This is a genomic window from Alteromonas sp. AWJ4_197, assembly GCF_056160285.1.
Genome location: NZ_JBSWWW010000005.1, coordinates 288,356 through 346,026, shown reverse-complemented (window position 1 = coordinate 346,026; position 57,671 = coordinate 288,356). Strand labels below are relative to the sequence as shown.

Below are 57,671 nucleotides of genomic sequence, written 5' to 3'. Positions count from 1 at the left end.
TTTATTCCGCTGTCAGCCCTTGAGGGTGACAACGTGGTAAACCGCAGCGAACAGTCGCCCTGGTATACTGGCAAACCTCTCATGGAAATGCTGGAAACCATTGAAATCGGTAACGATGACAACAAAGACGACTTCCGCTTCCCGGTTCAGTATGTAAACCGTCCTAACCTGGACTTTCGTGGCTTCGCGGGTACCGTAGTATCTGGTCAAGTTGCACCTGGCGATGAAATCACTGCACTGCCTTCAATGAAAACGTCTAAGGTTAAGTCAGTAGTGACTTTCGAGGGCGATCAGGAACGTGCTTACGTACCGCAGGCGGTTACCCTGACACTGGAAGATGAGATCGATATTTCACGCGGTGATATGATTGTTAAGTCTGATAATTTGCCGCTGCTGTCGAGCCAGTTTAAATCTCACCTGGTATGGATGGCTGAAGAGCCGATGATGCCGCATAAACAGTATCTGTTTAAATTTGCGACCAAATCGACTTCAGGTTCTGTATCAGAAGTAGAATATCAGATTGATGTAAACACCATGGAACAGAAGCCGGGTGCGCATCTAAACCTGAACGAAATTGGCGTAGTTGACCTGAAATTCACTCAGCCAGTTGCCTGTGACAGCTACGAGCGCAACCGTGCGACCGGTGCTTTCATTGTAATTGACCGCCTGACTAACGGTACCGTTGGTGCAGGTATGATCATCGACCAGTTGGCCGAAGACAAGCAACACAAAACGCCTGAGTTCTCTGCTTTTGAGCTGGAATTCAACGAATTGGTTCGCAAGCACTTCCCACACTGGAACGCGATCGACATCAGTAAACTGTAACGAGCCGGAACGGTTTATATGGATGTCAACCAATTGATGGTGCTGGGGGTTTTCTTCAGCACCATTTTTGCACTAGTTGCGTCGAATATGCGTCCTTCCACCATTTTCGCGGTGGCGATGCTTATTTTACTTGTATCCCAACAAATCACCTTCGATGAGATCCTCAATAACTTAACCAATAAAGGCCTGATCACACTGGTCCTTTTACTGCTGGTCAGCAGTGCTATTGATAAAACAGCATTGATTAAGCAAATAGGACGTAAGCTCATCACGCCCAGTTTTACTGTTTCCTACTGGCGGTTGTTCGGTCTGTCGTTTTTCTCGTCAGCCCTGCTTAACAACACCGCAATTGTGGCCAGCCTGATCGGGCCGGTAAAACAAAACCAGTATCACCCGGCATCGCGCCTGCTAATTCCGTTGTCTTACTCGGCCATTTTAGGTGGCACTGTCACGCTGATTGGTACGTCAACGAACCTGATCGTAGACTCATTTTTGCAGGAACACGGCCATCCGGGTTTCGCATTCTGGGACTTTACACTCTATGGTCTGGCTGCCGGATTAAGCTGTGGCTTCCTGATGTTTGTGTTGTCGACCTTATTGCCGGACATTGCCAATAAAAAAACCGACTACCGCGCTTACATTGTGGAAGCAGAAGTGGAGCCGGGCTCTGAGTTGATTGGCAAAACCGTCGAGGAAAACCATCTGCGGAACCTGCCTGAGCTTTTTCTGGTGGAAATTGTGCGGGACGGACAACTTATCAGCCCTGTTTCACCGGAACTTATTATCCATCAGGGTGATAAGCTGATTTTTTCCGGCAATGTACAGAAGCTGGACAGCTTAAGCCATATTAAAGGCTTAACCATGTTCGCTGAAGCTGACGGCATACTGCGGGAAAACCTCACAGAAGTGATCATCTCTAACCGTGCGCAGATTATCGGACAAACGATTAAAGCACTGGGTTTCAGGGCCTTGTTTGATGCCGCCGTTGTGGCTATACGCCGTGATGGTGAACAGCTTTCCGGTAAACTGGGGGAAATTAAGCTGCAAGCCGGTGATTTCCTGTTACTGGCAACCGGTCCTGATTTCCAGACCAGACAGAACCTGTCGAAGAATTTCTTCATTCTGTCTGAGCAGAAAATCTCCAGACCACTCACCAACTGGCAGGAATGGATCACTATGGGTGGTTTCTTACTGGTGGTGGCTTTGTCAGCAACGGATACATTAAACCTTGGTATCGGATTACTGTTCTTTGCTGCCATACTGGTAGGTGCGAAAGTCACCAGTAACGGAGAGATAAAACGTAATCTGCCACTGAATCTGATTGTGGTCATTGTCGGTGCCCTCAGTCTGGCCAGTGCGTTGGAAAATGCCGGGGTTATCAGTTTGAGTACTGATTTTCTGATCCCGTATCTTTCTGATACAAACTGGTTCGTCGCCCTGTGTACAGTTTATCTGGCTACCCTGGTGTTAACAGAGTTTGTGACCAACAATGCTGCGGCAGCCCTGATGTTCCCCTTCGCCTATGGCGTTGCCGGACTTATCGGTGCCCCGTTGATGCCATTCGCCCTTGCTGTTGCATTTGCTGCCAGTGCGAGCTTTATTTCGCCCTACGGTTACCAGACTAACCTGCTGGTATTTAATGCGGCGAATTATCGTTTCTCACATTTCATCAAAATCGGACTACCCATTTCCATCACATACAGCACCATTGTGCTGGTGTTATTGAACATGACGTATTTCTGATAACGGTTGAATAGCAAAAAGCCCCGTTCACCATGGTGAACGGGGCTTTTTAATGCCGGTAACAATTTACCTGATTATCTGAACAACACTTTTTCTTTGTTGAACCAGTAAACACAAAAACCGATAAGCGCCGCTGCAATGAGTGCGGTGGAACCGAAAATGGCTATCAGCTGCACATAATCCATTGTGCCTTTAATAAGCTCTTTTATCGCCAGCGCCACATTCGTTAGCGGAACCCATGCCCAGCCACCTTTCAACTCGACACCGGGTAACATTGCCATGATCACCGGCACGATGGTAAACATCACCAGCGGTGTCATATAGCCCTGCGCTTCTTTGAAGCTTCTGGCATAAATAGACAAACTTAAAAGAATGGATGAGAAAATTGCCACCACCGGTATGAGCATGAAGAAAATCAGTAAAAAATCTGTGCCGCTGATGGCCCCCATAAATTCAGCCACCAGTTGTATGGCCATGCCCTGACTCAGCACAATGCCCCATACAGCCATACTTGCTACCGTAACCATGGCTGAGGTCACCCCGGCAAGGGCAATGGCAAAAAATTTCCCCATCACCAGATGATGGCGGGGTACAGGCGATATGAGTAGTGTTTCCAGGGTACCTCTTTCTTTTTCCCCGGCGCCTAAATCTGTTGCCGGTATCATGGCGCCTTGCAGGCACAACATAAAAATAATATAGGGAATAAAACCACCAATCTTCTCACCCCAGTTTTCCCGCTGGTCAGCGACATCTACTTTTTCAATGACCATGGGCTCAATGAGCGCTGTCTGCTGACTTTCGATGAGACCCAGTTGCGCAAAAGCAGCCTGCTGATTGCGTTCTGAAATTTCGTTTACGATAGCCTGCAGGCGTGAGAGGACTAAATTGAGACCTGCATCATTTAAGTAAACCTTAAGGGTAATCTGTCCGCCGGAGAGAATATCGTCATTATAGTTTTCCGGGATCACAAGCACGAAATCAGCCTGTTCATTCTTAACCCAGCTTTCTATGTTTTCGTTTTCCGGTAACGCTACCAGATTAAAGTCTTCTGACTCCGCAATTTTTGATACCAGTTCGGGCGCGTATTCTGCACCACTGATGGCATAGTCAAGCACTTCAGACTGAGCATCTGATATAGCCTTTGAAGAAACAAATGTTACCACCCCGAAAATAGCAGGAAACACCAGCAGAGGCAGAGCAATCATGAAAAACAGTGTTTTTCTGTCCCGTACTAACTCTTTAATTTCTTTTAAAAATACCAACCACATATTACGCCTCCGTCCCTAAAGCCGATAAAAATGCACTGCTCATTGAACCCGGCGACAGCGCTCTGAAAGTGGCAATATCATCGTTAAATACCGTACGTCCATGATTGACGATGGTCACCCGGTCACACAGTTCCGAAACTTCCTCTAAGTGATGGGTGGAGAAAATCACCGGGATCCCCTGCTCTTTCAAACCGCGGATAAAGTTCAGTACTGTCTGCGCGGCCATGATATCCAATCCCGTGGTGGGTTCATCCAGAATGACCACTTCGGGACTATGGATAACCGCCCGGGCAATTGCCGTTTTTTGTTTCATACCGGTAGAAAAATTCTCACACCGTCGATCCAGGAAACTGTGCAAATCCAGCAAATCGGCCAGCGACTGAATTCTTTCTTCAATACGGGTTTTCGACATATTGTGAAGCTGGCCGAAATAGGCAATGTTCTCTCTGCCGGTAAGACGACCATACAGGCCGGTTGAGCCGGATAAAAAACCGATTTTCTGGCGTGCCAGCACCGGCTTTTTAAGTACATCAACACCATTAATGGTGATGCTTCCTGTATCGGGCTTCAGCGCTGTCGATAGCATACGTAATGTGGTGGTTTTTCCGGCACCGTTAGGCCCGAGTAGCCCGAGTACTTCACCGGAAGCACAATTTAGCGAAACATCCTGCACAGAATGGAAAAATTTCCCTTTCAGCCGGGGATCCTTTTTCTCCTGTTCACTCAATTTTTTCGGGTTTTCGATGGTGAATTTTTTCGCCAGCTGACTGATTTCAATCATCGCGTTTCCTTTGTTGATATTATTAATTCCGTTATCTGTTTACCGGAAGAGAAGTAAACCTAGTCTACTTTGAATCAACTTTATTACACTCTTCAAGCAAAAAAATGCGACAGAATATTTCTGTACAGGGTCAGTATACAAAGGCAGCATTTTTCTCTAAGGTAACAAAGAAAGTTCCCTGTGCCAGCATTGTTAATTAAGGAAAAAAATGGCATCTGTACGCAAATAAAGGAGTAATTATGCAGGAAATATCTAATCCCTTTCAGGCCATCAGCGAGACTTTCTTTCGCCCTAACGGCGTTTTCAGAAAGCTGGCTACCACTGACAACTGGTCATGGGTTCCGTTTTTCATCTTAATGAGTATGAGCCTTGTTCCGGTTTATCTGTATTTCCAGACCATTGATTTCGACTGGTACAGAAACTTTATTGCAGACATGCAACTGGGCGACGTGAGTCCGGCAGAAAAAGAGGCGTTTACAGAACGGATGACTCAGGGATTCGTAATGTGGAGCACGATCGTCAGCGTATTTCTTGGCGTCATAATCCTGAATGCCATCTATGCCGGATACCTCACATTTATGGCCCGCAATGATGAAAAATCAGTGCAGGGTTTTACCGACTGGTACGGAATGACATGGTGGACCGCACTTCCCTCTCTGCTTACCAGTTTTGCGGCACTGCTGGTTCTGGTGATGGCCAGCACTCACGAAATAGACCCGGCCAGTCTCAGCCCGCTTACCTTTACATGGATATTTGGATTGACACCGGACTCAGCGTTTTACAATATCGGTCAATTCCGGTTCGATATGCTATGGTCAATTTATCTTACCGCGGTGGCAATTGGTCAGTGGACAAGTTTCAGCAACAAAAAAGCCTGGATGGTTGCAGCCGCCCCTGTCACCATCATTTACGGAATCTGGCTGGTTTTCGTATTGCTTTAACCTTGTACTGGCGGGTTGAAAGCACAGCAGTGACTTTTAAACCCGCCGGACAGTACTAAATCAGTGGCATCTGCAACTGCTTTTTAGAGGATACAGCCCGAAAATAATCCGTATTAGCGTAGAACTGCCGGTCCTGCACCGGGTACCAGCCGGGCACGCCCAGTAACGGTAAAGGATGAAGCATGCCTTTACTCTGAAAGACATCACAGGAAGCGATTTTCTGCTCCATTGCGCAATCCGTCTCCCTGCATTGTTGTTCGAATGACATAGAAGCAAATCCCCGGGGCACTGTGACCGCCATCCATTTACCCGTCAGGCCGGTAAACGGGTTCAATAACATTTCGAGATTGGCATGGCCGAATATCACCGGAAACAATAACTGACCCCATTTGTCTCTGTGTTCAACCAGAACCTGTTGCCAGTTATGCATCGCCAGTGCATTGAGTAAAGGTTCAGCCTGAGCCTTCATATCGTCCGGTACAGCAATTACAACACCACATTCATCAAAATGGGTAATACGATTTCTTGCCGGTGTACGGGGGCTTACGCCGAAACGACTGATATCCTGCATATGCAGATTATTCAGACATCGCTTCGTTAGTGGAAACTGCAACCAGATCAATGCATTGAATAGATCATGCCAGCTGTTTTCCCTCGTGGGCACGACATTATCTTCAAAGATGATCTGTTCATAATAACGTTGTTCAGAAAGCGCAAAAGAAGACTGTCCTTTAAATTCAGGACCCGGCCAGTTCACAGGGTGATGCCGGCGGACAACGTCATTTAAAACAGCCGCTGACGGAAATTCTGTTTCAACGTCAAGGCCGGTGCGGGTTAACAGCTCACGGACAGAAAAAGCAAGATTGGAACGATTTATGGCAGATGACCAACTCTCTGCGGTGGAATTCATAAGCGATGTATTGGTTCGGTGTGTTTGATTCTCTATACTGGGACGTTATTGTAGAGCAAACAGAGACTAACAATGAAAAAAATTCTTTTGCCATTTATGGTACCGGCGCTGGTCGGTCTTTCTGCAGCAGGACTTTCTGCCTGCAGCAGTGATCAACCCGCACCGGCGGATACCGCGCAGGCTGGCAGCACAGCCAATTTTGACAGCGTATACGCAGGGATCACTGCTGAAGACATCAGCGGACCGTTGCAAACACTGGCTTCTGATGAGTTTGAAGGCCGCCTTCCCACCACACCGGGTGAACAGAAAACACTGGACTTTCTGGTTTCAGAATTCAAAGCCGCCGGGCTAGCACCGGGTAACGGTGACAGCTATCTGCAACCTGTGGATTTAATGGAAATCACTGCCGATCCCGACATGACGATGACCATTGGTGATAACACGTTCCGTTATAAAGAAGACATGGTTGCCGGTTCTAAACGGGAACAATCAGTTATCGAGCTGAAAGACTCCGAACTCGTCTTCGTCGGCTATGGTGTCAATGCACCGGAATATGACTGGAATGACTATGAAGGTCTGGATGTAGAAGGCAAAACTGTGGTGATTCTGGTAAATGACCCGGGTTTCGAAAATCCTCAGTCCGGTAAGTTCCAGGGCACGACCATGACCTACTACGGCCGCTGGAGTTACAAATATGAAGAAGCCAGCCGTCAGGGTGCTGCCGGTGCGATTATTGTGCATGAAACAGCACCAGCTTCTTACGGCTGGTCAGTTGTTGCCAACAGCTGGAGTGGCCCTCAGTACGGCCTGGTATCTCAGGATGGCGGCGCCAGCCGGGTTGCAGTAGAAGGTTGGCTCACACTGGATGCGGCAAAGAAAGTCTTTGCCGACGCAGGCCTGGATTTCGATGCTGAGAAAAAGGCAGCATTGCAGGGGCCCTATCACAAAGACATGGGCTTAACCGCATCTGTGACAGTGAAGAACACCTTTCAGAAATCTGTCAGCCATAACGTGATTGCCACCCTTCCCGGCGCTACAAAACCTGATGAACACGTCATTTACACTGCTCACTGGGATCACCTGGGTAAAGATGAAAGCCTGAAAGGTGATCAGATTTACAATGGTGCCCATGACAATGCCACCGGTTCAGCAGCCGCTATTGTGATGGCGAAAGCATTCGGTGAACTGACGCCCCGCCCTGCCCGCTCAGTAACGTTTCTGATTGTGACTGCTGAAGAGCAAGGTCTGCTGGGTTCAAAATACTATGCTGATCATCCTGTAATCCCGCTGGAGAAAACCGTTGCAAACATCAACATGGATGCCATGAACGTGTTGGGTAAAACGAAAAATGTCAGTGTTGTCGGTATGGGTAAATCAGAAATGGAAACCTATCTGGAAAAAGCAGCAACCCGTCAGGGCCGTTATCTGACACAGGAAGACCGTCCGGAAGCCGGCTCTTACTACCGTTCTGATCACTTCAGCTTCGCCAAGAAAGGCGTACCGGCTCTGTACGCAGAAGGCGGAGACGAACCCTGGGATGCTGAAACGGCTAGCTACCGCAAACGCATGAATGTCATCGTAACCGGTTGTTATCATCAGGTTTGTGATGAATTCCGCAAGGAGTGGGATTTATCAGGCATCGCCCAGGATACGCAAATGCTGTTTGAAGTGGGTACCGATGTGGCCAATGCTGACAGCTGGCCGAAATGGAATGCAGCCAGCGAATTCCAGCGCTAAGCACTTACGCAAACAGGCTGCCTCCGGGCAGCCTGTTGCTTTTTTAGCCATCCGTTTTGCAACATTTCTTTCAATATTCCGCGAAAATCGCCACTACCCGCCCTGAATAACGGATAATTTGAGTTTCCGGCAAGTTATTCCTTGCTTTTTTCTCTCATACTGGCACATTCAACAGACGCGGAGTTTGCACCCTTCAAAAACAATAAAGTCTCACCCGCGGCCGCGTTAAGCGACCCGACAGAATAAACAATCCTTTTTTTCAACAAGTGACAAGAGAGAACCCGTTTTATGTGTGGTATTTTCGGTATCCTTGATATCAAAACCGATGTGTCTGAACTCAGAACCCAAGCGCTGGATTATACAAAGTTGCTGCGTCACCGCGGCCCTGACTGGTCGGGTATCTGGAATAATGACAATACCATCCTGTGCCATGAACGGTTGGCCATCGTCGATGTAGACACTGGTGCACAGCCGCTCATCAGCCAGGATAATAATAAGATCCTGGCCGTTAACGGTGAGATCTATAACCACAAGCAACTCGCCAAAGATCTGGCAACGCCTTATGATTTCAAAACCCGCTCGGACTGCGAAGTAATCCTTCCTTTGTACGAGCAGAAAGGCATTGAGTTTATCGATGAGCTTGAAGGCATGTTTGCTTTTATCCTGTACGACGAGTCTCAGGATGCGTATCTGATTGCCCGTGACCACATCGGCATTATCCCGCTGTATACCGGTTACGACGAACATGGCAACTTCTATGTTGCGTCAGAAATGAAAGCGCTGGCGCCTATCTGTAAAACCATCAGTGAATTCCCTCCGGGTCATTACCTGTGGAGCAAAACCGGCGAGCTGACTAAGTACTACAAGCGCGACTGGATGAGCTACGATGCAGTAAAAGATAACGAAACGAATCTGGACGACCTGAAAGTGGCTTTTGAAAAAGCCGTTAAGTCGCACATGATGTCTGACGTACCTTACGCAGTGCTGCTGTCCGGTGGTCTGGATTCATCGCTGGTTTCTGCCGTTGCTGCTCAGTATGTTGCCAAGCGTGTTGAAGACGAAGACAAGTCTGACGCCTGGTGGCCACGCCTGCACAGCTTCGCCGTTGGCCTTGAAGGTGCACCGGACTTAAAAGCAGCTAAACAGGTTGCTGATATGATTGGTACTGTTCACCACGAAATCCACTTCACGATTCAGGAAGGTCTGGATGCGATTCGTGACGTTATCTATCATCTGGAAACCTACGATACCACCACCATCCGTGCGGCAACGCCGATGTACCTGATGACCCGTAAGATCAAAGCCATGGGTATCAAAATGGTATTGTCCGGTGAAGGCTCTGACGAAATTTTCGGTGGCTATCTGTACTTCCATAAAGCGCCAAACGCAAAAGAACTGCACGAAGAAACGGTACGTAAACTGGATCGTCTGCACATGTTCGATTGTGCCCGCGCCAACAAAGCGACCAGCGCCTGGGGTGTTGAAGCCCGTGTACCGTTCCTCGACAAGAACTTCATGGACGTAGCAATGCGCCTGAACCCGCAGGACAAAATGTGTGTTGATGGCCGTATGGAGAAATGGATCCTCCGTAAAGCTTTCGACGACGGTAAAACACTGCCACCAGAAGTACTGTGGCGTCAGAAAGAACAGTTCGGTGACGGTGTAGGTTACTCCTGGATAGACTCTATCCGTGACTTCGTAGAAACAGAAGTGTCTGATCAGCAACTGGCGACAGCAGAATTCCGCTTCCCGGTGAACACACCTGATACCAAAGAAGGTTATTACTACCGCACTATCTTTGAAGGCTACTTCCCGCAGGAAAGCGCTGCACGCTGTGTTCCGGGTGGTAAGTCCATCGCCTGTAGTACCGTTGAGGCGCTGGAATGGGATGCAAGCTTCAAGAACAATGCTGACCCTTCAGGTCGTTCGATGAAAGACGTGCACTCAGGCAAAAGCCACTGATTCATGAGTTAAAAATGCAAAAGCCCGGTGAATCCGGGCTTTTTTGTATCAGCTTGATAACAAACTCTGTTTAAAGCCGGCGCGTTGACTGCCAGATTCACCAGATTTCAGGGATTCTCTTCCGTAGCATCGATGGTGGCATCAATACTGGCGGGCTTATACCACAGGGCATCGTTTTGCACGGGTGTCAGAGGTGGTAAAAGCGGATTATCCAGCTCTATCGTGGTGCGCTTCTCGAGCTCCAGTGCGTTCAACGTATCTTCATAGGTAGACAAAAACAAAGCGTCGAAAGAACCATCTTCAATTGCCATCTGCAGACCCGTCTCGATAAGCCGTGCCAGTGTGGTATTGCCTTTATTTACGAAAAAATACAACGCCGTGGGATAGTAAATCGCTGTATTGTTTTCCAGTACGGTGTCTGAAGACAAATTCCCCTTCTCAAGCTCATTCAGCGCTTCCATCACTGAACGGGGGAAGAAGTCAGCCTTGTTCGTTTCCAGTACTTCCGCTGCATCACCATATGCCGGCACAGTGAACACGTTAAACCCGTTCGCCTGCAAAATTTTGGTATCCGGCCACTCTTCACCGGAAATAGGCACAAGTTTCAGCAAGGCAGATTTGCTCAGCGCTTGTGGAAAGCGGCTGCGGTTCATTTCATTGATCAGAAATACGCGCCAGCCAATCAGCCCTTTCGCCAGCGGGATGCGCACTGGTAACAGGTCTTTTTCACGCTGGGCATCTGTCATACTCCAGACGACGTTCACTTCGCGGTTTTCCCGCAGCTGACGCAGTGCTTTCCCTTGCAGCATGATCCGGTCTGACGGCAGTAAACTGTATTTTACGCCTGTCTTTTCCAGCGCCAGGGTAAGTAAAGCCAGCGGATATTCAGTGCGCAAATCACGCTCATCTATGGGCCGCGGATAGGTTATCGACCATAGTGCAGCATGCACATTCGCACTTAAGAGCAGAAGAACCGGAAACAACCATTTTCCCATCGTTAAAATCCTTAGTGTCGTGCCTGAACAGACAGTATAAATCTATTCAATGCCGATATATTTATGTGTTTGTAACGATAAGCGCCAGTTTCGCGCAATACAGGTGGCGATAGCAAGATCCGTCGCACGTTGCTGCTGACTGATAGGTTGCAGACAAATATGCGCCGGTAATTTTCCGTCCAGCCGTGCCAGCAGACTATCCAGCTCATCAATATGCTTTTGCATAGCCACAGGATGCTTAATTTCATCCGCCCGCTCAAGCGCCTGAGTCAGCACCGGCATTCCGCCTTTCATGTCGACTTTAGGCGATACCGTAACCCAAGTATCTTCATGACACAGTACCTCAAAGGTACCACTGGTTTCTATTTGCGTGGTGTAACCCCGCGCATGCAGCAGTGAGGTGAGCGGACGCAAATCATACATACACGGCTCACCGCCGGTGATCACGATGTGTTTGGCCTGATATCCGTTTTCTTTAAATAAGGTCAGTAACGCTTCATCTTCAATACTGAACCACGCTTCACTCTCCTGAGTTTTCGACAGGACTTCATCTGATGTTGTCAAAAACGCCTCGTCCAGCGTCCATGTATGTTTGGTATCACACCAGGGACAACCCACCGGACACCCTTGTAAACGCACAAACACTGACGGAACGCCGGTTTTTACGCCTTCGCCCTGAATCGTTTCGAACATTTCATTAATTTTAAGACGGGTGTGATGCAATGTGGTGTACCTGTTGTTGATTCGGCTTGGGATTTTACCAAGAATCACATAAAATTCTGGCATCTTTTCGCGAAAAAAACGAACTTATGTCTGAAAAAGTCATTGTTATCTATTCCGGCGGTATGGATTCTTTCACCGTACTGCATAAAGCCATTGCTGACGGGAAAAAACCTTATGCCCTATCTTTTAACTACGGTCAGCGGCATAAAAAAGAACTCGATTACGCCGCAGCCGTGTGTAATGAGCTGAATGTGCCTCATAAAGTGGTGGATATTTCTGCCATCAATTCACTGGTCGGCGGCTCGGCACTGACTGACGACATTGATGTGCCGGAAGGACATTATGAAGAGCCGTCAATGAAAACCACCGTGGTGCCGAACAGAAATATGATCCTGTTGTCACTGGCAGTAGGTTATGCGGTCAGCGAGAATGCCACCAAAGTGTATTACGGTGCTCACTCCGGTGATCACGCTATTTATCCGGACTGCCGCCCTGAATTCGTTGAGAAAATGAATGACGTGTGTGCCATTGCGAATTATGAAGCGGTTGAAATTGTCACCCCTTATCTCAAAGTGAGCAAAACGGCCATACTCACCGATGGTCTTAAAATGGGACTGGATTACGGTAAAACCTGGACCTGCTATAACGGCAGAGAGCATGCCTGCGGTGGTTGCGGTGCTTGTCAGGAGCGTCTGGAAGCGTTTCGTGATAACGGTGCTGTGGACCCTCTCACCTATGAGTAATGTTGTCCTGAAATGAAAGAAGAAGGCCCCGCAATATTGCGGGGCCTTTTCAATTCAATCTGACCGGCATGATGCCTGTTACTTCTGACTTTCTGAAATAAAGTAAGTCAGTTCTTTGATACAGTGACGCAGTACCGGGTTCAGGCGGGTATTTTTACCGTTCATCACAAACAGCTCGTGGTCAAAGTTAAACAGACTGCCTTTAGCAATAGGCACCAGTCCTAAACTTGCGCCCTGCTCTTTAGCAATATAGTCCGGCAGCAGACCAATATATTCACCGGTCATAATGGCAGAAAGCGCCGCCTCGAAAGAATCGGAGAACGTCTGAATAGCCAGACGCTGATCATCTTCAATATAATTGGCAGATGACAGACCGGATATGCCGATAGCCGGATACTCACCAATTTTTACGTCTTCCGGCAGGGACACATCGCGGAATTTTGCCAGTGGATGCGTCGGTGAACAGTACAGGCGGCCTTTGCAGGAAATACCAACCGGATGGAACGTTACAGATTCGGGTTTCACCATGTCGTAAGTAGAAATCACCAGGTGACACTCACCGGATAACGCAACGTGCTCTACTTCGTTGTAAAGACGGGTCTGAATATTGACATGGATATCATCAAATTTCTTCATGGTGCTCTTAACAGCCTTACTGACTGCAAGATGCATGGAAAGCGGCAGGCCTGCCATCATTACCAGGGTAATGTGACCGGAGTAATCGTCGTGAAGCGATTTCAAGTTAAAAACAAAGTTATCGAATGCATTGAAGATTCGTTTGGTTTCCTGGAAAACCACTTCACCTTCTTTTGTCATTTGAAAACCGCCACGGCCCCGGTGACACAGCACCAGATCCAGACGTTCTTCTAACTTTTTAATCGCAGCACTGATATTAGGGCGTTGCATTCGTAACACCGGCTCAGCGGCAGTAAATCCATTACAACTCGCAACCGCATAAAACACCCGTAACAGCTTAATATCTGATTCTTGTAAACGATTCAACATGGCGCAATCCGTGAAATTATAGGTATAGTTATAAATACTTTAGAATCATAATAGGTAACTGTTTGCCCGATTACAACGGCAAATTGCAAGTTTATTCACCGGAATTAACGATTTAATTAAACTGAAACAAAAAAAGCGCCCCGAAGGACGCTTCTGATATGTCTGACATAGCTCTTAAGACACGGCGACGACCTGCTTTCGTAATGTTTCGATGTCATCACGCACTGATGCGGCCTTTTCAAATTCAAGCTCACGGGCAAACTCAAACATTTTCTTTTCAAGATCAGCAATTTGCGCCATAAGTTCCGTGGCACTGGCAGCCTGCATTTCCTTTTTCTTCTCGGCAACTTTACGCAGTTTCACTTTACCGGAAGCAGGATGGGCACTGTCACCTAAGTCCATAATGTCCGTAATGGGTTTGTTTAACCGTTGAGGCACTACACCGTTGGCCTTATTGTGGGCTTCCTGTTTCTCCCTGCGCCGGTTAGTTTCATCAATGGCTTTTTTCATCGACTTGGTGATCACGTCTGCGTACATGATGGCGCGGCCATTGACGTGACGGGCTGCACGGCCAATGGTCTGGATCAGTGAGCGCTCAGCGCGGAGGAAGCCCTCTTTATCCGCATCAAGAATCGCAACCAGCGACACTTCGGGCATATCCAGACCTTCCCTGAGCAGGTTAATGCCCACCAGCACATCGAACTTACCCAGACGGAGATCGCGGATAATTTCAATACGTTCAACGGTATCAATATCGGAATGCAAATAACGCACTTTCACGCCATGTTCATTCAGATATTCACTTAAATCTTCGGCCATGCGCTTGGTCAGCGTAGTAATTAACACCCGCTCGTCTACGGCAACCCTTTTCTGGATTTCAGACAGCACATCATCAACCTGCGTCGCCACCGGACGCACTTCAATTTCAGGGTCGAGCAAGCCGGTGGGACGTACCACCTGCTCCACAATTTCGCCGTCAGATTTTTTCAGCTCATATTCACCCGGCGTCGCGGAAACATAAATCGTCTGTGGAGAGATCTGCTCGAACTCCTCAAACTTCAAAGGCCTGTTATCCAGGGCAGATGGTAACCGGAAACCGTATTCCACCAGAGTTTCTTTCCGCGACCGGTCGCCTTTGTACATCGCCCCGATTTGCGACACAGTAACGTGTGATTCATCAATAAACATCAGGCCGTCAGCAGGAAAGTAATCCAGCAGTGTCGGGGGCGGCTCACCCGGCGCTCTGCCGGAGAGATAACGTGAGTAGTTCTCAATGCCCGAGCAGTAACCCAACTCCAGCATCATTTCGATATCAAACTGCGTGCGCTGGGAAATGCGCTGGTCTTCAAGTAATTTGTTACTCTCCTGCAACTGCGCCTTGCGATCTTTAAGTTCAACTTTAATATCTTCGATGGCTGCCAGAATCTTTTCTCTGGGTGTAACATAGTGGGTTTTAGGAAAGACCGTGGCACGGATCACCGATTTATCCACCGCACCGGTCAACGGGTCAAACAGGCTGATTTTATCAATCTCACTGTCGAACAATTCTACCCGCACGGCCTGCTTCTCTGAATCCGCAGGGAAGATATCAATCACGTCTCCCCGTACACGGAATGTGCCCCGCTCGAAGGCCAGGTCATTACGCTTATATTGCAGTTCGGCAAGACGGCGCAGAATATCCCGCTGATCCATAGTATCGCCCTGGCGCAAATGCAAGAGCATTTTCATGTAGGACTCAGGATCACCCAAACCATAGATGGCAGACACACTGGCCACGATAACAACATCGCGCCGCTCCATCAGTGCCTTTGTCGCTGACAACCGCATTTGTTCAATGTGGTCGTTGATTGACGCATCTTTCTCAATAAAAGTATCGGTACTGGGAACGTACGCTTCCGGCTGATAATAGTCGTAGTAGGAAACGAAATATTCCACCGCATTGTTCGGAAAGAACTCTTTCATTTCACCATAAAGCTGGGCCGCCAGAGTTTTATTGTGCGCCATGATCAGTGTCGGACGCTGCACCTGCTTAATAATGTTTGCCATGGTGAAGGTCTTACCGGAGCCGGTAACCCCCAGCAATGTCTGACTGGCAAGACCGCTTTCCAGCCCGTCAACCAAAGCTTCTATGGCTTTTGGCTGATCCCCTGCCGGTTGATATTTGGATTCCAGTTCGAAGCCTTTACTCATTGTGCTACTTCTTCTCCCGGTTGCCGGCGATGCTCAGACAGCGCCCGATTAAAATAAACATAAGAGATGGTCGCCATACACAAATTGGCAATGACGACGCCCCAGAACAAGCCTTTCAAACCAAAGAACAAACTTGCCACATAGGATACAGGTACGTAAAAAACGAACAGCCGGATGACACTCAGGATCAACGCTGCCATTGGCTTGTGCATGGCATTCAATGACGAATTCGTTAAAATCACAATACCCTGCATCCCGTAGCCCAGCGGGACTATCATCAGGAACAGATGAATGAGCCAGGCCACTTCAGCTTCCTCAGCAAACATTTGGGCTATCCAGCCGGAAAGCAACCACATGAGAGCGAACACGACAAGTTGCCAGCCAATCACAAATTTCACAGTTAACCGGTAAGCTTCTTCAACCCGTTGATACAAACCGGCCCCCACATTTTGCGAAATGATGGGTGGCAGGGTCATGGACAATGCCAGAATAACGATAGACGCAATGGACTCAAGCCGGTTCCCTACTCCCCATGCAGCAACGGCCTCTGCACCATAATTTGCCACTACTGCGGTCATCACACCACCGGCAACAGGTGTGAGCATATTCGCCCCTGCAGCCGGCAGACCGATTTTCAGGATGGGCGCACAGCTTCTGCGCAATTCCGCAATGGTCAATAAACGGGGGACCATCAGGTTTCGTTTCACTGCCAGCAACCAGATGATATAACTGGCTCCCGCCACCCAGGCGAGGAACGTCGCCAGTGCCGCTCCCTGAATCCCCATCGCCGGTACCGGTCCCCAGCCAAAAATAAAAATAGGATCAAGGGCTGCATTCAATGCGCCGCCAACCGCCATAATAATACTGGGAGTGCGGGTATCACCGCATGCCCGCAGCACACTGTTCCCCACCATGGGAAGCGCCAGAAACACACTTGATAAATACCACAACGTCATATAGTCATGAATGTAGGGCATCAAGGTTTCACTGGCGTTCAGTGCTTTGAATATCGGGTCAATCAAAAAATAACCTGCAACGGCAAGCAAACCCACCATCACGAAAGACAAAGTTATCGAGCTGGTTGCATACTCCCGGGACTCAGAATAACTCCCGCTACCCTGCAACTTACCGATAATGGCTGACGTACCAATCCCGAGGCCGATATTTAAACTGATAACCGTAAAGGTAACCGGAAACGTAAAACTGATAGCTGCCAGAGGTTCAGTGCCCAGTAAACTGACGAAGAACGTATCAACAAGGCCAAAGCTCATCATCATAACCATACCCATGATCATCGGTACGGTCATTCGCTTTAATATAGTAGCTACATTACCTTGCGTTAAACTGGAAGCGCGCGTGTTATTTTTTGATTCGGTCACGTCGGTCTCTTAACTGATTCGCCATGAAGTGACGATGGGAAATAAAACAGGCTTAGTCTACTTGAGTGACTGCCCGGTTGCACGACTATCCGCCACGGCTAACCCCCGTATTATCCTTTATTCTTTTTTAAGAAATATTTTTATTTTTTTATTTGACAGATTTTGGTTTATCGCCTTGTCAGTCACTAAGCCGTCAAAAGTTTGTCTTTTATAAATGAAAAACACCCATGATTTTCCACAATTTTAAATGACAGTGGGATGACAGCTATTTGACAGCTTGTGTCATATAACCGGCGTGGGAAAACCCTTTTAATCCCTGTGCGGATCCGGCGAACTATGTTAATTATCCGTTAACACTAAAAAAGATCGTCAAAATCCTGTTGTCTTATTAACCGCTGTTAGCGAATTAACACACAAGTGTGTTAATGTGTGACCAATGCAGATCATATTATCCACTGGGCACGATCAAACAATATAAACAGTTGAATTTAATAAACAAACCAAACAAACTCACTCCGTCACATCAACGAATCAAACTGATTTATTGCTGCAAATTCCAACGATCCCCCCACCTATCAACATAGTTATCCACAGATTTAGTGGATAAGTGCGTAAAGGCCAGTATTCACGTGTATTTTCCAGGATCCCGTCGATTTTTTTGTAAGTGAAGACTAACCTTATGATTGGCTGATGCACGTTACCGTTACATTAATAACTGTACTTTAATACAGTAGTCAAAGCCTTTTTAATACCCTTTAAGTTACTCTTCTAACTTTTTAGTTATAAGCTTTGTTTGTGTTTATTCGATTTCAGGCATAGTCAAAAATCTGACTTATTTTTCAACAACCTGTCTGTACCTGGTGTAAACAAGTGTATTTTTTAAGCGCTTTGAGCAATTTTTGTCTCGGAAATCAGAAAAAAGCTATTTTTTGAGCGAACGGAATAAAAACCTTAAAACGTTTGTTGACAGTGACAACATACGTCATTAATATTCGCCTCCGTTGAAAGCCGGTCCCCCTTAGCTCAGTTGGTTAGAGCGACGGACTGTTAATCCGCAGGTCCCCCGTTCGAGTCGGGGAGGGGGAGCCAACTTTCGACAAATCCGGTTCCCCCTTAGCTCAGTTGGTTAGAGCGACGGACTGTTAATCCGCAGGTCCCCCGTTCGAGTCGGGGAGGGGGAGCCACTCTTATTTCCCCTCTTTGTTTCATCGCAGAAATTCATTTCTTTAAATTATTCTCATTTGTATTAAGTTGTTAATCGCGCGACAAAAAGCGATAATACGCAACGTGACAGACACTGCTGTTTTTTTAAATTTTTAATGTCCAATATGCGTTCACTGCTTTTACTATGACAGATTTTTTGTTACTCCTTGTGGGTACAGTACTCGTTAACAATTTCGTGCTGGTTAAGTTTCTGGGTTTATGCCCCTTTATGGGCGTGTCCGGCAAACTTGAAACGGCCATTGGCATGGCCATGGCGACATCCTTTGTTTTAACACTGGCATCTGTCACCAGTTATCTGGTCGAAACCTGGCTGCTTGTGCCCCTGGGCATCGGTTATCTGCGAACACTGGCATTCATCCTGGTTATTGCCGTCGTGGTTCAGTTCACTGAAATGGTCGTGCACAAGACCAGCCCGACCTTATACCGGCTACTCGGAATATTTCTGCCTCTTATCACTACCAACTGCGCGGTATTGGGTGTTGCCCTGCTAAACCTGACAGAGCAACATAATCTCATTGAGAGCCTGATTTACGGCTTCGGTGCTTCTGTTGGTTTTTCTCTTGTGCTTATTTTATTCGCTGCAATGCGTGAACGTCTGGCCGCGGCAGATGTTCCGGTGGCTTTTAAAGGCGCTTCTATTGCCATGGTTACCGCCGGCCTTATGTCGCTGGCATTTATGGGTTTCAGCGGTCTGGTGAAATTATAATGACGATATCAGTAGCACTTATCGCCATCGGCGTGCTTGCGGTCGCATTCGGCCTGCTTTTAGGCTATGCCAGCATCCGCTTTAAAGTTGAAGCCGATCCACTGGTTGAGCAAATCGATGAAATCTTACCGCAAACACAATGTGGTCAGTGTGGCTATCCGGGTTGCCGCCCCTATGCAGAAGCGATTGCAAACGGTGATGACATTAATAAATGTCCGCCGGGCGGCGAGTCCACGATTAAAAAACTTGCCGACCTGACCGGCAAAGAAGCCAAACCCCTCGATTCAGCCCACGGTGAAGAGGATGTGAAAAAAGTCGCCTTCATCCGCGAAGATGAATGTATCGGCTGTACCAAATGTATTCAGGCATGTCCGGTAGATGCCATTCTGGGCGCTGCAAAACATATGCATACGGTGCTGACTCAGGAATGTACGGGCTGTGATCTCTGCGTGGACCCCTGCCCTGTTGACTGTATCGACATGGTGCCCGTTGAAACCACAACGGCGTCATGGAAATGGGATTTTGATAAAACGCCCAAAGGCGATATTCCAATTAAGATGGTGTCGTAATCGTGATGTTTCCTGTTTATGAAGACGTTCTGGCCCGGCTGGATAAGGGTCAGCTCAGCAGCTTTCCCGGCGGCGTACATCCTGAAGGTCATAAAGGGCTTTCGAACCAGACACAAATAGTGGATCTGCCGCTGGCAAAGGAATACGTTGTGCCGGTACGGCAGCATATTGGTACAGAAGGCACCTTACTGGTGCGCCCGGGCGATAAGGTTCTCAAAGGTCAGCCACTGACCCAGTCCACCCAGCCTTTTTCTGTGCCTGTCCATGCGCCAACTTCCGGTACCATAGCCGGCATCGCGCAGCATGTTACCGCTCATCCCAGTGGTCTGGATGAACTTTGCGTTACGCTGAAAGCCGATGGCCATGATACCTGGTATCCTCTTTCTCCCTGCCCCGACTATGCAAAAGAAGAAAAGGTATCACTGACTGAAAAGTTATGTGATGCAGGAATTTCAGGTATGGGGGGCGCCGGCTTTCCCAGCCACATTAAGGTGAATACCAACAAGCCTGTTGAGTTTCTGATCATCAACGGCGTGGAATGCGAGCCTTACATCACGTCTGACGACAGGCTGATGCGTGAGCACGCTGACGGCATCATGGCCGGTATTGAAATTCTTGTACACCTGCTGTCACCCAAATGCGTGGTGATCGCCATTGAAGACAACAAACCAGAAGCCATCAGGGTTTTATCAAAACAGATTGAAACCCTGCCCCACATCCGTGTGGCAACAGTAGAGACAAAGTATCCTGCTGGCGGTGAAAAACAACTTATTCAGGTCGTAACCGGCCGTGAAGTGCCCCGCAAAGGATTACCTCTTGATGTGGGTGTGACCATGTTCAATGTGGGTACCTGCTTTGCAGTTGCACAAGCCATTATTGAAGGTAAACCCCTGATCGAAAGGATCGTCACTGTCACAGGTCAGGCAGTTAAACGCCCCGGAAACTATCGTGTTCGCCTTGGGACACCAGTGAATCACGTGTTGTCTCAGGCGGGTTACCTCGGTGAAAAACAGACAACGCCACAGGTCATAATGGGCGGCCCGATGATGGGCTTTACCTTAAATGACGCCGCGGTACCGGTGGTAAAAACCACCAACTGTCTGTTGGTACCGGCTACAGGTGAACTCACCAACGGTGACGACGAACGCGCCTGTATCCGTTGCAGTGCCTGTGCTGATGCCTGTCCGGCAACATTGCTTCCGCAGCAGTTGTACTGGCACAGTAAAGCGAAAGAATACGATAAGGCACAGGAATATAATCTGTTTGATTGTATCGAATGCGGTGCCTGCGCTTATGTATGCCCCAGTGAAATACCGCTGGTTCATTATTACCGTAAAGCCAAAGCTGACATTCGCCTGGAGCTTGACGAAAAAGCTAAAGCAGACAAAGCCAAAGAACGTTTCGAAGCCCGCAAAGCCCGCCTTGAACGGGAAAAAGAAGAGCGGGAAGCGAAGCATCGTAAAGCCAAAGAAGCAAGGCTGGCAGCTGCCGCACAACCGGCAACTGACGCTCCGGCCTCTCAAAGCAGCGATGCAGCCACCAAAGATAAAGTAGCGGCCGCTCTGGCACGTGCCAAAGCCCGCAAAGCGGCAGCACAAAAAGCAGAAACACAACCGGAAACGGCGCCGGCTTCACAGGAAGAAGCTCCTGCTGCAAATGATAAAAAGGCTGCAGTGGCAGCAGCCATCGCCCGGGCGAAAGCTAAGAAAGCAGCTCAAAATGCAACGCCTCCTGCTGATTCCGCTGACGCCGCTCCTGCACCGGAAGGCGAAACTGACAATAAGAAAGCCGCAGTGGCAGCAGCCATAGCCAGAGCGAAAGCCAAAAAGGCGGCCAGAGAAGCGCAACAGTCTGCAGACGACAACAGCGAAAAACCGCCGGTACAAACAGAACCGGCTCAGCCAGAACCGGCACAAAAAGAACCTGAAGCAACCCAATCCTCCCCGGCAGCACCGTCTGCTGAAGAAGCCAGAAAAGCGCGTATTGCAGCCGCTGTTGCCAAAGCAAAAGCGAAAAAGGCGGCAAAAGACAATGATGGCGCACCGGAACAGGATGCAAAAACTGGCACAGAGTCTCAGGAAACGACTGATAAACCCGACGCTGACAAGCAAACAGATGCACAGGCTGATTCAGACACAACACAAAAAAAAGCAGACCCCGCGGATGAAAAGAAAGCCCGTATTGCTGCTGCGGTTGCCAAAGCAAAAGCGAAAAAAGCCGCCAGAGACAACGGGAATAATGACTAAATGAAACTAAATCTTGCCAGTTCCCCTCACTTACGCACAAAGCGTGATACCAGTCAGGTAATGCGCCTGGTGCTATACGCCATGTTGCCGGGCATTGCTTGTCAGGTTGTATTCTTTGGCTGGGGCGTCGTCATTCAGGCGTTCCTTGCTGTTGCGACAGCACTGGCAACGGAAGCCGCGATTTTGTCTCTGCGCAATAAACAGGTTAAGCGCAATCTGTCTGATTACAGTGCCGTACTCACAGCCTGCCTGCTGGCAGTCAGCATTCCTCCTACTCTGCCCTGGTGGATGACAGTCACCGGCACTTTTTTCGCCATAGCAATCGTGAAACAGCTCTACGGCGGTTTGGGCTACAACCTGTTTAATCCGGCGATGGTGGCTTATGTCGTGCTGCTGGTGTCTTTCCCTGCGGCAATGACTCAGTGGCTGCCACCGGAAGGCGTAAGAGCGGCAGCATTATCCTTTACAGATACATTGAGCCTGATTTTTACCAGTTATACGCAAACCGGACTGGATGTCACTCAAATCAGGGATGTGGCTGACGGCATGACATCCGCGACGCCATTGGATCAGGTGAAAACCGGACTAACCCGTTCATCAACCTATTCTGAGTTACTGGCATCGCCAATTTACGATAGCGGCCTTTTTGCCAGCGGTGCCGCAGGCTGGTCCTGGGTAAGCGCAGCCTGGGCTCTGGGCGGGCTGGCGCTGTGGCGTCTGAAGGTTATCAGCTGGCACATTCCGGGCAGCATGATCGCCAGCGTAGCCCTGTGCACCTTATTTCTTCATCTGCTCAATCAGGATATCTACGCGTCACCGGTCTTTCACCTTATCAACGGCAGCGTGTTATTCGGTGCGTTTTTCATTGCCACTGATCCTGTTTCTGCCTCCACCACAGCACGAGGACGGATAGTATTTGGCGCGCTCATCGGATTCTGGATTGTGATTATCCGTACGTTTGGCGGTTACCCTGATGCAGTCGCCTTTGCGGTCATTATCATGAACATGGCTGTGCCGCTAATCGATTATTACACCCGTCCTCGCACATACGGCCACCCGCGGGGTAAAGCATGATGAACAGTATTGTGAAAAATGGCGTCATGCTGGGCGCATTTGCCATTGTGACCACCGGTTTAATTGCCACTACTTTTTTCGGCACTGAGTCGCGCATTGCAGAGCAGGAACAGCAAAAATTGATGTCTCTGCTGAACGAAGTGGTCCCCCAATCGGTTTATGATAATGAACTGTATGCAGATTGCACCGCCGTCACTGATCCGCTGCTTGGTAAGCCGGGCACTTTACGCCACGTTTACCGTGCACGGTTAAACGGAGAGTCCGCCGCCCTTGCTATTGAAGCTGTGGCACCGGACGGTTACAGTGGGGATATTGCCATTGTTATCGGTGTCACTAACGACATGACGGTAACCGGCGTGCGGACTGTGAGACACCAGGAAACTCCCGGACTGGGTGACAAAATCGAATTGTCAGTCAGTGACTGGATAACGTCTTTCAGCGGTGAGTCCTTTGATAATTCGGCGCTGAACAAATGGCAGGTAAAAAAAGACGGTGGCAAATTTGACCAGTTTACCGGCGCAACGATTACTCCCCGTGCCGTTACAGGTGCAGTAAAACGGGCCCTGTTGTATGTGGAAGCAAACCGTGAGTCTTTATTTGCCCTGCCAGTTAATTGCATGGCTAAGCAACCCGGAGGTTCAGAATGAGTGAGTGGAAAAATCTGACCATCGAAGGTTTATGGAAAAATAATCCTGCACTGGTTCAGCTTCTGGGTTTGTGCCCCCTTCTTGCGGTCACCGCAACAGTTATTAACGGGCTTGGCCTGGGGCTGGCAACCACACTGGTGCTGGTTGGTTCAAATATTACCGTGAGTCTGGTACGTAATATTGTCAGGAACGAAATCCGGATCCCGGTGTTCGTGATGGTGATTGCAGGTTTTGTAACCGTTGTTCAGCTACTGATGAACGCCTTTACTTACGAACTCTATTTAACACTGGGCATTTTTATTCCGTTAATTGTGACAAATTGCGCCATCATTGGCCGGGCTGAAGCCTTTGCCTCGAAGAATCCGGTCCTGCCGGCAGCCCTTGACGGCCTGATGATGGGTGCAGGGTTTACTGCTGTGCTGATGTTACTAGGCGCCATGCGCGAAGCCTTAGGTTCCGGTACCCTGCTAAGCGGAGCTGATCGTCTTTTTGGCAGCATAGCGACCAACTGGACCATTACTTTATTTGATACAGACCAGCCTTTCCTGCTCGCTATTTTGCCGCCGGGCGCGTTCATTGGCATGGGTCTGCTCATTGCTCTTAAAAATGTTATCGACGCGCGGATGGCTGCCAAAAAGGTTCCGGAAGCCAAAACCGTCACCCGAATCAGGGTAACTGCTGAAAGTTAAGTGTTGCTATGAATAATACGAAAAGAAAGGAAATTCTGACCCGGCTGAGAGATGCTAATCCTCATCCCACTACTGAATTGAACTTCACTACACCCTTTGAATTGCTGGTCGCAGTGACCTTATCAGCACAGGCCACCGATGTGGGTGTGAATAAGGCGACGGCCAAACTGTTTCCCGTGGCCAATACGCCGCAGGCTATCGCAGATTTGGGCGTAGATGGCTTAAAGGAATACATCAAGACTATTGGTCTTTACAATGCCAAAGCCGAAAACGTGCACAAACTCAGTAAGATCATTGTTGAAAAGCACAATGGCGAGGTACCGGAAAGCCGGGAGGCGCTGGAAGCTTTGCCGGGCGTTGGCCGTAAAACGGCGAATGTAGTACTGAATACAGCATTCGGCTGGCCCACGATTGCGGTAGACACTCACATATTTCGGGTATCAAACCGCACTAAGTTTGCCATGGGCAAGAACGTGGACAGAGTGGAAGAAAAGCTGTTAAAAGTCGTGCCTGCTGAATTTAAGGTCGACGTTCACCACTGGCTGATCCTGCACGGCCGTTATACCTGTATCGCCCGCAAACCCCGCTGCGGTTCCTGTATTATTGAAGACTTGTGTGAGTTTAAGGATAAGACCGGGTAGTTTTATCCAAATTGGGTGTAGAAGCTTTCCAAAATTGTCATTAACGCTTTATTCTTCTCTGAATTTGCAGCATCAACGTGAGGCACCGAAAACGTTTTAGAATCGTTATCGAAATACCGGCCGGAGCTTTCTGCAAACTTATCAGAGAGCGATGCTTTAACTAATATTTCAGCACCGATCCCGATATCGTTTCCTGCCAAACCAAAACCTTCTTTAACCATTTTACTAGCCAATAATGAACCGGGGTTAACCGCTAATACAACCTGGTCTGTCTTTAGTTCCCGGGCTAACTCTTGTGACCATATAGTAATGGCCAATTTACTTTGAGCATAAGCCTGAAAGTCGTCTGCAATCGTCAAACTCCCGCGCATAGCTTCGAGGTTGACCGGCGCTTGTGCAGCAGATGACAAATTAATAATCCTCCCATTATCTTTTAGCACTGACAGTAACCCTTTGGTGATGATGAAAGGGCTAATCGTATTAACGACAAACCTTACATCCACCCCGACACCGCTAACAGGCTTATCCGTCTTGAATACGCCTGCATTGTTGATAATAATATCTAGCGATTGATGACATTTTTTTATATTGTCCACTAACTGCGCCACTTGATAAAGGTCCGAGAGGTCAGCCTTATAAGTATCTATTTCAATATTTGGAGCAATCTCTAACAGCAATTTGTGAGTCTTTTTCAGCTTGTCTGCATTTCGTCCGTGAATAACCAGGTTGTGTCCTAAACCAGCCAATATCTGCGCGGTTTCTAAACCAATGCCATCAGTCGCACCTGTGATTAATATGGTTTTCATTTCATCCCTCTTCACACGCTTATCACAACTTTGCCCATGGCTTTTCCACTAGATAATCGTTCATGTGCTTTTCCCGCTTCATTTAGTGAAAATGATTGACTGTCCAGAACAACTTCAAGCTCTCCCGCTTCAACAATTTGGGCTAGCTCCGTAAGTATGTCAGAGTGATCTTCCCGATTTACATTGTGGAGCATGGGTATCAGCATAAATACCACATGCAAAGACAAACCTTTGAAATGAGCTAACGATAAATCTAAGTCAAGCATTGCAACAGTTGTGGCAACGTGTCCGTTTAAAGCAGTCGCCTCAAACGAGTTCAGCATGTTTTCACCACCAACCGAGTCAAATACAACATCAAAGCCAATTCCTTTAGTATATTTTTCTACATATTCGGCCACGTCTTCTGTTTTGTAATTTATAGCAGTGGCACCTAACTTACTGATAAGAGCTAGCTGCGCATCTCCCCCTCCTGTTGAATAAACCTCAGCGCCAAAATATTTTGCAAGTTGAAGCGCTACGTGACCAACACCTCCTGAGCCACCATGCACCAGCACTTTTTGGCCTTGTTTAACACCCGCACGGGTTAGCCCTTCATAAGCAGTAATACCCACTAATGGCAGTGCGGCAGCTTGTTCCATGGATAAATTCCCTGGCTTCTTAGCTATAAGTCGAAAATCCGCAGCGATATATTCTGCTAATGTCCCGGGCAGATCAGCAAGCCCACCAGCACACCCATACACTTCATCTCCTATTTTGAAATCTGTCACGCCATCGCCCACTTCTTCTACTATTCCGGCGAAATCCATTCCCAAAATAGCAGGCGCTGAAGGGGACAAAGGTAACTCGCTGCCCATTTGACGGATCATTGTGTCCACGGTATTCACACTTGTGGCTTTTATATTCACCAACACATGCATCGGTTTCACTTCTGGTTTGCCGACATGTTTAAGTTCAAATACCTCTGGTCCACCAAATTTGTTAACTACCATTGCTCTCATTTTGACTCTCCGGTTACGCTCTGTTCATGTTTAAGCTAAAACGAGTATAATCTTCAAAGGAGATATTGATAATTACCCAAAATAAATAATCACTTTCAACAAAAAGTTTATAATGAATATTGAGTATCTAAAGCTATTTGTTAGAGTAGCCACTACAAACAACATAAGCTCTGCAGGCGCTGAACTTGGCTTATCTGCCGCTGTGGCGAGTAGCCATATTAGAAAGCTGGAAGAAAGTTTGGGCGTAAGGCTTTTTCATAGAACAACAAGAAAGATATCTTTAACTGAAGATGGCGTCGCATTTCTTCATCATGCTGAAGACGTAATTGCTAGCGTGGAAGCGGCTGAAGCATCGGTGGGAGTTGGGAACTTAAAGCCAAGTGGAACGTTGCGTGTTGCTGCTCCAGCCTCATTTGGTCGCATGCATATATTGCCTGCGATGAAAGGCTTTATGAATGAATACCCTAATCTAAAAATAGATTTAAAACTGTCCGATACCATAGTTGATTTAGTAGAAGGCGGTTTTGATATTGCCATCCGAAATTCGCAATTAAAAGACTCAACACTAATAGCCAAAAAACTAGTAAACGATAGACGGATTTTATGTGCGTCCCCTGAGTACATATCTAAATATGGTTCTCCTGCCTCACCCATGGAACTGAGAGAGCATAACTGTATAACCCTCTTAAATTTAGATCATTGGGCATTTAAGGGTGGCAATGAAACGCTAAATATTAAAGTCACCGGCAACTTTAGTACCGACAACGGGGAAGCAATACGTGACGCTTGCTCATATGGCATAGGTATAACTGTCAATTCAACCTGGAGTGCCTATCAACAATTAATTAATGGTGAGTTAGTAGAAGTATTATCCGAATACCCATTGATTTCTGAAACCGCTATTTGGGCGGTTTACCCAAGCTCCAGACAATTAGCACCTAAAGTCAGAGCGTTTATTGATTACTTTTCGAGTTACTTTAATAGTGAACCGTATTGGGATGAAAAGCTTAAACAGCACCCCCAGCCACACTCTGTTTAATCAATAGCTACTTTAATTATCCTTTAGCTGGCCCACTATCGCTGTAGACACTCACATATTTCGGGTATCAAACCGCACTAAATATGCCATGGGCAAGAACGTGGACAAAGTGGAAGAAAAGCTGTTAAAAGTCGTACCTGCTGAATTTAAGGTCGACGTTCACCACTGCACGGCCGATATACCTGCATCGCCCGCAAACCACGTTGCGGTTCCTGTATTATTGAAGATCTGTGTGATTTTAAGGAATAAACAGAAGTCTGATTTACTAGCGGCAACCGGAAAGGGTGACAGACTCAGCCGTGATGGTCATCGGTGCCGCTTTGAGCAGTGTGTTGATACCCAGAATATTGTTTCCTCCCGGCATCACGGCAACTTCTACCGGACCCAGTTCGCAAGCCTGCCCGATACGGATTGAACTGAGCTGATACTGCGACACAGTGAGAATTTTACCGTTCGCCAGTCTGGCTGCCGATTTACCCGATTGTTTCAGCTTCCGGCCTTTGGTTAACGCCTCAAAAGTTGCTTTATTTAAGGTCAGCAAGCCGGAGCCGGTGTCGAGGAGAAATGAAGCTGTGACTGCCGATTCAAGCGTCGCTTCAAGGTACAGGGTACCACCGGCACTCTGGTCAAGTGGCACCGCCTGTTCACTGGCAACTACGGCAGTTGTAAGCAGCATTCCTGCTACCCATAAAATGATGCTCTTCATAACTGTTCCGGCCCTGCTGACGATACCTGTACAGTTACAGCAACTTAAACGCCATTCCGGTAAGTTACTGATATTTCATTACCCTGTTCCTCTCAGTGCCCATCCAACAAACCAAATAAGTGCACAACCAGCCAAATTGCACCACCAAAAAGCATGAAAAGAAAAAAAGTAGTGAAATCGTCCACATTTGATAGCTAAGCATTCTCTAAACCCTACAGCTGATAGATTAAAACTATCTCCAGATAGTATTGTTTCATTTTTATTCAGCCATACAATGGAATAAAGCACCATTTTGATGCAAACAAAAGGACACTGTTATGAAAAGAACCCTCTCTCTGCTGAGCTTATGTGTTTTACCGGCCCTGTTTACCGGAGCGGCTGCCGGCGAAACACGAAATAATGAAATGGTTGATATCCAGGTTGTGGATTATGCCGGTAAACCACCGTTTAAACGCAAAATAGTCAGCCTGCCGGTACATGACGTGGCTCAACTTGAGTTGGCAGGTGGCGAACCTAAAGAGTATGTGGAAGTGAAAGAGGTCATCATGCGGGGTAAACCTCCCTACCGCCGCATCACAACAACGATGCCTGTATACGATGTCGCTCAGTTTGAACTGCTGGAAACGGAACAACAAAGCGGAAAACAGGGCACTCGTCCCCCGTTTAAGCGCTTCTGAACATAATGTCAGGGCGGCGTAGAATTGACTAGGCCGTCCTGTTCCCTTTCCTCGTTGACCATTTTTTCAGTACCTTCCGCTTTTACAGATCTACGTCACACGAATGTCTTCTTTCCCCGCCAGAATAGAGGTTTTGGTTCCGGCAAAAACATCCTGTATGCTTTTCTTTTGCTGTCGTTACCTGTGTCGTTCACCAATAAAGGATCTGTTTGTGTTAAAAAACACTTTGCTCTCTTTCACCTTTTCTACACTGTGTTTGAGTACCAGTGCTGCTGCATTCGATATCATTGCTCACAGAGGTGCATCCGGCTATCTTCCCGAGCATACACTGGAAGCTGCAACACTGGCGTTTGCCCAGCAACCGGATTACATCGAACAGGATGTGGTAGCCACTAAAGATGGTGAACTGGTTGTACTTCATGATATTCATCTGGATACAGTAACCAATGTGGCCGCGAAGTTTCCTGACCGCGCCCGTGACGATGGCCGTTGGTATGCGCTGGATTTCACGTTAGCGGAATTGCGCACTCTTCAAGTAAAAGAGCGGGCGGATACCGCTGGAAAACAAGTGTTTGCCAAGCGCTATCATGGCAATAAAGCGCTGTTTACCATTGCTACGTTAGATGAACATATAGAACTCATCAGTGAATTAAACCGCGAATTTAACAGCAACATTGGCTTTTATACTGAAATCAAGTCGCCAGCCTGGCATAAAAAAGAAGGCACAGATATCAGCCAACTTCTGCTTGATACACTGGCGCGCTATGACCTCAATGGCGGGAATGCCAATATTTATGTGCAGTGTTTTGATTTTGCTGAAGTTAAGCGTCTGCGCGACGAGCTGGGTTTTAAAGGCAAGATAGTTTTGTTGCTGGCTGACAACAGCTGGGGTGAGTCTCCCACTGATTACCAGGCACTTCTGACTGAACAGGGCATGCATGATATTGCAAAATATGCTGATGGCATTGGTCCCTGGTTACCACAGTTACTGGACATGAAGGCAATACAGCAAGGTAAGGTTGTCCCTGCTTCCTGGCTGGCAACGGCGAAAAAAGAAGGGCTGATTATTCACCCTTATACATTCAGAATTGATGCACTGCCAACAGGTATGACAGCAGAACAGATCCTCGGACTGCTAACCGGACCGTTGGCGGTTGATGGTGTTTTTACCGATCAGGTCCCGCCGGTAAAAAGCTTTTTACAACACAGCGGAAAATAACCAGACGTCTACCCCCTGGATAACCGCACTACAACGCGGCGGTTGAGCGCACGGGCGTCACTGTTGTCATTTGGCGAGATGTGACGCTTCTCGCCGTGGCCAGTGACTTCGATACGGGAGGCATCCACACCCATGGCTGTAAAATACTCTTTCACCTGATTAGCACGGCGGACAGATAACTGCTCGTTGCTCCAGCGTCCGCCATAGCTGTCGGTATAACCGTCCAGTAACACCAATTCCAGTCCGCTGTCTTCTTTCAGATATTCCCCAATCATGTTCAGACGCTTTTCTGAGTATTTGGTTAAATCCACACTGTTTTTCTCGTAAGACAGCACGGTGTAGGCAATATCATCAAAACTGTAGGGCAACAGTTGTGACACGCACTTCACGAAGTTGCGGTATACCGGTGTGAAGTTGCTGGCATTCAAGGCAACAGCCACTTTGTCGTATTCGTTGTACCAGTCCTGATAGTAGATAGTCGGCCAGTAGCCCTTTTCCAGTTCACTGAGCATTGTCCAGGCAGCTTGCTCAGGCAGGTCGCCGTTGTACTGGGTTCGCAGGGTCATATCAGCAATGTTTTTAGGTGCTGCGCCGGGCATCCATGAAGGAGGGACTGAATAAACGGCGGCCACGCCAAATTTCTTCGGCAGCAGTTGCATGTCCAGCTCGAATTCCATATTCAGTTGCTTCGACGCTACGCTGGAGAACTCGGCATCGCCGTAACCGGGTACCGCATGAGATAAAGTGCACTGCAGACGGCTTTCATCTTTCAATTGCCAGTCAGAGGATTCCACAGTCGCAGAATACTGGCGCATTGCGCCGTAACCCGGTGCACTTATCAGCAAAAAACACAATAAAGCCTGTCGAAACATAATATGCCCTGAAACTAAGAGAAAAGAGGTGGCTCTTTCTTTATCGCCGCCCTGCGCAAAAAGTTTAGCACAATGGTCAGTATAATCCCCTTCCCTCACAGGTAACAAAGGTAGATACATACGGCGTATCTTGCGATAATCCATTTTTGCTCTGCCCATGCACTTGTTTATTCAGAGGCTTCTTCGATCTATGTCTGAAAACGCGAATTTGTTAAAGCACCGTTTCCGTGGTTATTTTCCTGTCATTATTGATGTGGAAACTGCCGGTTTTAATGCTACAACTGATGCACTGCTGGAAATCGCTGCTGTCACTTTGCGTATGGATGAACAAGGTGATTTGCACCCCGACAAAACCGTGCATCACCATGTCAATCCCTTCGAGGGCGCGAACCTGGAGCCGGCTGCACTGGAGTTTAATGGCATTGATCCTCATTGTCCGCTAAGGGGCGCACTGGATGAAGCCGATGTCATGAAAGACGTATGTAAGCAAATCCGCAAACTGCAGAAAGATGCAGACTGTCAACGCTCAGTGATTGTGGCCCATAATGCCACCTTTGATCAGAGCTTTGTAAATGCCGCGATTGCCCGCAGTAACATTAAGCGCACTCCGTTTCACCCGTTTGTGTCTTTCGACACAACGACACTGGCAGGGTTAGCCGTCGGTCAGACAGTACTGGTAAAGGCATGCCGTGAAGCCAGGATTGCGTTTGATCAGAGTGAAGCACACAGTGCCCTTTACGATGCAGAGCGGACAGCAGAACTGTTTTGCTACATTGTGAACCGCTACAAACATTTAGGTGGCTGGCCAGTCGCGCCAGCGGAATGACCGGTCACAGGAACAACTATCCGGTTTCTATTTGACGTCGCCTCTTTCTTGTTAACAAATTGTAACGTACACTGAGAATAACTGAATCGTTTAAGTCGTGTACGTTATGAAACACCCCGTTGTCCTCTGGACCCTGACCGTCGCCTTCGCCGGTTTTCTTTTCGGATTTGATACCGCTGTTATTTCCGGCGCTGATCAGCTTATTCAGGCTTTATGGCAAACCTCAGATCTGACTCACGGATTGCTGGTCATGTCTTCTGCCCTGTGGGGTACCGTTGCCGGCGCCCTTACCGCCAATATTCCCTGCGATAAATTTGGACGCAAACCAGTACTTGTTGGCATTGGTATTTTGTATGTGGTGTCAGCCATTGGCTCCGCACTGGCAACCGATCCTGTGTTTTTCAGCATTATGCGCTTTATTGGCGGGTTTGGGGTCGGCGTGTCTTCCATTGCGGTGCCCGCCTACATTGCTGAAATTGCACCGGCGCAGAAACGGGGCCGTATGGTAGCCACCTATCAGTTCCAGATTGTGTTTGGTATTCTCATCGCCTTTCTTTCAAATTTTATACTCTCCGCCTGGTTCAGCCTTGACTGGCGATGGATGCTGGGTATAGAAGCCATTCCGGCAATGATTTATCTGTTACTAGTACTTAATGTACCGGAAAGCCCGCGCTGGCTGCTCCTGCACCGGAATGATGAAAAACAGAGCAGGGATATTTTGCTCCGCGCCGGTGAAACTGACCCGGATGCTGTGCTGGCTGCGGTAAAGCGGGATGTTCAGAATCATCGCAGCCCGTCACTGTTCAATGCTGCCTACCGTTTACCGGTGTTGCTGGCTTTTCTGGTAGCGATGTTTAATCAGTTGTCAGGCATTAATTTTGTTATCTACTTTGCACCCAGAATATTCTCACTGGCCGGCCTGGATGCTTCTTCGGCTTTGTTATCCAGCGCCGGTATAGGTCTTGTTAATCTCATATTTACCCTCGCCGGACTGGCACTGATCGATAAAATGGGCAGACGACAATTGCTTTTTGCCGGCTCACTGGGCTATCTGGTGTCTCTGAGTCTGCTCACCTGCGCGTTCTGGTTGCAATGGCAGGGAATACTCGTGGTGGGTCTGATATTTTTATTCATTGCTTCTCATGCCATGGGCCAGGGTGCTGTGATTTGGGTGTTTATTTCGGAGATCTTTCCTAACAGTGTCCGCGCCAAAGGTCAGGCCCTGGGCAGCAGCACTCACTGGGTGTTTGCAGCGTTGATTGCCCTGCTGATGCCCTGGTTGCTGAGCCAGTTTTCAGCATCCGCTCTGTTTGCGTTCTTTACCGTTATGATGGCCTGCCAGCTTATTTGTGTGATTACCTTTTTCCCCGAAACACGGGGAAAGACGCTGGAAGATTTGGGAGATGCGCTTTCCCGCTCACAGCGTTAAATCATAACGCCACTACAGAAATAAAAAAACGCCGCAGGAGCAGTGCTCCGGGCGGCGTTTTCCGGTATTTCAGGCTTTGCTTACAGCTTGTCTGCTTCTTCAGACAGGTATTTAGCAACACCGGCAGGAGATGCATCCATACCCGCTTTACCTTCAGTCCAGCCAGCAGGACATACTTCACCGTGCTCTTCATTGAACGTCAGCGCGTCAACCATACGCAGCATCTCATCGATGTTACGGCCCAGAGGCAGATCGTTAACGACCTGGTGACGTACGTTACCTTCAGCATCAATCAGGAATGAACCACGGAAAGCAACACCCGCTTCAGGATGTTCCACATCGTAGGCCTGACAAATTTCGTGCTTAACGTCAGCAACCAGAGTGTACTTAACCGGACCAATACCGCCCTGATTTACCGGTGTGTTTCTCCACGCATTGTGTGAGAACTGAGAATCGATAGAAACACCGATCACTTCCACGCCGCGCTTCTGGAATTCTTCATAACGCTTATCAAATGCGATCAGCTCAGAAGGACACACGAAAGTGAAGTCCAGAGGGTAAAAGAACACAACGGCTTTCTTACCTTTGATAGCTTCACTTAACGTGAAAGAATCTACAATTTCACCACTTCCTAAAACAGCTGCTGCAGTAAAGTCAGGGGCCGGACGGCCTACCAGTACGCTCATTGTTCGCTCCATTAATCTTTTAAATATTATCTGTTTGCCCGCAGGCATAACCAATATAGGTGCAGTTATCTGAAAGCCAAGGTTTTTCAGGCCTAAATCAAAAATAAATCCCTTTGTTTTCTTAATGTAGACTAAAGATTAATCGAAAGATTGTTGCAGAAGTATTGCTAATTATACAAATAACAACTATTATCATTCACGTTGAAGTTAATAAGGTTTGTTGTATGTTCGTTTGTATGTGTTACGGCGTGACGGATAAAGACATCATGAATGCAGTGGAACAGGACGGTGTGGGTAACATCCGTGAAATGCGTCAGCATTTGGAACTGGGAAACCAGTGTGGAAAATGCATTCAGATGGCCCAGCAAATTATCGATTCGACTATAGTCGATGAATCTCTTTTCAAAGAAGTGTGTTGATCCTCATAGTCACACTTCTCTGACGTTTATTCTTCCCTTTCTTTCTTAAAAGTCGTATCGCGACTGCAGATAATAAAAACCACCATTGATGCCGGACGGCGCTGTAGGCGGATACAACGCGCCGACGACCTCACTGTAAGGATTCCGGTCCGGATACGTATTAAACAGATTAGATGCGCCTAACGCGAAGGTCAGATTTTCTGAATAATGCCAGCTCAGTTCTGTATCCAGCGTAATCATACTGCCACTGTTAATGTCCATGTCTGCTGCGGCGTCTACATGATCCTCATAAAAACCACCATAATATTTCAGGCGCCACAACAGTGACCAGGCCTGCCAGTGCTGTTTTAACGTGCTGGTTACCCGGACAGCTGGCAGGTTATCTTCCAGCATTCTGACCCGCTGCGGGGTAAGACTGGGTACCAGCACCACTTCACCGTCACGGTTTCGTTGCGGGAATGCCGATAACCGCTTCACTTTGGTGTCAGTCCAGTTCATCGAGGTAGTAAGCGCATGGGTAATACCGGCGACGTCAAAACGATAATTCACTACTACATCTATACCCTGTGTTTCGGTATCGAAATCATTGGCAAAAAACTTTATCGCATTAAAATTATCCGCTTCACGGTTGCCCTGACTTAACAGCAGGTCGATATCACTGTCAGTGAGAGGGATGGCAGATGTTGTGCTAATTCTGTCCTGCAGGCGGATATTGAAATAGTCCATCGTGAGGTAAAAATCTTCATCCCAAAAAGCAACAAAGCCCACACTGCCGTTCACAGACTCTTCCGGCGTCAGTGGTTCTGCTCCCAGTTGCACGGAAACAGGATGGGTAGGCGGCAGGGTTGCCTGATCTTCCAGACCGGAAGAGGCATAGGCAGTGGTAATATTAATGACGTTGCTCTGCCCTACCGTAGGCGCTTTAAAACCGGTACTCAGCGAGCTGCGAAAAGAAATCACATCGTTGAGGACATACCGGAGGTTAATCTTGCCATCCAGTGTTGAGCCGAAATCTGAAAAATGTTCTCCGCGCAGCGCCGTTGCTACCTGCAAATCTTCAGTCAGGTGTAACTCCAGATCGGCATACATGGCCCAGTTATGACGACTCCAGTGGCCCGCAGACATAGGCTGATAGCCGGGAAAGCCATTGGAACCCACACTGAAGCCGGCGGAATCGTTGCGGGAAGCGTCGTTGGCAAAGGGCCCTTCCACCCACGATGCTTCATCGCCGGCGATTTGTCCGTAGGTTTCCCGACGCCATTCGAACCCGACAGCCACGCTGGCCGGTTTGGATGTCCAGCCATCATAGAAGCGGGAAAAATCAAGATTTACCGTCCGCTCGACCTGGCGTACTGCGCCGGGGGAAAAGGATAAAGGAGACGCATCGCCCAGGGACGGGTTAACGGTGTTTTCCAGACGAAAACGCACATTGGAGTATCCGACACTGCCAGTGAGATCAAATAGCCAGTGCTTGTTCAGTTCGCCCCGAATCCCTGCGAATAAAGAGCCGTCTTTGATCACACCGCCGAAGCGGGGAGTAAAACCACCGGGGAACCACTCATTGAATGCAAAACAGTTTGCCCCTGTAGGTGTAGTGTTATCTGCAATCAGCTGATAAGCAGGATTGTCCAGCACATTTGCGCCGGAAATGAAGATATCCGGACAGGCTATTCCCTGTCCTATGCCGTCTTTATCGGCAATTAACAGTTTATCCTCTGACGACTCCGGATCACTGAACACACCCAGCCGGGTATGCGGATGACGGTAATAAAAGCCGCCATCTACCGCACGCCGTGCCGCGGTGCCGAAAAAATACAATTCAGTGTGATCATCCAAAGGCAAACCGGCATTAAAAGCCAGTTTCATATCACTGCCTACATCCAGCGCGCCCCAGATTTGCGAGGGGTCAGTAACATAGGGATTACCGGCTTCGGTCAGTGCCAGTGCATCAGAGCGCTGCACAGACCGGCTGGTCGCATTCTGTTGCTGATATTCTGCCGTAATATTAAAAAAACCGTCACCCAGTGCCAGACCGGTATTCGCCTGCAACTGCACGCTTTCTCCGTCACCTTCGTAATACTGCCCGGTTTTGCCGGCGATATACCCGCCCTCACGGCGGTTATCCAGTACAAAGTTGATAACACCGGCGATCGCATCAGAGCCATATTGCGCAGCAGCGCCGTCGCGCAGTACTTCCACCTGACGCATGGCGCCTGCCGGCAGCACTGAAATATCCGGTCCCTGAGCGCCGTCTGACAGTCCGCCACCTAAAAATGTGATCACTGCAGAACGGTGTCTGCGTTTGCCATTCAACAATACCAGCGTGTGATCAGCCGCCATTCCCCGCAGGTTTGCCGGGCGAACCAGACTGGCGGCATCGTTAATGGGCTGGTCGTTAACATTCAGCGACGGCACCACGCCGGCCAGCATGGTTAATACATCTGTGCTGCCCTGCGCCTGCAGTGCATCTCCGGCAACAATGTCTAAAGGTACCGGTGACTCCACAACTGAACGGGGTGCACTGCGAGTGCCCACAATAGCAATCCGTTCAATAGAAAAACCAATATCGTCATTGACTCTGGGGCGTGGCGGACGCGGTGGCGGTGTTTTCAGCTCGTTGACCGCTTTCACCGTTAACATGCCGGTTGCGTCAATCTGTACGGCAAGCGCAGTGCCGCGAAGCAGCTGCAATAACCCTTCCTGCAAAGTAAACGAGCCGGTAAGACCATTGGCGCGGACTTTCTCTGCCAGTTCGTAGGGAAAAAGTAATGTGGTATTTGCCTGTTTGGCAAATTCAGTGAGAGCAGCATCAGCACTTTGAGGAGGAATATCGAAGTCGATTTTTTGCTGCGCAAACACAGGCGCGGTATAACTGGCTGCGCAAAAGCTTGCAGCAGTCAACACGCGGATTAGCGATAAGCGAAGAAGTGTTTTGCGCATGAAAATCTGACAGTCGACAATATCTGTGTTGTAAAAAGAAAACCGCCACCCATACCGGGAGGTCCGTTTTCAGCCCGTTTTATTGTTATTTTTGTGAGTAAACAGGACGTTTAGCAACACAACTACTTTTCTTTTATTCGTTAATAATAGTAAAACCAGAACCCTGTACAATAATAAACGCGAAAACATCAAACCGCTCAGTTAAATATTTTTACCGGATCACTTCCTTTATACGCAACGCTACAGAATTCTGTGCTTTTACACAATATGGAAACAGCAGGAAAAGTGGGAATAAAGAGTATAAAGCGGAAATATAGGGTTAAACGGCGGACCCGGTATTATTTCTCCGGAATATTCATATGACAGTCAAAGCGTTAACTACAACACTGCCCGTCTTAGCGGGCAGTATAGATTGTGTTATCCCTGTTGTTCAGACAACTGAATGGTCATCGCGTCAACACGTTTATGTTCAATGTGGAAGCTGTTCTTTAACGCCGACAACAAGCCACTGATGTCGCCCACTTTAAAATATCCGGCAACCCGTTTCTGCTTCAGCGCTTCACCTTCAATGGTAAAATCAACAGCGGTGTAGCGTTCAATTTCACGTAAAGCATCTTCCAGCGCCTCGCCTTTAAACACAATCATACCCTGTTGCCAGGCCAGGTCCTGTTCCATTGCATCGGTATCGAGATTTTTAAGGCCGCTAAGTTCGCCGTCGACGTTCGCTTTTTCGCCGGCAGTAAGCAGTTTCAGATTGCCAAATGCATTGCCTTTCTGAATCATTTCAGCAATTTCTTCCCGGCTCACAGAATTTTGTTTGTCCTGCACCAGCACTTTACCTTCTGTCACCACCAACTCAAATGCTTCGTTGTTTGTATACTGCATATTAAAAGCGGTACCAATGGCTGTTACCGTATTTATGCCGGCTGTTACGGTAAATGGTCTGGAAGCGTCGTGAGCCACCGTGAAGTGTGCTTCGCCCTTAATTAAATCAATAAGGCGGCGCTCGCCGTCAAAGTTAATCTGAATGGCCGAATTAGTGTTCATGTGCACCACTGAGCCATCATTTAAGGTCAGTGTTTTCTGTTCGCCAATGGCCGTTCCGATGCGTTGCGCCAGATGATAGCCGGTGTCATTCTGACCCAGCCAGTAAGAATCAACCATCATGGCAGCTGCTGCTGCCATAAGCAGAAAACCGGCCGCTACGCTCCAGCGTGCCTGGCGAAGTACTTTTCTGGCTTTGCCCGTTTCCCCTTTAATCTGCGGTCGCAGGGGGAACATGCCTTTTAATTCATTCAGTACACTTAAATCATCCCAGACACGCGCCACGTCAAATAAAATACGGCGGTGGCTCTGACTGGCATTCAGCCAGTCCCTGAGCGTGTCTGTTTCTTCGCTGGTTAAGCCACGATCGATACGGCTTACCCAAAGGCAAGCTTCCTCGTGTATGTCATCCTTACTGGTGAATTTGCTCACATTACTCATGGCTTAACTACTTGTTTGTCCTGATCTTGTCTGCCCTGTTGTACCTTTACCACCGGTACCGGCACTGGCTGCCAGAAAACGTGAACATTGCAACAGCCCTTTGGCTACATGTTTTTCGACGGTACTTTCACTCAGGCCCGTCAGATCTGCAATATCCCGCTGGCTCATGCCATAGACTTTCTTTAATAAAAACACCCGCTTCACTTCAGGCGACAAGGACTCTGTTGCTCTGCAAAAATGAATAAAGCGCTCTTTACTTTCGACATGCTTCTCAAGGCTGTAACCCACTAAATCGTGAGGAAGCATATCCATATCATCTACCGGCTGGTTTAACTGGCTCGCCGCACTGTTCACGTGATTAAGCGCGAGATTTCTGGCCGTTTTCAGCATGTAGGTCCGCTCATAGCGGATTTCTTGTTTTAATTCAGCCTCATAACTTTTAATAAAGGCTTCCTGCACGATGTCTTCAATATCATCCGAACTGACAATAGCACTCACCGCCCGCATCATCTTTGTGCGGTATTTTATAAAAGTGGCGGCGATAGTCGATTTGTTGGACATAATCTCTTTACAGGCAGTGTAGCTAAACCGTTACAAGTCGCTCTATGATGCCAGTTTTTTGCTCATGAAGTCATGCATTATTTTTTATACTTAAGTTGGGTACAAAGGGGGCAACTGCCCCCTTTTTGTAACCCTTTGCTACGCTTAGAAGGTATAAATACCGCGAACGTAGTAGAAGCCACCGTTGATACCCAGCGGAGAGGTAACCGGATAAGCTGCACCGGCAATCTCATTGTCATACTGCGTATTGCGGTCCGGATATTCATCCAGCGCATTCTTCGCACCGACAACCAGTTGCAGGTTTTCGCTTACGCTGTAACCCACTTCAACATCCAGAGACAGCTCAGAACCGATGTTATCGATTGGTAAGCCTGAATCCAGGTGATCTTCAAAGATGCTACCGTAGTAGTTCACACGACCCAGCACGCGCCAGTCACCATTGGTGTGGTTAGCAGTGAAGCTCCAGCGGGTTGCCGGCAGGTTGTCTTCAAGCATACGCACACGCTCTGGTGTGATGTTCTCAGACGCCTGGTCTACAGTAGTTGAAGTCCAGTTGTATGCCAGAGAGTACTTAGTCTCGCCGCCGAACATGTCCTGGCTGTAGTTAGCAACAACGTCAAGACCTTCAGTAGTGGTATCGAAGTCGTTGGTGAAGAACTTAACCGCGGAGAAGCTTGATGCGTCAGAAACGCCTTGCGCCAGCAGCGCAGCAATGTCTTCTTCTGTCAGTGCGATAGCAGATGTTGTACTGATACGGTCAGTCACTTCAATGTTGTAGTAGTCAGCAGTCAGGAACAGACCGTTATCAAATTCAGCAACGACACCGAAGCTCATAGATACAGACTCTTCAGGCGTCAGCGGCGTACCGCCTTTCTGAACAGAGATAGGATCGGTAGGAGGCAATGTAGCCTGATCTTCCAGCTGGCCGCTTGAACCGAATGCTGTGGTTACGTTACGTACTGTGCTCTGACCAATCGTTGGTGCTTTAAAGCCTGTTGAGTACGCACCACGGAATGCAATGCTGTCAGTCAACTGATAACGGGCAGACAGTTTACCTTTCGTGGTATTACCGAAGTCAGAGAAGTCTTCGTAACGTACTGCTGCTGCAACCAGGAAGTCGTCAGTCAGATATAATTCTGCATCCAGGTAGAATGCGATGTTGTTACGTGACGCTTCACCCTGACTCTTGTTAGACAGACCCGGGAAACCGTTTGAACCGATACCGAAGCCCTGAGAAGCCAGCGGGCCGATAGTGTAAGACGCAATGTCACCGGCTTTCGCTTCGTAGCTTTCATGACGGTACTGGAAACCACCGGCAAGGTACAGCGGATCATTCAGACCCACTTCGATTGGCTTAGTCAGGTCAATATCCAGAGTCTGTTCAGACTGTACATAGGTACCCGGCTTAAATGAAGTTGGTGTTTCCGGACCCATAGACGGGTTAATGGTATTTGAAATGGCAAAATCAATTTCATTCTGACCCAGGTTTAAGCTGACGTCATAACCGATTTCGTTAGCCAGTTCACCACGGGTACCGAATACCAGTGACATATCCTGAACGGTACCACCGAAGCGCGGCGTGAAGCCGCCCGGGAACATTTCGTTGAACGCAAAACAATCAGGATTGTTTGCTACTTCTTCAATGTAACGCGGGTTCTGCAATACGTTGTCACCGACCAGAATGTCTGTCGGGCAGTTACCGGACATATCGCCGGTCAGATCACCAACCAGCAGTAACTGGTTGCCGTCAGCATCTGTACCACCGTCGTTAACACCACCACGGTTATGCGGATTACGGTAGTAGAAACCACCTTCTACTTCACGTTCTGCGTAGTTACCGAACATATAGGCTTCGGCATTGTCGCTCAGTTCCAGACCTAAGTTTGCGAAAACTTTGATGTCGTCTTTGATTTCAGGGCTACCCCAGATTTGAGCAGGGTCAGCAACAAAGGTATTTCCGGCAGCAATCAGTGCAGCCGCATCATCACGCTGTACACTGCGTGACGTTGGATCAGAAGTACGGTATTCAGCAGACAGGTTAATAAAACCTTTCTCGCTTAATGGTAAACCAATATTACCGGAAACCTGCATCATGTCACCGTCACCTTCATAGTATGAACCGTAACGGGCTTCGAACATGCCGCCTTCATCAGCGTCTTTGAGTACGAAGTTAACAACACCGGCAATCGCATCAGAACCGTACTGTGCAGCAGCACCGTCACGCAGAACTTCTACCTGTTTCAGAGCAGATGAAGGAATAACTGAAATGTCAGGACCCTGTGCACCGTCAGACAAACCACCACCCAGGAAGGTGATAACTGCAGAGCGGTGACGACGCTTGCCGTTTACCAGCACCAGAGTGTGGTCTGAAGCCATACCACGCAGGTTAGCCGGACGAACCAGTGTTGACGCATCGTTGATAGGCTGGTCATTTACGTTAAAAGAAGGTACGACGGTTTGCATCATCGATACCATGTCAGTTGCGCCCTGGTTCTGGAACTCATCACTGGAGATGATATCTACCGGAACAGGAGAGTCGCCGACTGAACGGGGAGCGGCACGGGTACCGACAACAGCGATTTTTTCAACATCTTTCGCTTCAGCTTCTTCACTTTCCTGCGCATAAGCATTCACAGAGGCCAGCATACTTACAGCAGCAGAAGCTGCCAGTGCAGTACGCACATTTTTTGTCAGTTTTGACATTGACGTTTTCATAGTGGTTTCCTGGATTTTGCGATTTTTCCCCCGGCTGAATCAGCACTGAAAATGACGTGTCAATTTAGCCGGAATTTTTATATTTTTAATAATACACACACTAACTTTTACCGCGTTAGTTGGGGAACTTATAGACCGCAAACCCATAGAAAACAAACCTTTTTAGCCAAATTAAAAATATTTTTTAAAGTGATGGAGGATTTTGATTTCTGACCTGTCTATTACAATATTGGCGGGGTTTAAGCGCAGTGAAAACCAGCCCGATCCGGCTAATTTATATACAACTTTTGGTTATCTCCCTTTCGACCGTATTGTGGTTTTCTGACACAAAAAACCCGGCAAATGCCGGGTATTTTTTTAACTTTTTTCAGACTCTGAAAACCGGATTATTCTTCTTCAGTTTTATACTTTGCAGCAGTGTCTTTGATCAAAGGTTGCAATTCATTTTGCTGGAACATTTCGATAATGATGTCACAACCGCCAACCAGTTCGCCATCTACCCATAATTGTGGGAAAGTTGGCCAGTTAGCGTATTTAGGTAATTCCGCACGGATATCCGGATTTTGCAGAATATCCACATATGCAAATGGTTCACCACATGACATCAGCGCCTGTACGGCTTGTGCAGAAAAACCACAACTAGGCAGTTTAGGAGAACCCTTCATGTATAAAAGAATTGGGTTTTCGCCAATTTGCTGCTTAATTCTGTCTACGGTTGATTCGGTACTGTTTTCCATCCGATCCTCTCTGGTGGTGGGAGATACGTTCAGTGCATTATGGGTATCTTAACGCCGGATTCAAGGGCTGAAAGCGGTTTTTCTGTCATAGCATGACTATCTTTTCATTAATGTGATCTGAAATGGCCTGTTAACCTTAACAGTGAGTATCGCTATTTTTGGCAAATCAGATGATGATTTTTTTGCATTGCACCACTAAAAATGCATAAATTTGTCATTGAGTTATCAAAATCTACCCTTATATCTGTATACAGCTTTGACCGTTGTCGTTTTCCCGCGCCCATGTTGTGAACAAAGTGGGAATATCGACGTTAATACATTGAAAAGAATGGAGAATTCAAATGGCGTTTGAACTACCACCACTGCCGTACGAAAAAAATGCACTTGAACCGCACATTTCAGCAGAGACGCTGGAATACCACTACGGTAAGCACCACGCCACCTACGTAACTAAACTGAACGGTTTAGTGGAAGGCACAGACCTGGAAAGCAAAGATTTAGAAGAAATCATCAAAACTTCAGAAGGCGGTGTTTTCAACAACGCAGCTCAAATCTGGAACCACACGTTCTACTGGCACTGCCTGAGCCCAAATGGTGGCGGCGAAGCCACTGGTTCTGTTGCTGAAGCGATTAAAGCAAAATGGGGCTCATTTGAAGACTTCCAGGCTGCATTCGACGATAAAGCAGTAAATAACTTCGGTTCGAGCTGGACCTGGTTAGTGAAAACTGCTGATGGCTCTCTGGACATCGTAAACACCAGCAACGCAGGTACGCCTATCACTGAAGAAGGTGTAACACCTCTTCTGACAGTTGACCTGTGGGAACACGCTTACTACATCGACTACCGCAATGCCCGTCCTAAGTATCTGGAAAACTTCTGGAAACTGGTTAACTGGGAATTCGCGAACGAAAACTTCGCGAAGTAATTGCTGAGCGAAAGCTGAATCCAAAGAAAAAACCCGCAATCGACTGCGGGTTTTTTGTTACACAAATTTAACGTCAACCGACTGGCATTAAAGACAAAATCTATTCGAAAAGGTTCATTCTTTTATTAGACTAATTATTGAGCGTTTATTACCAAATATCCTGAAAATTTCCTTTTAAAGTTGCCAAAGAGGACTAAGCTGTAAAGACGGGAATCCGTTTTTTGGGGAAATCTATGGGTATTTTCGAGCATTACCAGCAACGTTACGAAGAGCGCCAACAAGAAGAATTCACCATCCAGGAATTTCTGGATATCTGTAAAAGCGACCCGACAGCCTATGCGAACTCTGCAGAAAGGTTGTTACAGGCAATAGGCGAGCCTGAAATGGTCGACACCTCTAATGACCCGGCACTCAGCCGCATATTTTCGAACAGGGTCATTGCACGCTATCCGGCCTTCCATGAGTTTTACGGTATGGAAGAAGCGATAGAGCAAATTGTCTCTTATCTGAAGCATGCTGCTCAGGGCCTGGAAGAAAAGAAACAAATCTTATATCTGCTTGGCCCCGTCGGTGGCGGTAAATCCTCTCTTGCAGAACGGCTCAAAGAGCTGATGCAAAAAGTACCGATTTACATGCTCAAAGGCTCACCGACCAACGACCATCCATTTTCACTGTTCGACCTTGCCGAAGATGGCAATATTCTCGAAAAAGAATACGGCATTCCAAAACGCTATCTCAAAACCATTATGTCACCCTGGGCCCGTAAGCGACTGCATGAATTCGGTGGCGATATATCTAAATTCAAAGTAGTACGGGTTTATCCGTCTGTGCTCGACCAGGTGGGTATTGCTAAAACAGAACCCGGTGACGAAAACAATCAGGATATCTCATCACTGGTAGGCAAAGTGGATATCCGCCGTCTGGAACAATTCGCACAGAACGACCCGGATGCTTACAGCTATTCCGGTTCACTGTGTAAAGCCAATCAGGGCCTGATGGAATTCGTGGAAATGTTCAAGGCGCCAATTAAGGTGCTGCACCCGCTACTGACGGCCACACAAGAAGGCAACTATAACCCGACTGAAGGGTTTTCTGCCCTGCCCTTTGACGGCCTGATCCTGGCTCACTCCAACGAATCGGAGTGGCAATCTTTCCGGAATAACAAGAACAACGAGGCATTTCTCGACCGCGTATACATTGTAAAAGTGCCCTACTGTTTACGGGTATCAGAAGAGATGCGGATATACCGCAAGCTTCTCGATAGCAGTGAGCTAAGCGGTGCGCCCTGTGCTCCGGACACGCTGGAGTGTCTGGCACAGTTCACAGTATTGTCCCGTCTTAAAGAGCCTGAAAACTCCAGTGTCTACTCTAAAATGCGGGTTTACGATGGTGAAAGCCTGAAAGATACCGATCCGAAAGCCAAGTCTTATCAGGAATACCGTGATTACGCCGGCGTTGATGAAGGTATGGAAGGGCTCTCTACCCGTTTCGCCTTTAAGATTTTATCCCGTGTGTTCAATTTCGACCATCAGGAAGTGGCAGCAAACCCGGTACACCTGTTCTACGTGCTTGAGCGGCAAATTGAGCGTGAGCAGTTCCCTCAGGATACGGCGGACAGATATCGCGAATATCTGAAGGGCTACCTTATTCCCCGCTATGTGGAATTCATTGGCAAAGAGATTCAGACAGCCTATCTGGAGTCCTATTCTGAATACGGCCAGAACCTGTTTGACCGTTATGTCACTTATGCTGACTTCTGGATTCAGGATCAGGAATACCGCGATCCGGAAACCGGTCAACTGTTTGACCGCAGCTCACTGAATGCCGAACTGGAGAAAACAGAAAAGCCGGCGGGTATCAGTAACCCTAAGGATTTCCGCAACGAAATCGTCAACTTTGTGCTGCGGGCCCGTGCTAATAACGGGGGCAAAAATCCTGCCTGGACGAGCTATGAAAAACTACGCACTGTGATTGAGAAGAAAATGTTCTCCAACACAGAGGACTTATTGCCAGTGATTTCTTTCAACACTAAAGGCTCCACTGAAGATAAGAAAAAACATGATGACTTCGTTAACCGTATGGTGGAGAAAGGCTATACCTCCAAACAAGTCAGATTGCTATGCGAATGGTATCTGCGGGTACGCAAAGCGTCCTGATTTGTCGCTTCAGGCAAACCAGACTCACGCATTGTTGTTGCAACCAAATAGTAGGTATCTATGGCGCATTTTATCGACCGAAGGTTAAACAGTAAGGGAAAGAGCACGGTAAACCGTCAACGCTTTTTACGCCGCTACAAGCAGCAAATAAAGCGTGCGGTATCCGATGCGGTCGGCCAGCGTTCAGTCACCGATTTGGAGACCGGCGAGCAGATCAGTATTCCCGCACGTGACATCAAAGAGCCGGTATTTCATACCGGCCAGGGCGGCCAGCGCACCATCGTTCACCCCGGCAATGATCAGTTCACGGCCGGGGACAAGATTGAGCGCCCTCCCGGCGGGGGCGGCGGACAAGGACAGGGCGAAGGTGATGCCAGTGACAGTGGCGAAGGCCAGGACGAATTTGTATTCTCAATTTCCAAAGATGAATACCTTGATTTATTATTTGACGATCTCGCCCTTCCCAATCTTAAAAAAAATCAGTTTGATAAGGTGGTACAGTACGAAACCTATCGTGCCGGCTATCAGACTGATGGTGTCCCCAGTAACCTGGACATTGTCCGTTCGCTAAAAGGTTCAGTTGCAAGACGAATCGCGCTGACCGGCAGTGACCGGAAAAAACTCCGCGAGAAGGAAGCACAACTTGAGGCCCTGAAAGCTGACAAGCATGACAATGCACTGGCCATCATGGAACTTGAAAAGGAAATATCAGCGTTAAAACAAAAAATTGCCAGTGTGCCATTTATTGATACGTTTGATTTACGCTTCAAAAACTACGACAGGCGGCCGGTGCCCACCAGCAAGGCTGTGATGTTTTGCCTGATGGATGTGTCCGGCTCAATGGATCAGGCAACCAAGGATATGGCAAAACGGTTTTACATTTTGCTGTACCTGTTTCTTACCCGCACCTATGAGAACGTTGATGTGGTGTACATCCGTCACCACACTCAGGCTAAAGAGGTCGACGAACAGGAGTTTTTCTACTCACAGGAAACCGGCGGTACCATTGTGTCCAGCGCGCTGAAGCTTATGGATGAAATCATCAAAGAGCGGTATACAGAGAGCGACTGGAATATCTATGCTGCACAGGCATCAGACGGTGATAACTGGGCCGATGATTCGCCGCAATGCAAACAAATACTCATGAAGGAGTTGCTACCGGCAACCCGCTATTTTGCTTATATCGAAATAACAGAACGGCAACATCAAAGCCTGTGGCGGGAATACCAGCAGGTCGAGAACAGTTGCGATAACTTTGTCTGTAAACACATTCAGAGTGTCAGCGATATTTTCCCTGTATTCCGCGAACTCTTTAAAAAGTCGGAACAGGAAGCAGCCCCGGGAGGATAGTATGGCAAAAACGACGAAGCGGGCTAAGACCCCTTTGAGTGACGGTCCGGACTGGACTTTCGATATGCTTGAGCAGTATGAAAGCCATATCGATCGTATCGCCAAAAACTTCAAACTGGATACTTACCCGAATCAAATTGAGGTTATTACTGCTGAGCAAATGATGGATGCCTATGCCAGCATCGGTATGCCCATTAATTATGCGCACTGGTCTTTTGGCAAAAAATTCATTCAAACCGAGCAAAATTATCGTCGCGGCCAGATGGGACTGGCCTATGAAATTGTTATCAATTCCGACCCTTGCATTGCGTATTTGATGGAAGAAAATACCATCACCATGCAGGCACTGGTCATGGCCCATGCCTGTTACGGTCATAATTCCTTTTTTAAAGGCAACTATCTGTTCCAGACGTGGACGGATGCCAGCTCTATTATCGATTACCTGGTGTTTGCCAAAAACTACATCGCCAAATGCGAGCAACGCTATGGCACCGATGAAGTAGAGAGTATTCTGGACTCCTGCCACGCCCTGATGAATTACGGTGTAGACAGGTACAAACGCCCGCAAAAAATATCCATGCAGGAAGAACAGGCCAGACAGGAGCAGCGGGAGAAATATCTGCAATCTCAGGTTAATGAACTCTGGCGCACCCTGCCCGATGCCCACGCCAGTGAAAAACCGAAACAACAGCGTTTTCCGTCAGAACCTCAGGAAAACCTGCTTTATTTTATAGAGAAAAATGCCCCCCTGCTTGAGCCCTGGCAGCGGGAACTGGTGAGAATTGTGCGTAAAGTCTCCCAGTATTTTTATCCGCAAAAACAAACTCAGGTAATGAACGAAGGCTGGGCTTGCTTCTGGCACTATCATATTCTGAATCAGATGTACGATGAAGGACTGGTCACTGACCGCTTTATGATGGAATTTCTGCACAGCCACAGCGGCGTGGTAATGCAGCCTGAATATAACAGCCCTTACTATTCCGGAATTAACCCTTATGCCCTGGGTTTCAATATGTTCATGGACATCAAACGAGTGTGCCAGAACCCCACGGCGGAGGATAAATACTACTTACCGGATGTTGCCGGAAAAGACTGGCTTGAAACGGTGCATTTTGCCATGCATAACTTTAAAGATGAAAGTTTCATCAGCCAGTTTTTATCTCCCAAGCTCATACGGGACTTTAAGCTGTTCGCCATTGAAGATGATGCACGCGATAATTTTGTCAGTGTCAGTGCCATTCATGATGAACAGGGATATTTGAAGATCCGCGAGAAATTGTCTGCTCAGTACAACCTGAGTAACCTGGAACCCAATATTCAGGTATACAACGTAGATGTCCGGGGCGACCGCTCCCTGACGCTGCGGTACATTCCGCAACGGGGCATTCCGCTGGCAGAATCGAAAGAGGAAGTCATGCGGCATTTATTCCGTCTGTGGAAATTTGATGTATTTTTAGAACAGGACGGACCGGAAGGTGCTGAGGTGATTGCCAGCTGCACCCGCCCCGCTAACGCCGCCTGATATGCGCCTGCAGCAGGCTGATGACAGTCTGCCTGCCGCGCTTAATCTGCAGATACCCGGCGAACCTTACTCTCTGACGAATGAATATTTCCCGCCGCCCTGCAATAAGTCAAAGGCGGGCTTCTCCTTTTCTTTACCGGACGATTTGAACATCATCACAATACCGGCAGGCTCAAACTGAAACTCCGTTGGTGAAAACGCTGTCAGCGGAAAGGCATTCTGGCCTGTGGCTTGCGCCATTAATATCCCGTCTTTAACCGTCAGCGTGATTTTAAGAGGAATAGCATCCGAGCTGTATGTGCCCTCGTAAGTGGACAGTTGCGACTCACTTAGGGTCACAGGTTCTTTTGAAAAATCCGGTAACTCATAGGGCAGTCCGAAGTAAATACTCAGCACCGCAACACTGATTTCATTTAGCGTGTAATTCACGCCGTTTGCAGTTAAGGCAAACCCTACGTTCCCCATCTCAAAATAGCCGGACTGAGAGGCAAAGCCGTCAATGCTGCCATTGTGGCCCCACAAGGTTCTTTCGTAGAAAGGAAACGGAAACAACCCGTGGCCCAACCCTTTCTGCACCCTCTTCATCATAGCCAGTGATGACGATGATACTAATTTGCCTTCAAACAATGCCGTCAGGAATGTCGCTACGTCTGTGGGCGTGGAAATAACTGCACCGGCACCATGAGGCACACTCATGTTTGTTTCGGTAGCCGGCTGCCAGCCACCGTCATAGTAATACGAATTAGCCTGCCCCTGCTCAACGTCAATGGCATCACCGTAAGCCGTACGCTTTAATCCCGCCTTTTTGACAATACGGCTTTGCAGCTGGCTGGCATAACTGTCGTTCCCCAGCTCTTCAATGATATACCCCAGCAAAACATAACCAGTATTGGAATAACGGGTGTCTGTACCTGGCGGGAAATCAGCGTCCAGCGCTTCAAACACAGACAGCATCTCAGTCTTACTCCGGGGAGATGTCATGTATGAGCGGTATGCCGGTAAATTTGTGAAATTGTGCAGGCCGCTGCGATGACTCAGCAACATGCCGATAGTGATAACACCGGCATTTTTAATATCTGGGAAGAACGTGGAGAGGGGTGTATCAAGGCTCAGTTTTTCTTCTTCAATTAATTGAAAAATCATCACTGCGGTAAACACTTTGGTGATCGAGCCCACGCGATACTGCGTATCCGCTCCGGCTTTACGGCCAGAGGCGACATCAGCAAAGCCAATGGAGCGTTGATAAACGGGCTCACCGCCATCAACAATCGCTACACTCAGCATCGCCTTGTCTTCTTTTTCCAGTAACGCGAAGTATTTGTCCAGTTTTGCACTGTCAAAATCCTGTGCACAGACGCCCCACGCAGCGAAAGCCAGCAGTAAAACAAAAACCCTTTTCATATGCACTCCCTTGCCAGAAAATACGGCGATGATAAAAGTCAGAATGACACAGAATTCACCGCCAGGTGCAATCTACACTGACGGATTTGCAGACGTATTTCAACGTGTATGGCTATTTTAAATGCAACAAATTGTCATCAACGGGGAAAGTGGCAAAAAAGCACAGGGACGCTAGGATGCGCCCTGTGTATTAATTGTCGGACGATGGCAGAACAGCAGACAAACAGCGCCCAGGAATGCCGCACCGGCAGCAAAGGCAAAGGTTTGATAAGCATGAACTCCCTGGTCCCACAGCTGACCGGCCACATAGTTGCCCAGCGCTCCGCCCATACCGAAAGCAATACTGACGTACAGGGCCTGACCGCGACTCTGGAAACGGGACGGAAAAAAGTGCGTGATGAAGTGCATAGCAGTAACATGCGCCAGGCCAAAGCTGAGCGCATGAATAAGCTGACTGATCACCACAACCACGCCGTGCTCTGCCCACGCCGCCAGTGCGTACCATCTGCCTGCTGTTAACACCATACACCACAATAACAACTGCCATACACCCACTCTGGCAATCAGTCTGCGGGCGATAAGGAAAATACCGATTTCAGCCACAACGCCAATGGCGATGAGCATACCGGTTTGCTGACCGCTGTAATCGAGATCACGCATGTACAAAGCAAAGAACCCGTAATAAGCCCCAAAACTTACCTGCAATAAAGCGGCGGAGGCCAGAAATAACAAAAAGGTTCTGTTGCGGGCAATTTGCCACAGCGTACCGGTTTCTTCATCCTTATACGGCACTTTGTCCGGCTGACGAATAAACAGAGAAGCCAGAAATAACCCGGCCAGCACAAATAAACTGGCATACACCGGCGCCTCTGAGGAAAAGATATCCAGCGCTTTTCCTGTGGACACAGTAAGTACTATAAAACCGATACTGCCCCACAGACGAACCTGGCCATAACTTATCCGGGTGGGTTTTACTGACTGAATGGTGATCACCTCAAGTTGAGGCAACACCGCCGTCCAGAACATCATCATTAACCCGAAAGCCAGCGTGAGTCCCCAGAAACTGCTAAACCAGAATACAGATGTAAAACACACCACAGACAACAGGCAACCCAGGCGGACAACATTTACCGCTTTACCGGTTTTGTCCGCCACACTGGCCCACAGAGACGGACCGACAATACGGGATAAGGTAATCACTGCCCACAATTCACCGATGTCTGACGAGGTAAACCCGCGGCCATCAAGAAAAATGCCTAAATAAGGCGTGAGTACACCAAGCTGACCAAAATACAACCAGTAGGTAACCGCAAGCAGAATGATATTGGTGCGCGAATGAGCATTCATAACACGCACCACAGATTAGAATTGTTCAAAGAGAGGCGCTTATTTCGCAGAGTTGCCCGGAATGACAGGGGTGCCGGACGTGATACCGGCATTCTGTGCGCGGTGGCGCAGCACGTGATCCATTAACACAATCGCCAGCATTGCTTCAGCAATGGGCACAGCACGGATACCTACGCACGGGTCATGGCGACCTTTCGTCACGATATCGATTTCGTTGCCGTCCACATCAATGGTTTTACCGGGCACTGAAATACTGGACGTTGGCTTAAGCGCCATGTGCACAACCAGATCCTGGCCACTGGAAATACCACCCAGCACACCACCGGCGTGGTTGCTGCTGAAGCCATCTGGTGTCAGTGTATCGCGGTGTTCACTACCCTTTTGTTCTATCACACCGAAACCATCACCAATCTCAACGCCTTTCACCGCGTTAATGCCCATCATGGCACTGGCAATGTCAGCATCGAGGCGGTCGAAAACCGGCTCGCCTAACCCTACAGGCATTCCCGTCGCCACTACCGAGACTTTCGCACCGATAGAGTCGCCTGATTTTTTCAGGTCACGCATGTACTGGTCTAATTCGTCCAGCTTACTTTCGTCAGGACAGAAAAACGGATTGGTGTTTGTCACGCTGTGATCAACGGTCTCCACTTTTACCGGTCCAAGCTGGGAAAGATAGCCATGAATTTCGATGCCGCAGCTCTCTTTCAGGAATTTCTTGGCAATACCGCCTGCCGCAACACGAATAGCTGTTTCACGGGCAGAAGAGCGGCCACCACCACGGTAGTCCCGCGTGCCGTATTTTTGATGATAGGTGTAATCCGCATGACCGGGACGGAAACGGTCTTTGATATTGGAATAGTCACCACTGCGCTGATCGGTATTCTGGATCAACAGGCCAATGCTGGTACCGGTGGTTTTACCTTCAAACACACCCGATAAAATTTGTACCTCATCACCTTCCCGGCGGGCGGTGGTGTAACGGGAAGTGCCGGGTTTTCTGCGATCTAAATCAACCTGCAGATCGGCTTCTGAGATTTCCAGTCCCGGAGGACAGCCATCAACCACGCCACCTATTGCAATCCCGTGGCTTTCACCGAATGTGGTGACAGTGAATAATTTTCCAAAGCTATTACCAGACATCTGTATTAACTTTCCTTCCCGTTAAGATATGAAACCAAAGACGCACGGGAGACGGCAAAAATACCGTGTCCGCCGTGTTGAAGTGCTACCCATTCCACGTTTAACCCGGCAAAACGTTCAGCCATATGCACCTGACTGTTGCCAACTTCCACCAGCATCCAGCCATTTTCTTTTAAATACACCGGTGCCTGCTTCAGCATCTGCTCAACCAGATCCAGACCATCTTCTCCTGCCGCAAGGGCTAATTCAGGCTCATGCTGATATTCGTCCGGCAAATCATTCATGTCTTCTTCATCGACATAAGGCGGGTTCGACACGATTAAGTCGTACCGCTGCCCTTCCAGACTGGTAAATAAGTCTGAATGAATGGGGAAAACACGGTCGCCCAACTGATGTTCCTGAATATTGAAATCTGCCACTTCCAGGGCGTCGTGGGAAATATCCACAGCATCCACCTGAGCTTCAGGAAATGTATGGGCCAGCGCAATAGCAATACAACCCCCACCTGTGCACATGTCCAGAATACTGGCCGGCTCAGATGACAGATAAGCGGAAAAGCGGTCTTTGATCAATTCGGCAAACGGTGAACGGGGGATCAACACTCTTTCGTCAACGTAAAAAGGCATGTCGCAGAACCATGCCTCACGGGTAATATACGGCAACGGCATGCGTGTTTGTACCCGCTTTAAGACTAAATCTGCAACTTTCTCTTTTTCTGAAGTGGTAAGACGGGCTGAAAATAAGCCGTCACCGGTTTGCGATGTAATATCCTGTGGCAAATGCAGAGCATGCATTACCAGGCAAACAGCTTCATCCCAGCTGTTATCAGTGCCATGCCCGTAGTACAGGTGTGCATCGTTAAAACGGCTCACAGACCATCTCACCATGTCCAGCATGGTGTGCAGTTCACGGATGGCTTCGTCTAAATAAATCTTATCGGTCATGGAGTGTGGTACATCGCCAGAAATAAAGCTGGTATCATACCGAAACTCGCAATGACACCCAACACAAATTGCGCGATAACAGACGTGCAGATGAACACAGGTTAAAACAGACAGGAGAAAATGGTTGGCTGATCAGTGGAAACCGGAAGACGACGACAATGACATGTCATTATTCCGGGAAGCGGTAAGTGGTATAAAGCCGCTGTCACAGGACAAAATTGTGCATAAACGCCGTCATGTGCCGGCGAAGCGCCTGCATTCCGCCACCCGCCCGGACAGCCGTCAGCAAAAGCTGCTGGATGCCAGTTTTGCCTTTTCAGATGTCTATCAGGCCAGCCTGCCCCATCTGGGCCCTATGCGGTATTGCCGCGAAAATGAACCGACACACAGTTTGAAGCGATTACGGCGGGGGGATTTTTATCCTGAGCTGGTACTGGATTTACACGGTTTGAACCGCGAAAACGTAAAGCTGGAATTATCCGCACTCATTTACACCGCGCGCAAGGAGCTTATTGACTGTGTTGCCATTGTGCATGGCATCGGTTCCGGCGTACTAAAAAACGCCTTGCCTCACTACCTGGTTCAACACCCCCATGTCAAAGCGTTTCACCAGGCTCCCCTGGAGTATGGCGGGCAAGGCGCGTTACTGGTGCTTATCGAAACCCTTGATCCGGGCCTCAGTAAACAATAACAAACTATTTATCCGGTCCCGCGCTGTTGTGCATAAACAGCCACGTGTAATAACACATCATCAAAACAACGATGAAAATTCCAAGAAGTGAACCCCATACTACAGGGTCTTTAAGCATGGTTAGCCACATCTGATTACTCCCTAACATAGATAACTTTTTACAGTGTTAGTGTGCATGGCCAGGGCAGGTAAATCTGTGATCTGAATCAATGGGAACAGTCGATGCAGAAGAGGCCCTTGATGCAGATCAAGCAGGTCAAAAAGGGGCTTTTAAGAAAAATAGAAATTAATTCACAAAACGCTATTGCAAATCATTATCATTTACACTATATTAATCCTGCCTGTTCGACGTTGGGTGATTAACGGTCTTGGCTTAGCGTCGATTGTAGGCAGGTGTGTGGTGCGCCTGCCTACTTCTTTTCTCTCCCGGTAACCTTCGTATTGAGTCCTTCGTATTGAAAACACTGCCGCGTCCGGTACTTTCACATCAAGAATGCCAGCCCCTTACGCAGTCACATCATCATTATGTGAACAGTTTCCAAAACCAGCTTTTCTGCAAGTCTTCTTCGCAGGTTTTTAACTGGGTAGCATAACGCAATGAGCGCGCTTTAACCGTTCCGGCCACCTTTTTCAGCCAGGGCTTACTGTTGTAGGTACGGCGTTTATACCCGCCCCACCCTTCATGGTAATTCAGGTACTGGGCATAGCCGTCCCACTTTGATACACCATTAATTTTATATGACTTGGAAATAAACCAGCCCATGAAATCCATGGCATCATCAAAATCATCCCGGTCCGCCCAGCTGTTGCCGGTTTCGTTGACATAGTCAGACCAGGTAACCGTTTTCGCCTGAGAATATCCGTAAGCGGAACTGACCCGCCCCCATGGAATAAGACCAAAAAATACATAATCTTTTGGTGGCAGTGCATCATGCCGGAATGAGCTTTCCTGATACATGATTGCCATAGGAACATGGATTGGCACGCCCCATTTATCGCGGGCATCAGCGGCCGCATCATACCAGTCTTCTTTTTCGTAAAAGATTTCGCAAATGTTACTGGTGTCCTGAGGAGGCGACGTGGCACAACCGGTGATACCACTTAAAAGCAGTACAATTCCGGCACCTGCAAAAAATCGTTGTGAATTGTTGAACTTTCTCACTGCCCGCTGTCTTAATAAGTGTTCTGGTAATAAATGTGTGTGTTTCCCTGGAACATTCTTATGCCTGGCCCCCTTGCCAGGCATTTTTTTATCCCCGGCAAGGTCAATTCAGGCTTCAGCTGTCCCGTGTAGCCATCGGTTCTGCGAAATAACCGGCAATAAAATCTGCAAAAGGTACTTCATCCGTCGCCTCAACAGCGTGCTGCGCAGCCAGTGAATCAGCGGCCATTTTTTCAAATGCTTTCAAATCATAGTGCAGATATTCATAGCCTTTAAAGGCTTCCGCGTACTGCTTAGCCAGATTAAGCCCCAGTACGCCATTATCCATATCATTTTCAAGCAACGTTGCCAGAATTTTACCGGATGGCGTTTCATCAGCATTAAGTACTTTTTGCCACTCAGCTTTGACAGCATCGCTGTAAGCCGATGTTCCGTTGGCGTTATCAAGCACTTTTGCCGTTTGCTCAAATACAGCAAACAGCCCTTCACACCATTCGCGGAAGGCAACACTGCCGTCTTTGTTTTCCAGCATCAGGTCAGGATTACGTCCTTCCAGAACCACTTTATCCATATTCTCCCTGCAAACGGTGAGCTCCTCTGCCGTCATTTCAGGGCTGTCTGTCAGCAGGCAAGAAAGCATGAAGACATCGAGGAAATCCATCTGGCCTTTGTCAATGCCCACAGGCGAGAAAGGATTCACATCCAGTACCCGCACTTCCACATAGTTAACACCGCGGCGCACAAGGGCATCGGTAGGTTTTTCCATGGAACGCGTGGGCTGCTTGGGACGAATGGGAGAATACAGTTCATTTTCAATCTGCAGAATATTCTTAGATAACTGCTGAAAATGCCCGCCCTCACCGGCGGCAAACTGGCCGAACCGTGAAGACGGCGTGTACATGGCACTACGAAGCTTTTCCACATAGGTATCGATGTGGTTATAGCAAATTTGTAAAGCTGACTGCTCTGAGTTGGTGTAACCCAGATCGCTCATACGCAAAGAGGTCGCATAAGGTAGATAAACCGTACCTTTACCCACTTTTTCAAAATTCAGCGTCGTCGGCTTCCCTTTCAGGAAGGACTGACACAGCGCCGGCGATGCCCCGTACAGATACGGCAATAACCAGCAGAAACGACGGTAATTACGGATCAGCGAGAAATAATCAGCAGAAACCTGATCCTGAGAATATTCTACACCGTTGAGTTCTGCCCACGCCTGCCAGAATGTATCCGGCAATGAAAAGTTAAAATGCACACCGGAAATCGCCTGCATCATACTGCCATAGCGATTTTTAAGTCCCATACGGTACACGCGCTTCATTTGTGCAACGTTAGATTCACCGTAATAAGCCAGCTGAATTTTATTTTCATCGTCAATGAAACACGGCATGCTCATGGGCCACAACATTTCGCCGTTCATATTTTCGCTGGCGAATTTGTGTATATCCCTTAGCTGGGTTTCTGTTACCTGACTGTCTGCCACCGGCGGTGTAATAAATTCCAGCAAGGCTTCAGAAAAGTCGGTAGTGATACACTCGTGGGTCAGTGCCGAACCCAGAGCCTGAGGATGGGCTGTTTCCGCCAGCCGGCCATTGGACTGTATACGGAGGCCTTCACGTTCGACGCCATGTTTAATGTCTTTTAGTGCACTTGAAAACGCAGTCGCGTTCATCGCCGCAAGGCGACGGGAGAAAGTTGGCTCTGATGAGGTCAATGTATTCATCCATAGAGGAGGGTCAGCACCACGATGTGGGGCGTAACCCTCAAATTTCAATAAAAATTAATTCAGTGACAGCGGGACAACGGGCAAATCCAGTGTAGCAAGCTGTGGCGCCAGTGTCTCAGCATCGCCTACCACAATAATTTGCATCTCGTCCAAATTCAATTCCCGCTGCGCCACAGCATTCAACCTGTCC

At 48.2% G+C, this 57,671-nt stretch carries 50 protein-coding genes, 2 tRNA genes and 1 pseudogene (2 of these 53 running past the window's edge); 27 read left to right on the top strand and 26 right to left on the bottom strand.

Features of this window, described 5'->3' with window-relative positions; translation table 11 throughout:
- A protein-coding gene (gene cysN / locus ACXAGC_RS13230; protein WP_474844757.1) for a sulfate adenylyltransferase subunit CysN crosses the window boundary here: on the top strand, positions 1-825 show its 3' portion. Its footprint begins 591 nt before the window's first position; the window shows 825 of its 1,416 coding nt (coding positions 592-1,416); the start codon falls outside the window, past its left edge; it ends in the stop codon at positions 823-825.
- Positions 826-843: 18 nt separating this feature from the next.
- Positions 844-2,568: an SLC13 family permease gene (locus tag ACXAGC_RS13225; protein ID WP_474844756.1), complete on the top strand. Its 1,725-nt coding sequence runs from the start codon at positions 844-846 to the stop codon at positions 2,566-2,568.
- 74 nt (positions 2,569-2,642) lie between these two features.
- Here the strand turns inward: ACXAGC_RS13225 and ACXAGC_RS13220 are convergent, their stop codons facing one another.
- Positions 2,643-3,836 carry an ABC transporter permease gene (locus tag ACXAGC_RS13220; protein ID WP_474844755.1) on the bottom strand — a complete coding sequence of 398 codons (1,194 nt, stop codon included), beginning with the start codon at positions 3,834-3,836 and terminating at the stop codon, positions 2,643-2,645.
- A 1-nt stretch (position 3,837) separates the two neighbouring features.
- Positions 3,838-4,617 (bottom strand): ABC transporter ATP-binding protein, encoded by a 780-nt coding sequence (locus ACXAGC_RS13215; RefSeq protein WP_303575030.1) that lies wholly within the window; start codon positions 4,615-4,617, stop codon positions 3,838-3,840.
- A gap of 239 nt (positions 4,618-4,856) precedes the next feature.
- Here ACXAGC_RS13215 and ACXAGC_RS13210 point away from each other — a divergent pair, with 239 nt between their 5' ends.
- Positions 4,857-5,558 carry a YIP1 family protein gene (locus tag ACXAGC_RS13210; protein WP_474844754.1) on the top strand — a complete coding sequence of 234 codons (702 nt, stop codon included), beginning with the start codon at positions 4,857-4,859 and terminating at the stop codon, positions 5,556-5,558.
- Positions 5,559-5,613: 55 nt separating this feature from the next.
- Here ACXAGC_RS13210 and ACXAGC_RS13205 read toward each other — a convergent pair whose 3' ends face one another.
- Positions 5,614-6,468, bottom strand: a complete 855-nt coding sequence (locus ACXAGC_RS13205) for a DUF3025 domain-containing protein (protein WP_474844753.1) — start codon at positions 6,466-6,468, stop codon at positions 5,614-5,616.
- A 72-nt stretch (positions 6,469-6,540) separates the two neighbouring features.
- Here ACXAGC_RS13205 and ACXAGC_RS13200 point away from each other — a divergent pair, with 72 nt between their 5' ends.
- Positions 6,541-8,205, top strand: coding sequence for a M28 family metallopeptidase (locus ACXAGC_RS13200; protein WP_474844752.1), 1,665 nt, complete (start codon positions 6,541-6,543; stop codon positions 8,203-8,205).
- 288 nt (positions 8,206-8,493) lie between these two features.
- Positions 8,494-10,167, top strand: coding sequence for an asparagine synthase B (gene asnB, locus ACXAGC_RS13195; RefSeq protein WP_119500748.1), 1,674 nt, complete (start codon positions 8,494-8,496; stop codon positions 10,165-10,167).
- Between the two features lie 107 nt (positions 10,168-10,274).
- On the opposite strand, the gene ACXAGC_RS13190 is transcribed toward asnB, so the two are convergent.
- Together ACXAGC_RS13190 and queE are read right to left on the bottom strand one after the other, a co-directional pair.
- Positions 10,275-11,162: a type 2 periplasmic-binding domain-containing protein gene (locus tag ACXAGC_RS13190; RefSeq protein WP_474844751.1), complete on the bottom strand. Its 888-nt coding sequence runs from the start codon at positions 11,160-11,162 to the stop codon at positions 10,275-10,277.
- A gap of 42 nt (positions 11,163-11,204) precedes the next feature.
- Positions 11,205-11,855: a 7-carboxy-7-deazaguanine synthase QueE gene (gene queE, locus ACXAGC_RS13185; RefSeq protein ID WP_474844850.1), complete on the bottom strand. Its 651-nt coding sequence runs from the start codon at positions 11,853-11,855 to the stop codon at positions 11,205-11,207.
- 116 nt (positions 11,856-11,971) lie between these two features.
- On the opposite strand from queE, the gene queC reads away from it, so the two are divergent.
- Positions 11,972-12,628, top strand: coding sequence for a 7-cyano-7-deazaguanine synthase QueC (gene queC / locus ACXAGC_RS13180; RefSeq protein WP_474844750.1), 657 nt, complete (start codon positions 11,972-11,974; stop codon positions 12,626-12,628).
- A gap of 78 nt (positions 12,629-12,706) precedes the next feature.
- Here queC and ACXAGC_RS13175 read toward each other — a convergent pair whose 3' ends face one another.
- From ACXAGC_RS13175 to ACXAGC_RS13165, 3 genes are all read right to left on the bottom strand, one after another.
- Entirely contained in the window at positions 12,707-13,633 is a 927-nt protein-coding gene (locus tag ACXAGC_RS13175; RefSeq protein ID WP_474844749.1) for a LysR family transcriptional regulator, read from the bottom strand.
- Between the two features lie 174 nt (positions 13,634-13,807).
- Positions 13,808-15,823, bottom strand: a complete 2,016-nt coding sequence (gene uvrB / locus ACXAGC_RS13170) for an excinuclease ABC subunit UvrB (protein ID WP_474844748.1) — start codon at positions 15,821-15,823, stop codon at positions 13,808-13,810.
- Complete coding sequence (locus ACXAGC_RS13165) at positions 15,820-17,202, bottom strand: MATE family efflux transporter (protein WP_474844747.1); 1,383 nt, start codon at positions 17,200-17,202, stop codon at positions 15,820-15,822. Before ACXAGC_RS13165 ends, uvrB begins: the two co-directional genes overlap by 4 nt.
- A gap of 1,012 nt (positions 17,203-18,214) precedes the next feature.
- On the opposite strand from ACXAGC_RS13165, the gene ACXAGC_RS13160 reads away from it, so the two are divergent.
- From ACXAGC_RS13160 to nth, 9 genes are all read left to right on the top strand, one after another.
- Positions 18,215-18,291 (top strand) — tRNA-Asn (locus ACXAGC_RS13160).
- Positions 18,292-18,309: 18 nt separating this feature from the next.
- A tRNA-Asn gene (locus ACXAGC_RS13155) sits at positions 18,310-18,386 on the top strand.
- Between the two features lie 164 nt (positions 18,387-18,550).
- Positions 18,551-19,132: an electron transport complex subunit RsxA gene (gene rsxA / locus ACXAGC_RS13150; RefSeq protein ID WP_119500689.1), complete on the top strand. Its 582-nt coding sequence runs from the start codon at positions 18,551-18,553 to the stop codon at positions 19,130-19,132.
- A complete protein-coding gene (rsxB, locus tag ACXAGC_RS13145) occupies positions 19,132-19,701 on the top strand; it encodes an electron transport complex subunit RsxB (protein ID WP_119500688.1) in 570 nt (189 codons plus the stop codon). The genes rsxA and rsxB overlap by 1 nt, the downstream gene beginning before the upstream one ends.
- A gap of 5 nt (positions 19,702-19,706) precedes the next feature.
- Complete coding sequence (gene rsxC, locus ACXAGC_RS13140) at positions 19,707-21,947, top strand: electron transport complex subunit RsxC (protein WP_474844849.1); 2,241 nt, start codon at positions 19,707-19,709, stop codon at positions 21,945-21,947.
- Positions 21,948-23,021, top strand: a complete 1,074-nt coding sequence (gene rsxD, locus ACXAGC_RS13135; RefSeq protein ID WP_474844746.1) for an electron transport complex subunit RsxD — start codon at positions 21,948-21,950, stop codon at positions 23,019-23,021.
- The gene (gene rsxG / locus ACXAGC_RS13130) at positions 23,018-23,668 is read left to right on the top strand and encodes an electron transport complex subunit RsxG (RefSeq protein ID WP_474844745.1); all 651 of its coding nucleotides are present in this window, start codon (positions 23,018-23,020) and stop codon (positions 23,666-23,668) included. The genes rsxD and rsxG overlap by 4 nt, the downstream gene beginning before the upstream one ends.
- The gene (locus tag ACXAGC_RS13125; protein WP_119500684.1) at positions 23,665-24,357 is read left to right on the top strand and encodes an electron transport complex subunit E; all 693 of its coding nucleotides are present in this window, start codon (positions 23,665-23,667) and stop codon (positions 24,355-24,357) included. The genes rsxG and ACXAGC_RS13125 overlap by 4 nt, the downstream gene beginning before the upstream one ends.
- Before the next feature lie 8 nt (positions 24,358-24,365).
- On the top strand, positions 24,366-24,998 hold the full coding sequence (gene nth / locus ACXAGC_RS13120; protein ID WP_474844744.1) for an endonuclease III: 633 nt from the start codon (positions 24,366-24,368) through the stop codon (positions 24,996-24,998).
- Positions 24,999-25,000: 2 nt separating this feature from the next.
- Here the strand turns inward: nth and ACXAGC_RS13115 are convergent, their stop codons facing one another.
- Both ACXAGC_RS13115 and ACXAGC_RS13110 read right to left on the bottom strand, forming a co-directional pair.
- Positions 25,001-25,804, bottom strand: a complete 804-nt coding sequence (locus tag ACXAGC_RS13115) for an SDR family NAD(P)-dependent oxidoreductase (RefSeq protein ID WP_474844743.1) — start codon at positions 25,802-25,804, stop codon at positions 25,001-25,003.
- Positions 25,805-25,815: 11 nt separating this feature from the next.
- Positions 25,816-26,802, bottom strand: coding sequence for a zinc-dependent alcohol dehydrogenase family protein (locus tag ACXAGC_RS13110; protein WP_474844742.1), 987 nt, complete (start codon positions 26,800-26,802; stop codon positions 25,816-25,818).
- Positions 26,803-26,914: 112 nt separating this feature from the next.
- Here ACXAGC_RS13110 and ACXAGC_RS13105 point away from each other — a divergent pair, with 112 nt between their 5' ends.
- Together ACXAGC_RS13105 and ACXAGC_RS13100 are read left to right on the top strand one after the other, a co-directional pair.
- Complete coding sequence (locus ACXAGC_RS13105) at positions 26,915-27,841, top strand: LysR family transcriptional regulator (RefSeq protein ID WP_474844741.1); 927 nt, start codon at positions 26,915-26,917, stop codon at positions 27,839-27,841.
- A gap of 19 nt (positions 27,842-27,860) precedes the next feature.
- Positions 27,861-28,090: pseudogene (locus ACXAGC_RS13100) on the top strand (endonuclease III); the annotation flags it as partial.
- A gap of 16 nt (positions 28,091-28,106) precedes the next feature.
- Here ACXAGC_RS13100 and ACXAGC_RS13095 read toward each other — a convergent pair.
- Positions 28,107-28,547, bottom strand: coding sequence for an aspartyl protease family protein (locus tag ACXAGC_RS13095; protein ID WP_474844740.1), 441 nt, complete (start codon positions 28,545-28,547; stop codon positions 28,107-28,109).
- A gap of 317 nt (positions 28,548-28,864) precedes the next feature.
- Here ACXAGC_RS13095 and ACXAGC_RS13090 point away from each other — a divergent pair, with 317 nt between their 5' ends.
- Both ACXAGC_RS13090 and glpQ read left to right on the top strand, forming a co-directional pair.
- A complete protein-coding gene (locus ACXAGC_RS13090) occupies positions 28,865-29,224 on the top strand; it encodes a hypothetical protein (RefSeq protein WP_474844739.1) in 360 nt (119 codons plus the stop codon).
- Between the two features lie 205 nt (positions 29,225-29,429).
- Positions 29,430-30,443: a glycerophosphodiester phosphodiesterase gene (gene glpQ, locus ACXAGC_RS13085; protein ID WP_474844848.1), complete on the top strand. Its 1,014-nt coding sequence runs from the start codon at positions 29,430-29,432 to the stop codon at positions 30,441-30,443.
- A gap of 8 nt (positions 30,444-30,451) precedes the next feature.
- Here glpQ and ACXAGC_RS13080 read toward each other — a convergent pair whose 3' ends face one another.
- Entirely contained in the window at positions 30,452-31,315 is an 864-nt protein-coding gene (locus ACXAGC_RS13080) for a flagellar protein MotY (RefSeq protein ID WP_119503346.1), read from the bottom strand.
- A 190-nt stretch (positions 31,316-31,505) separates the two neighbouring features.
- On the opposite strand from ACXAGC_RS13080, the gene rnt reads away from it, so the two are divergent.
- Both rnt and ACXAGC_RS13070 read left to right on the top strand, forming a co-directional pair.
- Positions 31,506-32,141, top strand: a complete 636-nt coding sequence (gene rnt / locus ACXAGC_RS13075; protein ID WP_474844738.1) for a ribonuclease T — start codon at positions 31,506-31,508, stop codon at positions 32,139-32,141.
- A 106-nt stretch (positions 32,142-32,247) separates the two neighbouring features.
- Positions 32,248-33,570 (top strand): sugar porter family MFS transporter, encoded by a 1,323-nt coding sequence (locus ACXAGC_RS13070; RefSeq protein ID WP_474844737.1) that lies wholly within the window; start codon positions 32,248-32,250, stop codon positions 33,568-33,570.
- Between the two features lie 80 nt (positions 33,571-33,650).
- Here the strand turns inward: ACXAGC_RS13070 and ACXAGC_RS13065 are convergent, their stop codons facing one another.
- Positions 33,651-34,256, bottom strand: coding sequence for a peroxiredoxin (locus ACXAGC_RS13065; RefSeq protein WP_119500677.1), 606 nt, complete (start codon positions 34,254-34,256; stop codon positions 33,651-33,653).
- Between the two features lie 224 nt (positions 34,257-34,480).
- On the opposite strand from ACXAGC_RS13065, the gene ACXAGC_RS13060 reads away from it, so the two are divergent.
- Positions 34,481-34,675: a (2Fe-2S)-binding protein gene (locus ACXAGC_RS13060; protein WP_474844736.1), complete on the top strand. Its 195-nt coding sequence runs from the start codon at positions 34,481-34,483 to the stop codon at positions 34,673-34,675.
- A 45-nt stretch (positions 34,676-34,720) separates the two neighbouring features.
- On the opposite strand, the gene ACXAGC_RS13055 is transcribed toward ACXAGC_RS13060, so the two are convergent.
- The 5 genes from ACXAGC_RS13055 to ACXAGC_RS13035 form a co-directional block, all read right to left on the bottom strand.
- Entirely contained in the window at positions 34,721-37,615 is a 2,895-nt protein-coding gene (locus tag ACXAGC_RS13055; RefSeq protein WP_474844735.1) for a TonB-dependent receptor plug domain-containing protein, read from the bottom strand.
- 417 nt (positions 37,616-38,032) lie between these two features.
- Complete coding sequence (locus tag ACXAGC_RS13050; RefSeq protein ID WP_474844734.1) at positions 38,033-39,100, bottom strand: FecR family protein; 1,068 nt, start codon at positions 39,098-39,100, stop codon at positions 38,033-38,035.
- A 3-nt stretch (positions 39,101-39,103) separates the two neighbouring features.
- Positions 39,104-39,661 (bottom strand): RNA polymerase sigma factor, encoded by a 558-nt coding sequence (locus ACXAGC_RS13045; RefSeq protein WP_474844733.1) that lies wholly within the window; start codon positions 39,659-39,661, stop codon positions 39,104-39,106.
- Positions 39,662-39,805: 144 nt separating this feature from the next.
- On the bottom strand, positions 39,806-42,376 hold the full coding sequence (locus tag ACXAGC_RS13040) for a TonB-dependent receptor plug domain-containing protein (protein WP_474844732.1): 2,571 nt from the start codon (positions 42,374-42,376) through the stop codon (positions 39,806-39,808).
- Between the two features lie 386 nt (positions 42,377-42,762).
- On the bottom strand, positions 42,763-43,113 hold the full coding sequence (locus tag ACXAGC_RS13035) for a Grx4 family monothiol glutaredoxin (protein WP_119500672.1): 351 nt from the start codon (positions 43,111-43,113) through the stop codon (positions 42,763-42,765).
- Positions 43,114-43,454: 341 nt separating this feature from the next.
- On the opposite strand from ACXAGC_RS13035, the gene sodB reads away from it, so the two are divergent.
- The 4 genes from sodB to ACXAGC_RS13015 all read left to right on the top strand — a co-directional run bounded on the left by sodB (position 43,455) and on the right by ACXAGC_RS13015 (position 49,067).
- Positions 43,455-44,039, top strand: coding sequence for a superoxide dismutase [Fe] (gene sodB / locus ACXAGC_RS13030; protein ID WP_119500671.1), 585 nt, complete (start codon positions 43,455-43,457; stop codon positions 44,037-44,039).
- Positions 44,040-44,272: 233 nt separating this feature from the next.
- Positions 44,273-46,195, top strand: a complete 1,923-nt coding sequence (locus ACXAGC_RS13025) for a PrkA family serine protein kinase (RefSeq protein ID WP_474844731.1) — start codon at positions 44,273-44,275, stop codon at positions 46,193-46,195.
- A gap of 60 nt (positions 46,196-46,255) precedes the next feature.
- On the top strand, positions 46,256-47,545 hold the full coding sequence (locus ACXAGC_RS13020) for a YeaH/YhbH family protein (RefSeq protein WP_474844730.1): 1,290 nt from the start codon (positions 46,256-46,258) through the stop codon (positions 47,543-47,545).
- 1 nt (position 47,546) lies between these two features.
- A complete protein-coding gene (locus ACXAGC_RS13015) occupies positions 47,547-49,067 on the top strand; it encodes a SpoVR family protein (RefSeq protein WP_303575295.1) in 1,521 nt (506 codons plus the stop codon).
- Between the two features lie 66 nt (positions 49,068-49,133).
- Here the strand turns inward: ACXAGC_RS13015 and ACXAGC_RS13010 are convergent, their stop codons facing one another.
- The 4 genes from ACXAGC_RS13010 to prmB form a co-directional block, all read right to left on the bottom strand.
- Positions 49,134-50,468, bottom strand: a complete 1,335-nt coding sequence (locus ACXAGC_RS13010; protein WP_474844729.1) for a serine hydrolase domain-containing protein — start codon at positions 50,466-50,468, stop codon at positions 49,134-49,136.
- A gap of 171 nt (positions 50,469-50,639) precedes the next feature.
- Positions 50,640-51,815: an MFS transporter gene (locus tag ACXAGC_RS13005; protein ID WP_474844728.1), complete on the bottom strand. Its 1,176-nt coding sequence runs from the start codon at positions 51,813-51,815 to the stop codon at positions 50,640-50,642.
- Between the two features lie 39 nt (positions 51,816-51,854).
- Positions 51,855-52,958 carry a chorismate synthase gene (gene aroC, locus ACXAGC_RS13000; protein ID WP_474844727.1) on the bottom strand — a complete coding sequence of 368 codons (1,104 nt, stop codon included), beginning with the start codon at positions 52,956-52,958 and terminating at the stop codon, positions 51,855-51,857.
- Between the two features lie 5 nt (positions 52,959-52,963).
- The gene (gene prmB / locus ACXAGC_RS12995) at positions 52,964-53,902 is read right to left on the bottom strand and encodes a 50S ribosomal protein L3 N(5)-glutamine methyltransferase (protein WP_119500664.1); all 939 of its coding nucleotides are present in this window, start codon (positions 53,900-53,902) and stop codon (positions 52,964-52,966) included.
- Positions 53,903-54,026: 124 nt separating this feature from the next.
- On the opposite strand from prmB, the gene smrB reads away from it, so the two are divergent.
- Entirely contained in the window at positions 54,027-54,593 is a 567-nt protein-coding gene (smrB, locus tag ACXAGC_RS12990) for an endonuclease SmrB (protein ID WP_474844726.1), read from the top strand.
- 4 nt (positions 54,594-54,597) lie between these two features.
- Here smrB and ACXAGC_RS12985 read toward each other — a convergent pair whose 3' ends face one another.
- From ACXAGC_RS12985 to ACXAGC_RS12970, 4 genes are all read right to left on the bottom strand, one after another.
- Entirely contained in the window at positions 54,598-54,711 is a 114-nt protein-coding gene (locus ACXAGC_RS12985) for a DUF3149 domain-containing protein (protein WP_442858453.1), read from the bottom strand.
- Positions 54,712-55,116: 405 nt separating this feature from the next.
- Entirely contained in the window at positions 55,117-55,710 is a 594-nt protein-coding gene (locus ACXAGC_RS12980) for a transglycosylase SLT domain-containing protein (protein ID WP_181013666.1), read from the bottom strand.
- A gap of 160 nt (positions 55,711-55,870) precedes the next feature.
- Positions 55,871-57,469 (bottom strand): glutamate--cysteine ligase, encoded by a 1,599-nt coding sequence (gshA, locus tag ACXAGC_RS12975; protein WP_474844847.1) that lies wholly within the window; start codon positions 57,467-57,469, stop codon positions 55,871-55,873.
- A gap of 66 nt (positions 57,470-57,535) precedes the next feature.
- Positions 57,536-57,671, bottom strand: partial view of a M16 family metallopeptidase gene (locus tag ACXAGC_RS12970; RefSeq protein ID WP_474844846.1) — the end only. The gene runs 2,696 nt beyond the window's last position; 136 of the gene's 2,832 nt are visible here — the last part of the coding sequence; the start codon falls outside the window, past its right edge; its stop codon occupies positions 57,536-57,538.

Excerpts from the sequence above, each read along its gene's own strand:
- ACXAGC_RS13225 (WP_474844756.1), top strand. The coding sequence starts at position 844 with ATGGATGTCAACCAATTGATGGTGCTGGGGGTTTTCTTCAGCACCATT.
- ACXAGC_RS13220 (WP_474844755.1), bottom strand. The coding sequence starts at position 3,836 with ATGTGGTTGGTATTTTTAAAAGAAATTAAAGAGTTAGTACGGGACAGA.
- ACXAGC_RS13215 (WP_303575030.1), bottom strand. The coding sequence starts at position 4,617 with ATGATTGAAATCAGTCAGCTGGCGAAAAAATTCACCATCGAAAACCCG.
- ACXAGC_RS13210 (WP_474844754.1), top strand. The coding sequence starts at position 4,857 with ATGCAGGAAATATCTAATCCCTTTCAGGCCATCAGCGAGACTTTCTTT.
- ACXAGC_RS13205 (WP_474844753.1), bottom strand. The coding sequence starts at position 6,468 with ATGAATTCCACCGCAGAGAGTTGGTCATCTGCCATAAATCGTTCCAAT.
- ACXAGC_RS13200 (WP_474844752.1), top strand. The coding sequence starts at position 6,541 with ATGAAAAAAATTCTTTTGCCATTTATGGTACCGGCGCTGGTCGGTCTT.
- asnB (WP_119500748.1), top strand. The coding sequence starts at position 8,494 with ATGTGTGGTATTTTCGGTATCCTTGATATCAAAACCGATGTGTCTGAA.
- ACXAGC_RS13190 (WP_474844751.1), bottom strand. The coding sequence starts at position 11,162 with ATGGGAAAATGGTTGTTTCCGGTTCTTCTGCTCTTAAGTGCGAATGTG.
- queE (WP_474844850.1), bottom strand. The coding sequence starts at position 11,855 with ATGTTCGAAACGATTCAGGGCGAAGGCGTAAAAACCGGCGTTCCGTCA.
- queC (WP_474844750.1), top strand. The coding sequence starts at position 11,972 with ATGTCTGAAAAAGTCATTGTTATCTATTCCGGCGGTATGGATTCTTTC.
- ACXAGC_RS13175 (WP_474844749.1), bottom strand. The coding sequence starts at position 13,633 with ATGTTGAATCGTTTACAAGAATCAGATATTAAGCTGTTACGGGTGTTT.
- uvrB (WP_474844748.1), bottom strand. The coding sequence starts at position 15,823 with ATGAGTAAAGGCTTCGAACTGGAATCCAAATATCAACCGGCAGGGGAT.
- rsxA (WP_119500689.1), top strand. The coding sequence starts at position 18,551 with ATGACAGATTTTTTGTTACTCCTTGTGGGTACAGTACTCGTTAACAAT.
- rsxB (WP_119500688.1), top strand. The coding sequence starts at position 19,132 with ATGACGATATCAGTAGCACTTATCGCCATCGGCGTGCTTGCGGTCGCA.
- rsxC (WP_474844849.1), top strand. The coding sequence starts at position 19,707 with ATGTTTCCTGTTTATGAAGACGTTCTGGCCCGGCTGGATAAGGGTCAG.
- rsxD (WP_474844746.1), top strand. The coding sequence starts at position 21,948 with ATGAAACTAAATCTTGCCAGTTCCCCTCACTTACGCACAAAGCGTGAT.
- rsxG (WP_474844745.1), top strand. The coding sequence starts at position 23,018 with ATGATGAACAGTATTGTGAAAAATGGCGTCATGCTGGGCGCATTTGCC.
- ACXAGC_RS13125 (WP_119500684.1), top strand. The coding sequence starts at position 23,665 with ATGAGTGAGTGGAAAAATCTGACCATCGAAGGTTTATGGAAAAATAAT.
- nth (WP_474844744.1), top strand. The coding sequence starts at position 24,366 with ATGAATAATACGAAAAGAAAGGAAATTCTGACCCGGCTGAGAGATGCT.
- ACXAGC_RS13115 (WP_474844743.1), bottom strand. The coding sequence starts at position 25,804 with ATGAAAACCATATTAATCACAGGTGCGACTGATGGCATTGGTTTAGAA.
- ACXAGC_RS13110 (WP_474844742.1), bottom strand. The coding sequence starts at position 26,802 with ATGAGAGCAATGGTAGTTAACAAATTTGGTGGACCAGAGGTATTTGAA.
- ACXAGC_RS13105 (WP_474844741.1), top strand. The coding sequence starts at position 26,915 with ATGAATATTGAGTATCTAAAGCTATTTGTTAGAGTAGCCACTACAAAC.
- ACXAGC_RS13095 (WP_474844740.1), bottom strand. The coding sequence starts at position 28,547 with ATGAAGAGCATCATTTTATGGGTAGCAGGAATGCTGCTTACAACTGCC.
- ACXAGC_RS13090 (WP_474844739.1), top strand. The coding sequence starts at position 28,865 with ATGAAAAGAACCCTCTCTCTGCTGAGCTTATGTGTTTTACCGGCCCTG.
- ACXAGC_RS13080 (WP_119503346.1), bottom strand. The coding sequence starts at position 31,315 with ATGTTTCGACAGGCTTTATTGTGTTTTTTGCTGATAAGTGCACCGGGT.
- rnt (WP_474844738.1), top strand. The coding sequence starts at position 31,506 with ATGTCTGAAAACGCGAATTTGTTAAAGCACCGTTTCCGTGGTTATTTT.
- ACXAGC_RS13070 (WP_474844737.1), top strand. The coding sequence starts at position 32,248 with ATGAAACACCCCGTTGTCCTCTGGACCCTGACCGTCGCCTTCGCCGGT.
- ACXAGC_RS13065 (WP_119500677.1), bottom strand. The coding sequence starts at position 34,256 with ATGAGCGTACTGGTAGGCCGTCCGGCCCCTGACTTTACTGCAGCAGCT.
- ACXAGC_RS13060 (WP_474844736.1), top strand. The coding sequence starts at position 34,481 with ATGTTCGTTTGTATGTGTTACGGCGTGACGGATAAAGACATCATGAAT.
- ACXAGC_RS13055 (WP_474844735.1), bottom strand. The coding sequence starts at position 37,615 with ATGCGCAAAACACTTCTTCGCTTATCGCTAATCCGCGTGTTGACTGCT.
- ACXAGC_RS13050 (WP_474844734.1), bottom strand. The coding sequence starts at position 39,100 with ATGAGTAATGTGAGCAAATTCACCAGTAAGGATGACATACACGAGGAA.
- ACXAGC_RS13045 (WP_474844733.1), bottom strand. The coding sequence starts at position 39,661 with ATGTCCAACAAATCGACTATCGCCGCCACTTTTATAAAATACCGCACA.
- ACXAGC_RS13040 (WP_474844732.1), bottom strand. The coding sequence starts at position 42,376 with ATGAAAACGTCAATGTCAAAACTGACAAAAAATGTGCGTACTGCACTG.
- ACXAGC_RS13035 (WP_119500672.1), bottom strand. The coding sequence starts at position 43,113 with ATGGAAAACAGTACCGAATCAACCGTAGACAGAATTAAGCAGCAAATT.
- sodB (WP_119500671.1), top strand. The coding sequence starts at position 43,455 with ATGGCGTTTGAACTACCACCACTGCCGTACGAAAAAAATGCACTTGAA.
- ACXAGC_RS13025 (WP_474844731.1), top strand. The coding sequence starts at position 44,273 with ATGGGTATTTTCGAGCATTACCAGCAACGTTACGAAGAGCGCCAACAA.
- ACXAGC_RS13020 (WP_474844730.1), top strand. The coding sequence starts at position 46,256 with ATGGCGCATTTTATCGACCGAAGGTTAAACAGTAAGGGAAAGAGCACG.
- ACXAGC_RS13015 (WP_303575295.1), top strand. The coding sequence starts at position 47,547 with ATGGCAAAAACGACGAAGCGGGCTAAGACCCCTTTGAGTGACGGTCCG.
- ACXAGC_RS13010 (WP_474844729.1), bottom strand. The coding sequence starts at position 50,468 with ATGAAAAGGGTTTTTGTTTTACTGCTGGCTTTCGCTGCGTGGGGCGTC.
- ACXAGC_RS13005 (WP_474844728.1), bottom strand. The coding sequence starts at position 51,815 with ATGAATGCTCATTCGCGCACCAATATCATTCTGCTTGCGGTTACCTAC.
- aroC (WP_474844727.1), bottom strand. The coding sequence starts at position 52,958 with ATGTCTGGTAATAGCTTTGGAAAATTATTCACTGTCACCACATTCGGT.
- prmB (WP_119500664.1), bottom strand. The coding sequence starts at position 53,902 with ATGACCGATAAGATTTATTTAGACGAAGCCATCCGTGAACTGCACACC.
- ACXAGC_RS12985 (WP_442858453.1), bottom strand. The coding sequence starts at position 54,711 with ATGCTTAAAGACCCTGTAGTATGGGGTTCACTTCTTGGAATTTTCATC.